General features: G+C 67.8%; 38 protein-coding genes and 1 rRNA gene (1 of these 39 running past the window's edge). 16 read left to right on the top strand and 23 right to left on the bottom strand.

What is annotated here, in order from left to right; translation table 11 throughout:
* From BW991_RS18385 to BW991_RS18350, 8 genes are all read right to left on the bottom strand, one after another.
* Positions 1-68: ribosomal RNA gene (locus tag BW991_RS18385) — 16S ribosomal RNA — on the bottom strand; the annotation flags it as partial.
* 341 nt (positions 69-409) lie between these two features.
* A complete protein-coding gene (gene dnaB, locus BW991_RS18380; RefSeq protein ID WP_076603573.1) occupies positions 410-1,819 on the bottom strand; it encodes a replicative DNA helicase in 1,410 nt (469 codons plus the stop codon).
* 133 nt (positions 1,820-1,952) lie between these two features.
* Complete coding sequence (gene rplI / locus BW991_RS18375) at positions 1,953-2,402, bottom strand: 50S ribosomal protein L9 (RefSeq protein ID WP_076603572.1); 450 nt, start codon at positions 2,400-2,402, stop codon at positions 1,953-1,955.
* A gap of 16 nt (positions 2,403-2,418) precedes the next feature.
* Entirely contained in the window at positions 2,419-2,691 is a 273-nt protein-coding gene (rpsR, locus tag BW991_RS18370) for a 30S ribosomal protein S18 (protein ID WP_018991787.1), read from the bottom strand.
* A complete protein-coding gene (priB, locus tag BW991_RS18365) occupies positions 2,654-3,007 on the bottom strand; it encodes a primosomal replication protein N (RefSeq protein WP_076603571.1) in 354 nt (117 codons plus the stop codon). Before priB ends, rpsR begins: the two co-directional genes overlap by 38 nt.
* Position 3,008: 1 nt before the next feature.
* Positions 3,009-3,392 carry a 30S ribosomal protein S6 gene (gene rpsF / locus BW991_RS18360; RefSeq protein ID WP_076603570.1) on the bottom strand — a complete coding sequence of 128 codons (384 nt, stop codon included), beginning with the start codon at positions 3,390-3,392 and terminating at the stop codon, positions 3,009-3,011.
* Positions 3,393-3,495: 103 nt separating this feature from the next.
* Positions 3,496-7,584 (bottom strand): ATP-dependent RNA helicase HrpA, encoded by a 4,089-nt coding sequence (gene hrpA / locus BW991_RS18355; protein WP_076603582.1) that lies wholly within the window; start codon positions 7,582-7,584, stop codon positions 3,496-3,498.
* 172 nt (positions 7,585-7,756) lie between these two features.
* On the bottom strand, positions 7,757-8,353 hold the full coding sequence (locus BW991_RS18350) for a Yip1 family protein (protein WP_076603569.1): 597 nt from the start codon (positions 8,351-8,353) through the stop codon (positions 7,757-7,759).
* A gap of 143 nt (positions 8,354-8,496) precedes the next feature.
* Here BW991_RS18350 and BW991_RS18345 point away from each other — a divergent pair, with 143 nt between their 5' ends.
* Both BW991_RS18345 and BW991_RS18340 read left to right on the top strand, forming a co-directional pair.
* On the top strand, positions 8,497-8,991 hold the full coding sequence (locus tag BW991_RS18345) for a DNA-deoxyinosine glycosylase (protein WP_076603568.1): 495 nt from the start codon (positions 8,497-8,499) through the stop codon (positions 8,989-8,991).
* A complete protein-coding gene (locus BW991_RS18340) occupies positions 8,988-10,271 on the top strand; it encodes a TIGR03862 family flavoprotein (RefSeq protein WP_076603567.1) in 1,284 nt (427 codons plus the stop codon). The genes BW991_RS18345 and BW991_RS18340 overlap by 4 nt, the downstream gene beginning before the upstream one ends.
* Positions 10,272-10,287: 16 nt before the next feature.
* On the opposite strand, the gene crcB is transcribed toward BW991_RS18340, so the two are convergent.
* Positions 10,288-10,686: a fluoride efflux transporter CrcB gene (gene crcB / locus BW991_RS18335; RefSeq protein WP_076603566.1), complete on the bottom strand. Its 399-nt coding sequence runs from the start codon at positions 10,684-10,686 to the stop codon at positions 10,288-10,290.
* A 229-nt stretch (positions 10,687-10,915) separates the two neighbouring features.
* On the opposite strand from crcB, the gene BW991_RS18330 reads away from it, so the two are divergent.
* The 6 genes from BW991_RS18330 (at position 10,916) to BW991_RS18305 (ending at position 17,449) form a co-directional block, all read left to right on the top strand.
* Positions 10,916-12,649, top strand: a complete 1,734-nt coding sequence (locus BW991_RS18330; RefSeq protein ID WP_076603565.1) for a glutamine--tRNA ligase/YqeY domain fusion protein — start codon at positions 10,916-10,918, stop codon at positions 12,647-12,649.
* A 90-nt stretch (positions 12,650-12,739) separates the two neighbouring features.
* A complete protein-coding gene (locus BW991_RS18325) occupies positions 12,740-13,903 on the top strand; it encodes an efflux RND transporter periplasmic adaptor subunit (protein WP_076603564.1) in 1,164 nt (387 codons plus the stop codon).
* Positions 13,904-13,911: 8 nt separating this feature from the next.
* Positions 13,912-14,604: an ABC transporter ATP-binding protein gene (locus BW991_RS18320; RefSeq protein WP_076603563.1), complete on the top strand. Its 693-nt coding sequence runs from the start codon at positions 13,912-13,914 to the stop codon at positions 14,602-14,604.
* 1 nt (position 14,605) lies between these two features.
* Positions 14,606-15,814, top strand: coding sequence for an ABC transporter permease (locus BW991_RS18315; protein WP_076603562.1), 1,209 nt, complete (start codon positions 14,606-14,608; stop codon positions 15,812-15,814).
* Positions 15,811-17,010 carry an ABC transporter permease gene (locus BW991_RS18310; protein ID WP_076603561.1) on the top strand — a complete coding sequence of 400 codons (1,200 nt, stop codon included), beginning with the start codon at positions 15,811-15,813 and terminating at the stop codon, positions 17,008-17,010. The genes BW991_RS18315 and BW991_RS18310 overlap by 4 nt, the downstream gene beginning before the upstream one ends.
* Before the next feature lie 133 nt (positions 17,011-17,143).
* A complete protein-coding gene (locus BW991_RS18305; protein ID WP_076603560.1) occupies positions 17,144-17,449 on the top strand; it encodes a hypothetical protein in 306 nt (101 codons plus the stop codon).
* On the opposite strand, the gene BW991_RS18300 is transcribed toward BW991_RS18305, so the two are convergent.
* A complete protein-coding gene (locus tag BW991_RS18300) occupies positions 17,393-18,829 on the bottom strand; it encodes a pseudouridine synthase (RefSeq protein ID WP_244551755.1) in 1,437 nt (478 codons plus the stop codon). The genes BW991_RS18305 and BW991_RS18300 overlap by 57 nt on opposite strands.
* Positions 18,830-19,107: 278 nt before the next feature.
* On the opposite strand from BW991_RS18300, the gene BW991_RS18295 reads away from it, so the two are divergent.
* On the top strand, positions 19,108-19,839 hold the full coding sequence (locus BW991_RS18295) for an IclR family transcriptional regulator (RefSeq protein WP_224793076.1): 732 nt from the start codon (positions 19,108-19,110) through the stop codon (positions 19,837-19,839).
* 42 nt (positions 19,840-19,881) lie between these two features.
* Here the strand turns inward: BW991_RS18295 and BW991_RS18290 are convergent, their stop codons facing one another.
* The 3 genes from BW991_RS18290 to BW991_RS18280 form a co-directional block, all read right to left on the bottom strand.
* Positions 19,882-20,964: a serine hydrolase gene (locus tag BW991_RS18290; protein WP_076603558.1), complete on the bottom strand. Its 1,083-nt coding sequence runs from the start codon at positions 20,962-20,964 to the stop codon at positions 19,882-19,884.
* Between the two features lie 178 nt (positions 20,965-21,142).
* The gene (locus BW991_RS18285; RefSeq protein WP_076603557.1) at positions 21,143-22,273 is read right to left on the bottom strand and encodes a patatin-like phospholipase family protein; all 1,131 of its coding nucleotides are present in this window, start codon (positions 22,271-22,273) and stop codon (positions 21,143-21,145) included.
* Positions 22,274-22,369: 96 nt separating this feature from the next.
* Positions 22,370-24,646, bottom strand: coding sequence for an NADP-dependent malic enzyme (locus BW991_RS18280; protein ID WP_076603556.1), 2,277 nt, complete (start codon positions 24,644-24,646; stop codon positions 22,370-22,372).
* A gap of 333 nt (positions 24,647-24,979) precedes the next feature.
* Between BW991_RS18280 and BW991_RS18275 the strand changes: the two genes are divergently transcribed.
* Together BW991_RS18275 and BW991_RS18270 are read left to right on the top strand one after the other, a co-directional pair.
* A complete protein-coding gene (locus BW991_RS18275; protein ID WP_076603555.1) occupies positions 24,980-26,827 on the top strand; it encodes a phosphoenolpyruvate carboxykinase (GTP) in 1,848 nt (615 codons plus the stop codon).
* A 107-nt stretch (positions 26,828-26,934) separates the two neighbouring features.
* The gene (locus BW991_RS18270; RefSeq protein ID WP_076603554.1) at positions 26,935-28,095 is read left to right on the top strand and encodes a pyridoxal phosphate-dependent aminotransferase; all 1,161 of its coding nucleotides are present in this window, start codon (positions 26,935-26,937) and stop codon (positions 28,093-28,095) included.
* A 49-nt stretch (positions 28,096-28,144) separates the two neighbouring features.
* Here the strand turns inward: BW991_RS18270 and BW991_RS18265 are convergent, their stop codons facing one another.
* From BW991_RS18265 to gcvA, 4 genes are all read right to left on the bottom strand, one after another.
* Complete coding sequence (locus tag BW991_RS18265; RefSeq protein WP_076603553.1) at positions 28,145-28,873, bottom strand: transglycosylase SLT domain-containing protein; 729 nt, start codon at positions 28,871-28,873, stop codon at positions 28,145-28,147.
* Between the two features lie 418 nt (positions 28,874-29,291).
* Complete coding sequence (ampD, locus tag BW991_RS18260) at positions 29,292-29,915, bottom strand: 1,6-anhydro-N-acetylmuramyl-L-alanine amidase AmpD (RefSeq protein WP_084205146.1); 624 nt, start codon at positions 29,913-29,915, stop codon at positions 29,292-29,294.
* Positions 29,908-32,085: a YgiQ family radical SAM protein gene (locus BW991_RS18255; protein ID WP_212566922.1), complete on the bottom strand. Its 2,178-nt coding sequence runs from the start codon at positions 32,083-32,085 to the stop codon at positions 29,908-29,910. Before BW991_RS18255 ends, ampD begins: the two co-directional genes overlap by 8 nt.
* Positions 32,086-32,200: 115 nt before the next feature.
* Complete coding sequence (gene gcvA, locus BW991_RS18250) at positions 32,201-33,184, bottom strand: transcriptional regulator GcvA (RefSeq protein WP_076603551.1); 984 nt, start codon at positions 33,182-33,184, stop codon at positions 32,201-32,203.
* A gap of 116 nt (positions 33,185-33,300) precedes the next feature.
* On the opposite strand from gcvA, the gene BW991_RS23925 reads away from it, so the two are divergent.
* Complete coding sequence (locus BW991_RS23925; protein WP_170879134.1) at positions 33,301-33,477, top strand: hypothetical protein; 177 nt, start codon at positions 33,301-33,303, stop codon at positions 33,475-33,477.
* A gap of 26 nt (positions 33,478-33,503) precedes the next feature.
* Here the strand turns inward: BW991_RS23925 and BW991_RS18245 are convergent, their stop codons facing one another.
* Together BW991_RS18245 and BW991_RS18240 are read right to left on the bottom strand one after the other, a co-directional pair.
* Positions 33,504-33,881 carry a DUF2784 domain-containing protein gene (locus tag BW991_RS18245; RefSeq protein WP_212566919.1) on the bottom strand — a complete coding sequence of 126 codons (378 nt, stop codon included), beginning with the start codon at positions 33,879-33,881 and terminating at the stop codon, positions 33,504-33,506.
* Between the two features lie 10 nt (positions 33,882-33,891).
* Positions 33,892-34,881, bottom strand: coding sequence for a DMT family transporter (locus BW991_RS18240; protein WP_076603549.1), 990 nt, complete (start codon positions 34,879-34,881; stop codon positions 33,892-33,894).
* Between the two features lie 231 nt (positions 34,882-35,112).
* Here BW991_RS18240 and BW991_RS18235 point away from each other — a divergent pair, with 231 nt between their 5' ends.
* The 4 genes from BW991_RS18235 to BW991_RS18220 all read left to right on the top strand — a co-directional run bounded on the left by BW991_RS18235 (position 35,113) and on the right by BW991_RS18220 (position 38,469).
* Positions 35,113-35,898, top strand: a complete 786-nt coding sequence (locus BW991_RS18235; protein ID WP_076603548.1) for a (Fe-S)-binding protein — start codon at positions 35,113-35,115, stop codon at positions 35,896-35,898.
* Entirely contained in the window at positions 35,898-37,304 is a 1,407-nt protein-coding gene (locus tag BW991_RS18230; RefSeq protein WP_076603547.1) for a LutB/LldF family L-lactate oxidation iron-sulfur protein, read from the top strand. The genes BW991_RS18235 and BW991_RS18230 overlap by 1 nt, the downstream gene beginning before the upstream one ends.
* Positions 37,301-37,942 carry a LutC/YkgG family protein gene (locus BW991_RS18225; RefSeq protein WP_076603546.1) on the top strand — a complete coding sequence of 214 codons (642 nt, stop codon included), beginning with the start codon at positions 37,301-37,303 and terminating at the stop codon, positions 37,940-37,942. The genes BW991_RS18230 and BW991_RS18225 overlap by 4 nt, the downstream gene beginning before the upstream one ends.
* Before the next feature lie 167 nt (positions 37,943-38,109).
* Positions 38,110-38,469: a hypothetical protein gene (locus tag BW991_RS18220; protein ID WP_076603545.1), complete on the top strand. Its 360-nt coding sequence runs from the start codon at positions 38,110-38,112 to the stop codon at positions 38,467-38,469.
* A gap of 104 nt (positions 38,470-38,573) precedes the next feature.
* Here BW991_RS18220 and BW991_RS18215 read toward each other — a convergent pair whose 3' ends face one another.
* The 4 genes from BW991_RS18215 to BW991_RS18200 all read right to left on the bottom strand — a co-directional run.
* On the bottom strand, positions 38,574-39,170 hold the full coding sequence (locus BW991_RS18215) for an acyl carrier protein phosphodiesterase (RefSeq protein WP_076603544.1): 597 nt from the start codon (positions 39,168-39,170) through the stop codon (positions 38,574-38,576).
* A gap of 11 nt (positions 39,171-39,181) precedes the next feature.
* Complete coding sequence (locus BW991_RS18210) at positions 39,182-40,060, bottom strand: LysR substrate-binding domain-containing protein (RefSeq protein WP_076603543.1); 879 nt, start codon at positions 40,058-40,060, stop codon at positions 39,182-39,184.
* Complete coding sequence (locus tag BW991_RS18205) at positions 40,057-40,647, bottom strand: DNA-3-methyladenine glycosylase I (protein WP_076603542.1); 591 nt, start codon at positions 40,645-40,647, stop codon at positions 40,057-40,059. The genes BW991_RS18210 and BW991_RS18205 overlap by 4 nt, the downstream gene beginning before the upstream one ends.
* A gap of 266 nt (positions 40,648-40,913) precedes the next feature.
* Positions 40,914-41,234: the 3' portion of a cobyrinic acid a,c-diamide synthase CobB gene (locus BW991_RS18200; protein WP_076603541.1), read on the bottom strand. It continues 969 nt past the right edge of the window; the window shows 321 of its 1,290 coding nt (coding positions 970-1,290); the start codon falls outside the window, past its right edge; the stop codon is at positions 40,914-40,916.

The raw sequence follows: 41,234 nt of genomic DNA, 5'->3' as shown, positions 1-41,234 counted from the left end.
CGTTCGACTTGCATGTGTAAAGCATGCCGCCAGCGTTCAATCTGAGCCAGGATCAAACTCTTAAGTTCAATCCAACAAAGTACTCAAAGAATCATTACTGACATCTGTGAGCACTCAATCTTTGCAACATTAAAACCGCCGAAGCAGTTCGGTCGCGCCAACCAAGCACCCACACTTATCGGTTGTCCAATTTTTTAAAGAACCGCCGCCGAAGCAGCGAGAAAGAGATTCTGACAAACTTAACTTCTTTCGTCAAGCACCGCAGCAAACTTTTTTAATTCGCCGCCGCACCGCCCTCTCTTTCCTGCCCCCACCGCCGCCGCCAAGTCCGCCGCAGCGCTGAAGAGGCGCGAATTATATAGACCTCAATTAAACCGTCAAGCGTTTCGACAAAGAAAAATTAAAATACTTATTCGCTCTGATAAAAACCGGCGCCGCCGGCGTAATTCTCGAATCGCGTGCATTCACCGATAAAGGTCATTCGCACGGTGCCGGTCGGGCCATTACGGTGCTTGCCGATAATCAGCTCGGCCGTCCCCTTATCCGGCGAGTCGGGGTTATAGACCTCGTCACGGTAAATGAACATGATGATGTCCGCGTCCTGCTCGATGGCGCCGGATTCGCGCAGATCGGACATCACGGGGCGTTTGTTCGGGCGCTGCTCGAGGCTTCGGTTGAGCTGGGACAGGGCAACGATCGGCACATGCAGCTCTTTCGCGAGCGACTTGATCGAGCGCGAGATCTCTGACAGCTCGGCGGCACGGTTGTCGCTTTCCTTGGTGCCGACCATGAGCTGCAAATAGTCGATGACGATGAGGCCGAGCTTCCCGCACTGACGCGAAAGGCGGCGTGCGCGGGCGCGCAGATCGATCGGATTGAGCCCGGGCGTCTCGTCGATGAAGAGGGGCGCGTCGTAGAGCTTGCCCATCGCCATCGTGAGGCGCTGCCAATCCTCGTCGCCGAGACGGCCCGTACGGATCTTGCCTTGGTCGATGCGGCCGACGGAGGAGATGAAACGGGTGGCGAGCTGGGTACCCGGCATTTCCATCGAGAAGATCGCCACGGGCAGCTTGCAGTCGATCGCGACGTGCTCGGCAATATTGAGCGCGAAGGTGGTCTTGCCCATCGCGGGACGACCCGCAACGATGATCATGTCGGAGGGCTGGAGACCCGAAGTCTTGTCGTCGAGGTCGGCGAGGCCGGTCGGAACGCCGGTCACTTCGGTCGGACTGTCGCGATCGTAGAGCTCCTGAACGCGGTCGACGACCTGCTTGAGGATAGGCTGGATCGACACGAAACCGGTGGTCGTACGTGCGGACGATTCGGCGATCTCGAAGACCTTGGCTTCGGCTTCGTCCAACAGGGTCTTGGCGTCACGACCGGTCGCGCTCAGCGCGGAGGCGGCGATCTCGTCGCCGACGGTGACGAGCTTGCGCAGGATCGCACGCTCGCGGACGATTTCGGCGTAACGGCGGATATTGGCCGCCGACGGCGTGCTGTTGGCGATTTCCGCGAGATAGGCGAGTCCGCCCGCCTGCTCGGATTCGCCGCTCTTCTCGAGCGACTCGAATACCGTGACGACGTCGGCCGGCTTGCCCAGATCGAGCAGCTTGCTGATGTGGCGGAAGATGCGCCGGTGGTCGTCGCGATAGAAGTCGGCTTCGCTGGCAAGGTCGGCAACGCGCTCCCAGGCCTGATTGTCGAGCAGGATGCCGCCGATCAGGGATTGCTCGGCTTCAAGCGAGTGCGGCGGGAGCTTGATTGCCGAGATCGCGGGATCGCCTGAGTTCGCGGAGAAGCGGCGCTTTTGTGTGGCCATCGGAGACGGTCTTCCTGGGGAGCAAGTGCGGAATTCTACCGAAGCGGCGGCAGTTGCCGAAAAAGGGCAGCTACCGAAAAAGTAAAGGGGCTGCCGCGGCAGCCCCTTTTGCAATCACGTCAGCGCGGGCGGATTACTGTTCGCCGAGCACGGAAACGGTGACCGGAACAACGACGTCGTGGTGCAGGGCGATGTCGATCTGCACGTCGCCGATGGCCTTGATCGGGCCTTCCGGCATGCGGATCGCACTGCGCTCCACCTTGAAGCCCTGGGCGTCCAGCGCCTCGGCGATGTCGATGTTGGTGACGGAGCCGAACAGGCGGCCGTCCATGCCGGCCTTGCGGGCGATCTGCACCATCAGGCCTTCGAGCTTGGTGGCGACAGCCTGGGCTTCGGCGAGCTTCTCGGACTGGGCCTTCTCGAGTTCGGCGCGCTTGGCTTCGAACTCGGCCATGTTGGACTGGGTCGCGCGCTTGGCCTTGCCTTGCGGGATCAGGTAGTTGCGGGCGTAGCCGTCCTTGACCTTGACGACGTCGCCGAGGGTGCCGAGGTTGGCAACTTTTTCGAGCAGAATGATTTGCATGTCCGATCTCTCCTGATTACTTGTGCAGATCGGTGTAAGGCAGCAGGGCGAGGAAGCGCGCGCGCTTGATCGCCGTCGACAGCTGACGCTGGTAGTGAGCCTTGGTACCGGTGATGCGGGCCGGCATGATCTTGCTGTTTTCGGTGACGAAGTCCTTCAGGATGTCGACATCCTTGTAGTCGACTTCCTCGATCTTCTCCGCAGTGAAGCGGCAGAACTTGCGCCGCTTGAACAGGCCGCGGTTGCCGCGGTCATCCTTTTTCTTTGCAAACTTCTTGTTGAACGCCATTTTCGTTTCCTTCCAGAAATTCGATCTTGCTCAGGTGCAGTACCGGGCTCCGGCTGCGAAGACTCTTCGCGGCGAGAAATCCGGCGACCCTTATCCTCATGCCGGGGGATGCGCTGGCCAGTACGCCGGCCAGATCACCAACCGCAACCGCCTGCAGTTCCACCGAAACGTCGCGGACCAGGCCCGCTTCCATTTGTTTCGATTCGTGCGCGAGGCCGCAAGCGGCGATCGGCACTCCTGCCGGGGTTCGACGCAGGGGCTGGAGTTCAGCGATCCGGGCGTCGAGGTGCAGCTGGTTGATCCCCTCGTCAGTCACCTCAGACGGATTCGGCCTCGGGCTTCGCCTCTTCCGCGGCAGGCGCGGCGGTCAGCGAGCGGGACTTTTCTTCCTTCATCATCGGCGACGGGGTGACCACAGGCCCCTTCATCTTGACGACGAGGTGGCGCAGGACGGCGTCGTTGAACTTGAAGGCGTGCTCGAGCTCGCCAAGAGCTTCGCCGTCGCACTCGATGTTCATGAGGACGTAGTGAGCCTTGTGCACCTTCTGGATCGGATAGGCCATCTGGCGGCGGCCCCAGTCTTCGAGGCGGTGGATCTGGCCGTTGCGGGCGGTGACGAGCGACTTGTAGCGCTCGATCATCGCCGGGACCTGTTCCGACTGGTCCGGGTGGACGATGAATACAACTTCGTAATGTCGCATGGAAACTCCTTGCGGTTGATGACAGCTCCCCGGCATGCGAACCGGTAGAGCAAGGGAAGCCGATTAGATTAACAGGAAAATCTCACCAAATCAAAGAGCCGCGTCAGCGCGGACGGGCGTCCCAGATCTTCTGCAGGCGCTTCACCGACATCGGCATAGGGGTCTTCAATTCCTGCGCGAAGAGGCCGACGCGCAGCTCTTCGAGGAGCCAGCGGAATTCGTCGAGGCCGGGGTCGTCGACGCCCGCCTTGCGCTTGGCGAGCCGCTCGCGCTCGAAGGGCTGGGCGAGGCCGCGCCAGTCGGCGAGGAGTTGGGCGTCGCGCGCGGGATTGTTGCGCAGCTTGTCGAGGCGCACGCCGGCAGCCTTGAGGTAGCGCGTGAAGTGCGCGAGACGCTCCCACGGGAAGGCGACGAGGAAGTCCTTGGGCATCAGCTCGCGCACCTGGGCCTGGGTGTCGGCGGCGACTTCGGGGAAGCCCTTGAGGCCGGTAAGGCGTTTCTGCAGCGTGGCATGCTCGGCGATGAGGCCGACCGCGAGGCGCATGAACTCCTGCGCGATCAGGGTGATGCGCGGCTTGGCTTCGATGCAGCGCCGCTCGAAACTTGCGGCATCGGCGGGGAGAGGGTCGAGCAAGCAGGTGCGCGCGAGGGTCGCGGCGACGAGCTGCGCCTTGAGCTCGGCTTCGGTGCCGAAGGGGATGAAGGCGAGTGCGAGCTCGCGCAGGCCGGGGAGCTTTTCGATCGCGCGGACCTGATCCTTGAGCGTGAGCGCGAAGAGACGGGCGAGGCCCTTGCGATGGATCTTGGCCGCTTCCTCGGGGGTGTCGAAGGGGCGTAGCGAGACGCTGTCGCCGTCGTCGTACAGGGCGGGGAAGCCGATGACTTCGCGGCCGGCGACCTTGACTTCGAGGAGTTCGGGCAGCTCGCCGAAGGTCCAGGCGGTGATGCCGGAGAGCTGGGCGACGGACGATTCGGCGGCAGGCGTGGCCGGAGCGCCCTGCCCCACATGCCCTCTCGCCGGCGCGGTCGAAGACGCCGCCGCTTTTGGCGCCAGAACCTCCGGCATCGCGATACGGGCCCCGCGGAAACGCTCGGCCACCTGATCGCGCAGCCGCGTACGCAGTTCGGCAAGATTGCGCGACTGGCCGAGCACGCGGCCATGCTCGTCGATGACGCGGAAGTTCATGAAACAGTGCGGATTGAGGTTTTCCGCACGGAAGGATTCCATCGGCAGCTTGAGCGACACGCGCTCCTCGACGAAGCGTTGCAGGGCGCGCAGGAGCGCTTCGTCGGTGTCCCATTCGCCGGCGTCGAAGTGTTCCATGAAGGCCGCGGCGCTTTCGGAGATGGGCTGCAGGCGGTGGCGGTGCTTCTGTGGCACGGTGCGCAGCAGTGCGGCGACCTTCTCTTCCAGCAGGCCGGGCACGAGCCACTCGCAGCGGTTCGCCGGGATCTGGTTGAGCATCGCGAGCGGGACGGTGAGCGTGACGCCGTCGTCGGCTTCGCCGGGCTGGTGCAGATAGGTGAGCTTGAGCTTCTGGCCGAGGACTTCGAAGTTGGCCGGAAAACGGTCGGTGGTGATGCCTTCGGCCTCGTGGCGCATGAGCTGGTCGCGCGAGAGGTGCAGGAGCTTCGGCTCGGCCTTCTCCGCCGTCTTGCGCCAGGCCTCGAAACTCGGGAGATCGAGAATATCTTCCGGCAGCTTGGCCTCGTAGAAGGCGTGGATCAGCTCTTCGTCGACGAGGACGTCGGGGCGGCGGGACTTGTGCTCGAGGCGCTCGATCTCGGCAACGAGGCGGCGGTTGTGCTGCAGGAAGGGCATGCCGCGCGCCGCGCCTTCGGCGATCTCGCCCTGCACGAGACCTTCGCGGATGAAGAGCTCGCGGCACAGCTGCGGATCGGTGTCGCGATAACCGACGCCGCGACGGGCATAGAGGACGAGGCCGTGGAGCGTGCCGCGTTCCCAGGCGCGCACGGCGCCGGCGGCCTTGGACCAGTGCGGTTCGAAGATCTGGCGTTTGATGAGGTGGGCTCCGACTTCCTCGAGCCATTCCGGTTCGATCCTGGCGAGGCAGCGGCCGAAGAGGCGCGAGGTGTCGACAAGCTCGGCACAGACGATCCACTTGCCGGCCTTCTTCGCGAGCGCAGAGCCGGGATGGGGCCAGAACTTGATGCCGCGCGCGCCGAGATAGCTGCCCGCCTGCGGGCCGCTGGCGTCCTCGATCTTGCAGCCGACGTGGCCGAGCAGGCCCGCGAGGAGTGCCTTGTGGAGGGCTTCGTAGTGCGCGGGCTTGTCGTTTTCCTTCCAGCCGTGCTCGGTACACAGCGTATGCAGCTGCGTATGGACGTCGCGCCATTCGCGCAATCGCATATAGGACAGGTGATGCTGCTTCGCCCATGCCTTCTGCTTGCTGCCGGTCTCGTGGCGCAGCACCTCGGCCCAGGCTTTCCAGAGATTCCAGTACCAGAGGAATTCGGAGCGCTGGTCCTGTTCGCCGCCGCGGAACTTCGCGTGCGCCTGGTCGGCTGCGCCGGGGCTTTCGGGGTTGCGCTCGCGCGGGTCCTGGGTCGACAAGGCGGCGGCGATGACGAGGACTTCGGCGAGGCAGCCGCGGTCGCGCGCGGCGATGATCATGCGGCCGATCTTGGGATCGAGCGGGAGCTTGGCGAGTTCGACGCCGGCCGGCGTGAGTTCGCGCGCGTCGTCGTCCGTGACCGCACCGAGCTCGGTGAGGAGCTGGTAGCCGTCGGCGATCATGCGCGGGAGCGGCGCGTCGATGAAGGGGAAGTCCTCGACCGCACCGAGACGCAACGACTTCATGCGCAGGATCACGCCGGCGAGCGAGGAGCGCAGGATCTCGGGGTCGGTGTGCGCGGGACGCTTGCCGAGGTCGTCCTCGTCGTAGAGGCGGAAGCAGATGCCGTCCATGACGCGGCCGCAGCGCCCCGCCCGCTGCTTGGCGGCCGATTGCGCGATCTTCTCGACCTGCAGCTGCTCGACCTTGTTGCGGTGCGAGTAGCGCTTGACGCGAGCGAGGCCGGTATCGACAACGTAGCGGATGCCGGGCACGGTGAGCGAGGTCTCGGCAACGTTGGTCGCGAGCACAACGCGGCGCCCCTTGCCCGGCGCGAAGACGCGCGCCTGATCCTGCGCGGACTGGCGCGCATAAAGGGGCAGGATTTCGGTGCCGGCGGCGTGATGGGCCTTGCGCAGGGCTTCGGTCGCTTCGCGGATCTCGCGCTCGCCGGGCAGGAACACCAGGGTGTCGCCGGGACCGCTGCGGTGCGCCTCGTCGACGGCGTCGACGATCGCGTCGTAAAGGTCGCGATCCTTGCGGCGGTCGGCGCCGGGGCGGCGGGACTCCTGCGCCGGCTCGTCGTCGGATTCGACGGGACGATAGCGCAGCTCGATCGGATAGAGGCGGCCGGAGACTTCGATGACCGGCGCGGGCTTGCCGTCGGAAGCGGCGAAGTGGCGGGCGAAGCGGTCGGCGTCGAGCGTCGCGGAGGTGACGATGACTTTCAGGTCGGGGCGGCGCGGCAGCAGGGTCCTGAGGTAGCCGAGCAGGAAGTCGATGTTGAGGCTGCGCTCGTGGGCCTCGTCGATGATCAGCGTGTCGTAGGCGGCGAGCGTGGGGTCACCCTGCGTCTCCGCGAGCAGGATGCCGTCGGTCATCAGCTTGACGCAGCTCGCTTCGCTGAGGCGGTCAGTGAAGCGGATTTTGTAGCCGACGGCCTGGCCGAGTTCGCTCTTCAGTTCCTGCGCGATGCGAGTCGCGGTCGCGCGCGCGGCGAGGCGGCGCGGCTGGGTGTGGCCGATGAGGCCGGCGGCGCCGCGACCGAGCGCGAGGCAGATCTTGGGCAGCTGGGTGGTCTTGCCCGAGCCGGTTTCGCCGCAGACGATGACGACCTGGTGGGCGACGATCGCCGCGGCAATCTCGTCGCGCCTCTGCGTGACGGGGAGTTCGGCGGGGAAATCGGGTTTCGGCAGGCGGGCCTGGCGTTCGGCGAGCGTCGCGCCGGAACGGGCGCGCAGCGCGTCGAGGTCGGCCTGCAGGCGCTCGCGCTTCGCCCCCTGGTTGCGACCGATATCGCGCGCCAGGCGGCGCAGGCGCGGGCGATCGGCGGTGAGGCAGTCGGAAAAATCATCGCGCCCGCGCGCGCTGGCATGGCGGGGGTCGGTAGAGGTCAATCTCGAGTCGTCGGAAGGCGCCTGCATCCGGCGACGCGGGCGAACGGTTAACGAAGAATTCCCCGGCACCGGCGGCGCCGTGGGAAAAGTGCGGCGATTATGCCAGAACGTCGGGCACCGGCCGCAGCGCGGGCGCCCGGCGCCGGAGTCGCACCGGGCGCGGGTCAGGCGCTCAGCGCAGGCCGACGATCATGCTCATCGCGAGCGCGAGCACGACCAGCAGGGCGCCCCAGGCGATGACGCCCGCCGTGAGGACGAAGGAGCCCATCAGGCGCGACTTGCTCCGGTCGTCGAGCTTGAAGAGCGGGTAGACGCCGTGATAGATCAGCGCCGCCGAGGCGACCCACGCGAGGGCGACGACGATCCCTGCCGCCCACGCGGAAGGGATGAAGAGCGCCAGCGCGGAGAGCCACAACGGCGTCGGCGCGACCGCGGCGAGGATGAAGGACTCGGAGTACGGCGGCGTGGCATCGACGACATCGCCCATCTGCTGGATGATGGAAGCCATCAGCGCGACCATCGCCAGTTCCGCGACATAGAAGGCAACCGCGGCGCCAAGCGCCTCGCCGACGGTGATCTGCGGCACCAGTTCCGGAAATACCGCGCCCGGTGTGGCGAACATCGAGTACAGGAACATCGCCGGCGGAATCAGCGACATCGGCATCACGTACAGCGTGAATATCTTCGCGACGGTCGGATGCACCTGGATCAGGTCCTGCCAGCCCTCCGAATACGAGTACAACATCTTGGGCAAGTTGTGGGTGTTCATTGCGAACCTCCTTATCTCCTCGAATGAGACAATCATTCGACCGGCCGCATCGGCAATCTATCCATCGACATGCGCGTCTTGCGGTACCAGGCGCAGCTGGGTACCGTGCGTCCCGTTTCCCGCCGCGTACAAACCGCCATCCGATGTCCCGACTCGAAGGTTTCTCCCCGATCGCGCTTCCGCATGCTCACACCCTGATCCTGGGCAGCATGCCGGGCGCGGCCTCGCTCGCGGCGGGGCAGTACTACGCGCATCCGCGCAACGGCTTCTGGCCCATCGTGTGCGCCGTGCTGGGCCTCGACGGGGCACTGCCTTACGCGGAACGTGCGCGGCTCTTCACCGAACGCGGCTATGCGCTGTGGGACGTGCTCGGCGCATGCCGGCGCAAGGGTAGCCTGGACGCGGACATCGAACCGGAGTCGATGGAAGTGAATGATTTCGCCACCTTCTTCGCGGCACACCCGGGGATCGCACGGGTGTTCCTCAACGGCACGGCGGCGGCGACGCTGTTCCGGCGGCACGTCGTGCCGGGACTCGACGAGCGCATCGCGTGGCTGCGGCTGCCGTCGACGAGCCCGGCGAACGCGTCCTGGTCGTACGAGAAGAAGCTTGCCGCGTGGCAGGAGATCGCACGATGACAGGCGCGAACGAACGGCGGGTCGCGGTGATCGGTGCCGGACCGGCCGGGCTGATGGCGGCGGAGATGCTTGCGGAGCGCGGCTTCGCCGCAGACGTGTATGACGCGATGCCGTCGCCGGGGCGCAAGTTCCTGCTCGCGGGCATCGGCGGACTGAACCTCACCCATTCGGAGCCGCCCGAGACCTTCGTCACGCGCTACCGCGAGCGGCAGTCGGAGCTCGCGCCGCTGCTCGAGCGCTTCGGTGCGGGCGAGTTGCGCGCATGGGCGCGAAAACTCGGCATCGACACCTTCGTCGGCAGCTCGGGGCGCGTGTTCCCGACCGCGATGAAGGCGGCGCCGCTGCTGCGGGCGTGGCTGCACCGCCTGCGGCAGGCCGGGGTCCGCCTGCACGTGCGCCATCGCTGGCTGGGCTGGGAAGGCGGAACCGAGGACCCGACACGCGGCCTGCGCTTCGCGACGCCCGAAGGCGAGTGCCGCATCGCAGCCGACGCGGTGATCCTCGCGCTGGGCGGCGGCAGCTGGGCCAAGCTCGGCTCGGACGGCGCCTGGATGCCTTGGCTGGCGCAGCGCGGCGTGGAGCTCGCCCCGCTGCGCCCGGCGAACTGCGGCTTCGACGTCGGCCAGCAGGCCGGCAACGCGGCGCCCGGCTGGAGCGGGCATTTCCTCGACCGCTTCGTCGGCGCGCCGGTGAAATCGCTTGCGGCGCGCGTCACCGATGCGCGCGGGCAGACGCACGAACGTGCGGGCGAGTGCATGATCTCCGCGACCGGCATCGAGGGCGGGCTGATCTACGCGCTGTCGGCGCCGCTGCGCGACACGATCGAGGCCGCGGGTTCGGCGACGCTGTACCTCGATCTCGCGCCCGGGCGCAGTCTCGAGCGCCTTGCGGAGGAACTCGCGCGCCCGCGCGGATCGCGTTCGATGGCAAGCCACCTGCAGAGCAAGGCGGGCATCGAGGGCGTGAAGGCGGGCCTGCTGCGCGAATGCCTCGCGAAGCAAGACTTCGCGGTACCGGAACGCCTCGCCGCCGCGATCAAGGCCTTGCCGATCAGCATTGCCGCACCACGCCCGCTCGGCGAGGCGATCAGCAGCGCGGGCGGAGTGCTGTTCGAGGCGCTCGACGACAGGCTGATGCTGCCCGCGCTTCCCGGCGTGTTCTGCTGCGGCGAGATGCTCGACTGGGAGGCGCCGACAGGCGGCTACCTGCTCACGGCATGCTTCGCGACCGGCCGCGCAGCCGGGCTGGGCGCGGCCGACTGGCTGGCCGGCCGGGAATGAACACAGCGGAGCGCGATCAGCCGCGCCAGGCGTTGAACGCCGCGTAGCCCGCCCAGGCCATCAGCAGGGAACCGGCGACATGCAGCAGCGTATGCAGGGCGAGCCACGCCCATTCGCCGCGCTGCACAAGGTGCAAACCTTCCGCGGAGAAGGTCGAGAAGGTCGTGAGGCCGCCGAGAAAGCCGGTCGTCAGCAGCAGGCGCAGGGTCGGCGACATCTCCGGCACCGCATGGATCCACGCCAGCGCAGCGCCCATCAGCAGGCCGCCGAGCAGGTTCGCGGAGAGCGTGCCGAGCGGGATCACGAGGAAGAACGGATTGAGCAGCAGCCCCAATCCCCAGCGCAGCCACGCGCCGAGAGCGGCGCCGATACCGATCGCCACGAATGCGGGCAGGGTCGCCAGCGGTGCGCTCATCGCCCGCCCCCCGTGCAATCGAGGGCGCTTCCGGGCATCGGGCGCTCGCGGCGCCGGCCGATTCGGCTGAAATGCATGGGTCGTCCAGTGAATGGCAATCGGATGGAATTCTAGCCCAGCAAGGCCCGCACCCGATGCCCCAGCCGGTGCCGGAGACTCATTCCGGGCGCCGACGCGCTAAAATCGCCGACTTACGCAATTTTCGCCCTTTGAATCGAGGCTTTTCCCCGTGTCCGACACTCCGAAATCCGGTGCCGCCGCCGCGCCCGCGAGCAATTTCATCCGCAACATCATCGACGAGGACATCCGGAGCGGCAAATGGGGCGGACGGGTCGAGACCCGCTTCCCGCCCGAACCGAACGGCTACCTGCACTATGGTCACGCCAAGTCGATCTGCCTGAACTTCGGCCTGGCGCAGAGCTACGCCGGGGTGTGCCACCTGCGCTTCGACGACACGAACCCGGAGAAGGAGGAGCAGGAATACGTCGACTCGATCGTCGAGGCGGTGAGCTGGCTTGGTTTCGACTGGGGCAAGCACCTGTACTTCGCGTCCGACTACTTCGACAGGATGTACGCGTGCGCCGAGTACCTGATCGTCGCGGGCAAGGCCTACGTGGAGTCGCTGTCCGCCGAGGAGATGCGCGCCTACCGCGGCACCCTGACCGAAGCCGGGCGCGAGAGCCCGTACCGCAGCCGCAGCGTCGAGGAAAACCTCGAACTCTTCCGCCGCATGCGCGCCGGTGAATTCGCCGACGGCGAGCACGTGCTGCGCGCGAAGATCGACATGGCTTCGCCCAACATCAACCTGCGCGACCCGGCGATCTACCGCATCCGCAAGGCGCACCACCACCGCGCGGGCGACAACTGGTGCATCTACCCGATGTACACCTTCGCGCATCCGATCGAGGACGCCATCGAGGGCATCACGCATTCGATCTGCACGCTGGAATTCGAGGACCAGCGGCCCTTCTACGACTGGCTGCTGGATGCGCTCGCAACGGGCGGCTTCTTCCCGCGCCCGCTGCCGCAACAGATCGAGTTCGCGCGCCTCAACCTAACGTACGTGGTGCTATCGAAGCGCAAGCTGATCCAGCTCGTCGAAGAAGATCATGTGTCGGGCTGGGACGATCCGCGCCTGCCGACCCTGGTGGGCGCGCGCCGCCGCGGCTTCACCGCGGGGGGCTTCCGCCTCTTCGCCGAACGCATCGGCGTCACCAAGTCGGACACCTGGATCGACTTCAGCGTGCTCGAGGAATGCATGCGCGAGGACCTCAACGAGGCCGCCGAACGCCGCGTCGCGGTGCTCGACCCGCTGAAACTCGTGATCACGAACTACCCGCAAGATCAGAGCGAGCTGTGCGAGGCGCCGAACCATCCGCTCAAGCCCGAACTGGGCAAGCGCGAGATGCCGTTCGCGCAGGAACTGTGGATCGAGCGCGAGGACTTCATGGAAACCCCGGTGAAGGGCTTCCACCGCCTCTATCCGGGCAACATGGCGCGCCTGCGCTATGGCTACGTCGTGAAATGCACGGGTTGCGAGAAGGACGCCGACGGCAAGGTCACCGCGGTGCTGTGCGAGTACCTGCCGGACACCAAGTCGGGCACACCCGGCGCCGACAGCGTCAAGGTGAAGGGCAACCTGCACTGGGTGTCGGTCGCACATGGTTACGAGGCCGAAGTGCGCCTCTACGACCGCCTTTTCGCCCATCCCTACCCCGGCAACCGCCGCGAGGGCGACCCCGAGGATTTCGAACGCAGCTTCCTCGACGACCTCAACTACGACTCCAAGCGCACCCTTCGCGCGGTGCTGGAACCGGCCCTGCGCAACGCGGCGCCCGAGGAGCGCTTCCAGTTCGAACGCCACGGCTACTTCGTCGCCGACCGCGTCGATTCGCAAGCCGGCGCGCCGGTATTCAACCGCACCGTGACGCTGAAGGACTCGTGGGCCAAGGCCAAGGGCTGAGTAACCGAGGCTCCTCGCGCGGTTGCGCGCACCGGACGAAGGGCGGATCATCGGTCCCGACATGCCGTTTGGAAACCGCGCAGGAGCCTCATGAAACCCTTCGTCCGACGCAGCCTGATCGCCTTCGTCGTCCTCGCCCTGATTGCCGCAGGGATCTGGTGGTTCACCCGCCCGAAGCCCATCCCGGTGCGCCTCGTCGAGGTCGCACGCGGCACGGTCGAGGCGACGCTGTCGAACACGCGTGCAGGGGAGATCGAGGCCTGCCAGCGCACGAAGCTGTCGACGATCATCGGCGGGCGCATCGACTACCTCGGCGTCAAGGAAGGCGACCACGTGCAGGCGGGCCAGGTGCTGTTGCGGCTGTGGAGCGAGGATCAGGAAGCGCGCCTGACGGTGAATCGCGCGCAGCTCGAGACGGCGCGCAAGCGCGTGCAGGAAGCCTGTGCGCAGGCCGACAACGCCGAGCGGGAGGCGGCTCGCCAGGACGAGCTGTTCCAGCGCAAGTTCGTCTCCGCCTCGCGCGTCGAGCAGGCACGCACCGAGGCGCGCGCAAGGCGCGCCGCGTGTGACACCACGCGCGCCGACACGCGCACGGCCGAGGCGCAGATCACCGCGACCTCGACCGACCGCCAGCGCACGGTGCTGATCGCGCCCTTCGCCGGCACCGTCGCGAAGATCACCGGCGAACTCGGCGAATACTCCACGCCGTCGCCGCCGGGCGTGCCGACACCGCCCGCGATCGACCTCATCGACGATAGCTGTCTGTACGTGAAGGCGCCGATGGACGAGATCGACGCCCCCAAGATCCATCCCGACCAGCGGACGCGCGTGACGCTCGACGCCCTGCCCGGCAAGGTCTTCGAGGCACGCGTGAAGCGCATCGCGCCTTACATCACGGCAGTCGAGAAGCAGGCGCGCACGGTCGAGGTCGATATCGACTTCGTCAATCCCGAGGAAGCCAAGGGCCTGCTCGTCGGCTACAGCGCCGACGCCGAGATCGTGCTGGCGGTGCGCGAGAACACGCTGCGCGTGCCGACTTCGACTTTGCGCGAAGGCAATCGCGTGCTGCTCTACCGCGCCGATGACGGCAGGCTGGAGGAGCGCGTGATCAAGGCCGGCGTCGCGAACTGGGAATTCACCGAGGTGCTCGAAGGCCTCGCCGAAGGCGACCGCATCGCCGCCTCGCTCGAACGCGAAGGGGTGAAGGCCGGCGCCCGCGTGCGGCCGGAAGACGGAACCGGGGCCTCGCGCTGAGGGCGGCGATGGCGCAGATCGAACTCTCGGGCATCGAGCGCATCTTCAAGCTCGGCGACAGCGAGGTCCATGCGCTGCACGAACTGAGCGTGTCGATCGAGTGCGGCGAGTACGTCGCCGTGATGGGCCCGTCGGGCTCGGGCAAGTCGACCCTGCTGAACCTGCTGGGTCTGCTCGACCGCCCCAACGCCGGCACCTACCGTCTCGAGGGGCGCGACGTCACGACGCTCTCGCCGGACGAACAGGCCGAGGTGCGCCGTACCCGCATCGGCTTCGTGTTCCAGAGCTTCCATCTGGTGCCGCGCCTGACGGCCGCCGAGAACATCGCGCTGCCGCTGATGCTCGCCGGCATCCCGCCGGCCGAACGCCATACGCGGGTGGCGCAGGCGCTAAAGGACTTCGGCCTGGAGCCGCGCGCAAGCCACCGCCCGGAGGAACTGTCGGGCGGCCAGCGCCAGCGCGTCGCGATCGCGCGAGCGACGATCATGCGCCCGGCGGTGATCCTCGCCGACGAACCGACCGGCAACCTCGACCGCACGACCGGACAGGACGTCACGCACCTGCTCGAAGAGCTCAACGCTTCGGGCGTCACGCTGATCGTCGTCACCCACGACCCGGTCATGGGCGGACGCGCCCGCCGGCGGCTGATGATGGAAGACGGCCGCCTGCTGCAGGACGTCCGCGAGCCCGCACCGGCATGACATGACGCCCGCCGACACGCTCCGCTTCGCGACCCGCGCCGCCACCGGTTACCCGCTGCGCACCGCGCTGATGGTGCTGGCGATGTCGATCGGTGTGGCTGCGGTGGTTATCCTGACCGCGCTCGGCGACGGCGCGCGGCGCTACGTCGTGAATGAATTCTCCGCCCTCGGCAGCAATCTCGTGATCGTGCTCCCCGGACGCACCGCCACGGGCGGCTTCGGGCTCGGCAACCTCATCACCAGCACGCCGCGCGATCTCACCGTGCGCGACGCCGAAGCGCTGCTGCGCGCCCCTCTGGTCACCCGCATGGCGCCGCTGTCGGTCGGCAATTCCGAGATCGCCTACGGCGGACGGCTGCGCGAGGCGATGGTCGTGGGCACCAACGGCGACTACGTCGACATCCGCGCCTTCCGCATGGCCGAAGGCAGCTTCCTGCCCCGCGAGGACCTCGGCCGCGCCTCGGCGGTCGCGGTGCTCGGCACGAAGCTGCGCGAAGAGCTCTTCGGCAGCGAACCGGCCGTCGGTCGCATGGTTCGCGTCGGCGACCGGCGCCTGCGCGTGATCGGCGTGCTCGGCAAGACCGGCCAGGGGCTGGGCATGAACACCGACGAGCTGGTGTTCATGCCGGTCGCCACCGCGCAGGCGATGTTCAACACCAACAACCTCTTCCGCATCATCGTCGAGGCGCGCAGCCGCGAAGCGATCGGCCCGGCGAAGCAGCAACTCGAGGACATCATGCGCCTGCGCCGCGAAGGCGAGCTCGACGTCACGCTGATCACGCAGGACGCGGTGCTCGGCACCTTCGACCGCATCCTCGGCGCACTGACGATGGCCGTCGCGGGGATCGCCGCGATCAGCCTCGCCGTCGCCGGCATCCTGGTGATGAACGTGATGCTCGTCGCGGTCACGCAGCGCACCGCCGAGATCGGACTGCTCAAGGCGCTCGGGGCCACCGGCCGCAACATCCGCCTCGCCTTCCTCACCGAGGCCGCTCTGCTGTCGCTCGCCGGCGCGATCACCGGCTACGCGCTCGGCCACCTCGGCGCATGGGGCCTGCGCCTCGCCTTCCCGGTGCTGCCCGCCTGGCCGCCCGACTGGGCCGTGTTCGCCGGCATCGGCACGGCGCTCACCACCGGCATCCTGTTCGGCGTGATGCCCGCCCGGCGCGCCGCCCGCCTCGACCCCGTGCAGGCCTTGTCCCGGCGATGAACCTGCGCGACTTCATCCAGCTCGCGCTGCGCTCGCTGCTCGCCCACCGCCTGCGCAGCTTCCTTACGTTGCTGGGCATTGGCGTCGGCATTGCCGCGGTGATCCTGCTGACGTCCATTGGCGAGGGCCTGCACCGCTTCGTGCTCAACGAGTTCACGCAGTTCGGCACCAACATCATCGAGATCACGCCGGGCCGCCAAGGCACGCGCGGCGGCCCGCCGGGGCTTCCGAGCACCGCGCGCCAGCTCACCCTCGACGACGCGCTGGCGCTCGAACGCCTGCCCCACATCACCGGCGTAACGCCCATCGTGTGGGGCAACTCCGACGTCGAGGGCGGCGGCCGTGTGCGCCGTACCAGCGTGTATGGCGTCGGCCCCGAGATGCAGCGCATCTTCGCGATGCAGGTGCGCATCGGCCGCTTCCTGCCGCCCGACGATCCGACCGGCGCACGCGCCTTCGTCGTGCTCGGCGCCAAGCTCAAGAACGAACTCTTCGGCAGCGCCAACGCGCTGGGCGAACGCCTGCGCATCGGCGGCGAACGCTACCGCGTGATCGGCGTGATGGAGGAAAAGGGCCAGTTCCTCGGCGTCGACCTCGACGACACCGCCTACATCCCGACCTCGCGCGCGCTGTCGCTCTACAACCGCGAAGGCCTGATGGAGATCAACGTCACCTACGAGGAAGCGGTGCCGGCGTCGCTGGTCGCGGCGGACATCCGCAAGGTGCTCGTCGCCCGCCACGGCCAGGACGACGTCACGCTGACGACGCAGGAAGACATGCTCGCGCGCCTGTCGAACATCCTCGACATCCTCACCGCCGCGGTCGGCGCGCTCGGCGGCATCTCGCTGCTGGTCGGCGCCGTCGGCATCGTCACGATCATGACGATCGCGGTCACCGAGCGCACCAACGAGATCGGGCTGCTCGTCGCCATCGGCGCACGGCGGGCCACGATCCTGCGTCTCTTCCTCGCCGAGGCCGTCACCCTCGCCGCCATCGGCGGCGTGCTCGGACTGGTCGTCGGCGCGGGCGCAGCCCAACTCGTCGGCCTGCTCGTGCCGGCCCTGCCGGTCCATACGCCATGGCATTTCGTCGTTATCGCGGAAGCGCTCGCAGTGACGATCGGACTTGTCGCCGGCGTGCTTCCCGCGATCCGCGCGGCGCGCCTCGATGCGGTCGAAGCGCTACGCGCGGAATAACCATTTGTGCAACGCGGGATTTCTTGAGCCAGATCAATTCCGCGCAATTCGGGCCGGCACCCCTAACCAATGCTGGCTAGATTGAAAGTACAAGAATCCCCTCTTTCCGCATAACCGCTTCAAGGAGTTCGTCATGACATTCCTCGACTCTCCCATCGGCCGCTGCGAGGCGGTCCGGGAAATGGTGCTGCTGGATGAAACGCAGAAGGAGTGCGCCCGCGAGCACGGCTGTCCTGAGGGGCGCGACTGCCCGCTGAAAGGCTGGTTTACCGAACAGTCCGGAGTCAGCGATCCGGCCAGTCTGCCGGTCAGACGCGCTGCCAAACGCCGCCGCAGCCCCGCGACGGTGAAAGCCGCCCCCGTGAAGATGCGGGCGAAGGAGTCAAAACCCCTCGTCTTCGCGCAGAAAGCGCCATTGCCCGAGCGGAAGGTCGCCTAGCCGGATCCGCCCGATCCGGATGCGCTTGAGGCCGACCACCTTCAGGCCGACCAGCTCGCACATGCGCCGGATCTGACGCTTGCGGCCTTCGCGCAGCACGAAGCGCAGCTGATCCTCGTTGATCCACTCGACCTTGGCGCGCCGCAGCTTGCGGCCGTCGAGCTCGAGGCCGTGGTTCAGCAGCGCGAGTCCGTGCTCGTCGAGCGAACCCTCGACGCGCACGAGGTATTCCTTGTCCACCTCCGAGTCGTCGCCGATCAGCTGGCGCGCGATGCGGCCGTCCTGCGTCAGCACGAGCAGGCCGGTCGAGTCGATATCGAGGCGTCCGGCCGGCGCGAGGCCCTTGAGGTGCGAAAAGTCGAAGGTCTGGGCGGTGTCGCGGTCGAACTGGTTGCCGGCACCGATCAGCGACACGGCCGGCTCGTAGCCGGGCTCGGGTTGCCCCGACACGTAGCCGACCGGCTTGTGCAACAGGATCGTCACGCGCTCCGACTGGCGCCGGCGCGCCTGCGGCGCGAGCGTGATCTCCGCGTTCGGGTCGATGCGCGTGCCGAGCTCCGACACCCGCTGGCCATCCACGAGCACCCAGCCACGCTCGATGAAGCCGTCGGCCTCGCGGCGCGAGCACAGGCCGCGCTCGGACATCACCTTCGACAGGCGCACGCCTTCGGCCGCGGCCGTCGGCGCCGCCTCGGCACGGGCTGCCGGTCGTGCGGCGACGGGGCGATCGTCGCGGCGAGCGACGGGAGCACGAGGGGCCGGAGCAGCCGGCTTAGCTGCCGGCTTGCGCACCGGGCGCTCTCCTCCCGGCGTCGTGCGCGGCTGATCGCCATCCTTGCGCGGACGGCGTTCGGCGCCCGCCACACCGGCCGCGTTCGGACGCTCCGGTTTGCGCACCGGGCGCTCTCCTCCGGGCGTCGTGCGCGGCTGATCGCCATCCTTGCGCGGACGGCGTTCGGCGCCCGCCACACCGGCCGCGTTCGGACGCTCCGGTTTGCGCACCGGGCGCTCTCCTCCGGGCGTCGTGCGCGGCTGATCGCCATCCTTGCGCGGACGGCGTTCGGCACCCGCCACACCGGCCGCCTTCGGACGCTCCGGCCTGCGCCCGCGCCCGGTCTCTTCCGCGCGCGCCGCTTCCGGTGGCCGGCCGGCCTTGCCGCCGCGCGCCTTTCCCTGCGCCTCGCCCTCAAGCGCCCGCGTCGCCGCGACCGTCTTCGCATAACCGGGCTGGAAGCGCGCACGCACGCCGGCCCGACGCGCCCCCTCGACGACGGGTGCCTCGCCCTGGCGTTTCACGCCCAGCGTGCGGCGCGGCGCGTCGGCAGCATCTTCCTGTGCGGGGACATCGCCGGGCGTGCCGGCTTCCTTCGAGCGCTTCATGGTGGCAATCCGGTTCGCAGGCGCGCCCGCGCGCAGCGCGGACGAACCGTTCAAAAAACAATGCCCGGCATCGCCGGGCGCAACGCGTTCCAGTATATCGGCTGCCCGCCGCAGCTTCCAGCGACGCGACGGCTGGCATTGCGGCACACGCCGCGGCATTTCACTAGGCGAAATCACCCCGCGCCGGCTAGAATGCGCGCAACTGCAAATCCCTGACCGACCGCGTGAGCACCAACACCCCCACCGAAACCAAGAATCCGATCCAGGTCGTCGAGCGCATGATGAAGTTGCTCGACGTGCTGGCGCGCCACCCGGACCCGGCTGCGCTCAAGCAGATCGCCCAGGAAACGGGACTGCACCCGTCGACGGCGCACCGCATCCTGAGCGCGATGGCACAGAGCGGTTTCGTCGAACGCGGAGAGGGGGGCACCTATCGCCTGGGGATCCGGCTCCTGGAACTCGGCAGCCTGGTCAAGTCGCGCATCTCGCTGCGCGAAACCGCGATGCCGGCGATGCTCAAGCTGCATGCGGCCACCGGGGAGAGCGTGAACCTCGGCATCCGCGACGGCGACGAGATCGTCTATGTCGAGCGGACCTCCAGCGGCCGCTCCGCGGTGCGCGTCGTGCACATCGTCGGCGCGCGCGCCCCGCTCCACACGACCGCGACCGGCAAGCTCTTCCTCGTCGAGGACGGCATGGACCGCGTGCGCGAGTACGGCCGGCGCACCGGCCTGCCCGGATCGACGCCGGCCTCGATCACCGAGATCGGCGCCCTCGAGAAGGAGCTCGACAAAGTCCGCCGCCACGGCGTGGCTTTCGACCTGGAAGAGGTGGAGATCGGCGTGCGCTGCATCGCCGCTGGGGTGCGCGACGACAGCGGCGAACTGATCGCCGGCCTGTCGGTGTCCACCCCGTCGGAGCGCTTCAACCCCGACCGCGCGCCCCTCGTGCGCGAGGCGGCGGACGAGATTTCACGCGCGCTGGGCTACGTCAGGCGCACCGCACGCTGAATACCGCCCCGGCGCTGCCGGGGCGCGCACGTTCACGATCCCTCAGATGTTTTCCTTCCCGGCAGCCGTCGCCACACGCTGCGGGCCGGCGGCTTCGAGCCATTTCTTGATGCGCACGGCGTCCGCGGTGCGCGAGTAGCGCCCGTCCGAATCCATCAGCACGATGATCACCGGCTGCTTCAACAGCCACGCCTGCATCACGAGGCAGCGGCCCGCCTCACGGATGTAGCCGGTCTTCGATACGCCGATCTCCCAGTCCGGGCTGCGCACCAGCGAGTTGGTGTTGCCGAAGCGGTGCATGCGCGAGCCGATCTGCACGTAACGCTCGGAGGTCGTCGTGAACTCGCGGATCAGCGGGTAGGTTGCCGCCGCGGAGACCATGCGCGCGAGATCGTGTGGACTCGACACGTTTTCCGGCGTCAGCCCGGTCGGATCGCTGAAATGGGTTTCCGTCAGGCCGATCATGCGCGCCTTGACGTTCATCGCCGCGACGAAAGCGGCCTCGCCGCCCGGATAGTGACGCGCGAGCGCGGAGGCGGCACGGTTTTCCGACGACATCAGCGCGAGATGCAGCATCTCCTCGCGCGTCAGGCGCGTACCCAGCGACAGGCGCGAACCGGTGCCCTTGAGCATGTCGATGTCGCCTTCGGAGATCGCGATTTCCTCGGCGAGGCTCTGACCGGCATCGAGCACGACCATCGCCGTCATCAGCTTGGTGATCGAGGCAATGGGCAACACGGAGTCACTCTTCCTCTCGAGGATCACGTGACCGGTGTTCTGGTTCATGACGAGGAAGGCCGACGAGCGCAGGTGCGGCAGACCCGCGGCGTCGAGCTGCAGCGGCGTGTTGTCGATCGATGCTTCGGGGATCACGGGCTCGCGGCGCAGCGAAACCTTGATGCGGCGCGCTTCCTGTCGCGCAACCGCCTTGCGGGTGACGCGCTTTGTCACCGTTTTTTTCGCGGGAACACTGACGGAGCGTCTGGTGGACTTCTTGACGGTCTTCGTCGCGGTTCCTTCGGAACCAGACGCGGCCGCCCTCGTGGCGGCCGAAGCGGGGAGACTCCAGCCCGCCTGCATCATCGCGAGACTGATCATCGCGATCGCCAGATTACGGAATTTCATCTTGTGGCCTGAAACAAAAGAAACAATAAGGGGGAAAACGCTGGACCCATTACTATTCTTATACAGATTAAGCAGATATCAAGTCTTTTTGAAGTATTCCACGAAAAATTTCTTACATCGCGTCACACGTTCATCCAAGTCAATAGTTTAGATGACCCTGCGTCAGGGATGGAGACCGTTACACACGGAGAAATGCCTCGACTTCGCTGCGCCGGTCCATCGTGTCCTTGTAACCGAGCTCCAGCAGCGCCTGCGTGAACGGCGGCTCGAACAGCAGGTAGGACAGCAGCGTCGAACCGTCGCGCCGCATCGCGCCGACGCCGCGCAACACGGTACGCAGCGCGAGCGGAAGGCTGTCGCGATTCCGTCCTGCGATCGCGTCGAGACGCTGCGACGGCGAGATCACCAGCGTTTCGATGGGCCGCAGGTAGATGCCCGCCGCCGCGCGCTGCTCGGGACTCATCGCGCCCGCCGTGATGTTGATGCGCTGGAGCCGCTCGAGGTCCACCGACAGGCCGTCGAGGAAGATGCTCGACAAGGCGTGGCCGGCGATCTGCGCGAGAGAGGGGTAGCCTTCCGTGCGCTGACGCCCCTCTTCGACCAGACGCCCCGAACCGATCACGAGGATGCGGTCCGCGCCAAGGTGGATTGCGGGACTGATCGGGGCGAGCTGGCGCATGGAGCCGTCACCGAACCATTCGCGGTTGATGCGCACCGGGGGAAACACGAAGGGAATCGCGCTCGTCGCCAGCAGATGATCGACGCCGATCGAAGTGCGCACGCCCAGCCGCTGCATGCGCCGCCAGGCCTGCACTTCCGGCACGGCCTCGAAGAAGGCCAGGCTCTCGCCGGACGAATAGCCCGACGCCGCCACGCTCACCGCGTGCAGGTGTCCCTGCTCGATGCTGCGGCCGATGGCGGAAAAATCCAGCACTTCGGTGAGCAGGCGGCGCAGTGGAGAATTGTCGAGCAGCGAGCCCGGCGTCTGGCGCACCGCCCAGCCCAGCGTCAGCGCGGAAGCCCAGCGCAAGCCGGTCGCGAGCAGCGCCGCGGCGTCGGCGCGGTACACCTGGTCGACGTGGAACTGCCGCCAGATGCGCGCGAGCATGCGCACGCCACGGTTGAAGTCGCCGGCAAACACCGCCAGCGCGACCGCATTGATGCCGCCCGCCGAGGTGCCGCACAGGATGGGAAACGGATTGCCCGCGCGGCGTCCGCGGATCTCGCGGATCGCCGACAGCACACCGACCTGGTAGGCGGCGCGTGCGCCGCCTCCCGTCAGTACCAGCGCAGCCTTGCCTTCAGCCATGCAGCCTCCGGTCGCTTGCGGACACTTCCGGGAAATCATGCCACGCGGGCACCCGGCCGGGGAAGACCGGCGCCCGCGTTTTCACTGCAAGCCGCGTCAGAACTTGCGCTGCGCCGCTTCAACCGCCGTGAGGGCGGTCATGTTGACGATGCGGCGCACCGTCGCCGAGGGCGTCAGGATATGCACCGGACGCGCCGCGCCGAGCAGGATCGGACCGACCGTCATTCCTTCGCCCGCTGCGGTCTTGAGCAGATTGAAGGCAATGTTGGCGGCATCCAGCGTCGGGAAGATCAACAGGTTGGCGGCATCGCGCATGCGCGCGTTGGGGAAGATGCGCAGGCGCAGCTCGGCGTCGAGCGCTGCATCGCCGTGCATCTCGCCCTCGACCTCGAGCCCCGGATGACGTTCGTGCAGCAGGCGCAATGCGGCGCGCATCTTCTCGGCGGTCGGCGAATCGGCACTGCCGAAGGACGAATGCGACAGCAGCGCAACCTTCGGCGTCATGCCGAAGCGCGACATCTCCTCGGCCGCCAGCAGCGTCATCTCGACGAGCTGTTCCGGCGACGGGTCATAGTTGATGTAGGTGTCGGCGAGGAACAGCGTGCGTTCGGGCAGGTTCACGACGTTGAGCGCGTAGCAGTGCTTCACGCCCTCGCGCCGGCCGATGACCTTCTCGATGAAGTCGAGGTGCAGCCGGTGCATGCCGTAGGTGCCGCAGATCAGGCCGTCGCCATAGCCCTGCTTGAGCAGCAGCGCGCCGATGAGCGTCGTGCGGCGGCGCACTTCCTTCTTCGCGTACTCGACCGACACGCCCTGGCGCTCCATCAGGCCGTGGTAGTAGGTCCACAGCTCCTTGAAGCGCGGATCCGAGTCCTGGTTCACGAGCTCGAAATCCTGCTCCGGGCGGATGCGCAGGCCGAAGCGCTCGATATTGGCGGTGACGACCTCGGGCCGGCCGATCAGGATCGGGCGCGCCAGGCCTTCGTCGACCACCGTCTGCACCGCGCGCAGCACGCGCTCCGACTCGCCCTCGGCGAAGATGATGCGCTGGCCCGTGCCACGCGCTGCCGCGAACACCGGCTTCATGATGAGGCCCGAATGCCACACGAAGTTGTTGAGCTGGGTGCGGTAGGCGTCCCAGTCGGTGATCGGACGCGTCGCGACGCCGGAGGCCATGCCGGCCGCCGCGACCGCCGGGGCGATCTTGACGATCAGGCGCGGGTCGAAGGGGCGCGGAATGATGTACTCGGGACCGAAGCCCGACACCTTCTCGCCGTAGGCGGCGGCAACGATGTCGCTCTGCTCGGCGCGCGCGAGTTCGGCGATCGCCTTGACGGCGGCGAGCTGCATCTCGTCGGTGATCGTGGTCGCGCCGACGTCGAGCGCGCCGCGGAAGATGAAGGGGAAGCACAGCACGTTGTTGACCTGGTTCGGATAGTCCGAACGGCCCGTCGCGATGATCGCGTCGTCGCGCACCGACTTCACCAGCTCGGGCAGGATCTCCGGCATCGGGTTCGCGAGCGCAAGGATCATCGGCTTCGCCGCCATCTTCGCGACCATCTCGGGCTTGAGCACGCCGCCCGCCGACAACCCGAGGAACACGTCCGCCCCCTCGATGACCTCGGCGAGCTTGCGTGCGCTGGTGGCCTTGGCGTAACGCGCCTTGATCGGGTCCATCAGCACCGTACGGCCTTCATACACGACGCCTTCGAGGTCGGTGACCCAGATGTTCTCGACCGGAATGCCGAGCTTCTCGAGCAGGCCGAGGCAGGCAAGCGCCGCCGCGCCTGCGCCGGAGGTCACGAGCTTGACCTTCTTCAGGTCCTTGCCGAGCAGATGCAGGCCGTTGAGGACCGCTGCGCCGACGACGATCGCGGTGCCGTGCTGGTCGTCATGGAAGACCGGGATCTTCATCCGTTCGCGCAGGCGAGCCTCGATGTAGAAGCATTCCGGCGCCTTGATGTCCTCGAGGTTGATGCCGCCGAAAGTGGGCTCCAGCGCCGCGATCATGTCGATCAGCTTGTCCGGGTCGTTTTCGGCGATCTCGAGGTCGAACACGTCGATGCCGGCGAACTTCTTGAACAGCACGCCCTTGCCTTCCATGACCGGCTTGGCGGCGAGCGGGCCGATGTTGCCCAGGCCCAGCACCGCGGTGCCGTTGGTGACGACACCGATCAGGTTGCTGCGCGCGGTCAGGTTCGCCGCCTCGCCAGGCTCCTCGACGATCGCGTCGCACGCGGCGGCGACGCCCGGCGAATAGGCCAGCGACAGGTCGCGCTGGTTGGAAAGCACTTTGGTGGGGGTGACCGAGATCTTGCCCGGCCGCGGATAGCGGTGATAGTCGAGCGCCGCAGCGCGGATCAATTCGTCCATGTGATGTCCCGTAATTGTTGTAGTCAATCTCTCGCGGCCGTCGCCGACCGTCTCCCGAGGCTGCAATGATGCCGCGGATTGCCGCGGGGAGACAGTCCCGCCGGGGTATGGCGGTACGACCGGGCGCCAGGGGACGAAGAAGCTGTTTTCCGTCGAGCCCGCTGCCGTGGCATAATATTAGGCTCTCGCCGACTGCGGTTTACCCTAGTAGTTTCCGCAACCCCGGCACAACAAGAAGGTCCAAAGGCCCGTTCAAGACCCCGCCAGGACGTGTGGCAGCGAGCTCCAGGTGGGTTACCGCTTTTGCTTCTGCAATCTGGAGAGCTTTTCACCATGACTCAACGCTTGTCCGCCGAGGCCATCCTGGCCGGCGCGCCCGCTTACATCCGCCACGCCGGCCTGAAGAAGTGGGTCGCGGAAATCGCCGCACTGACCGAACCCGACCGGGTTTACTGGTGCGACGGATCGGCCGAGGAATACGACCGCCTGTGCGCCGAAATGGTCGAGGCGGGCATGCTGATCAAGCTCAATCCGGAAAAGCGCAAGAACTCGTACCTCGCGTGGTCCGACCCCTCGGACGTCGCACGCGTCGAAGACCGCACCTACATCTGCTCCAAGAACAAGGACGACGCCGGCCCCACGAACAACTGGGAAGACCCGGCCACGATGCGCGAGACCCTCAACGGCCTGTTCAAGGGCTGCATGCGGGGCCGCACGCTGTACGTGGTGCCGTTCTCGATGGGCCCGCTCGGCTCGCCGATCGCCCACATCGGCGTCGAGATCTCCGACAGCCCCTATGTGGTCACCAACATGCGCACGATGACGCGCATGGGCCGCGCCGTGTATGACGTGCTCGGCACCGACGGCGAATTCGTGCCCTGCGTGCACTCCGTCGGCGCCCCGCTCGGGCCGGGCGAGAAGGATTCGCGCTGGCCGTGCAACCCGGACACCAAGTACATCGTCCACTACCCCGAGACGCGCGAGATCTGGTCCTACGGCTCGGGCTACGGCGGCAACGCGCTGCTGGGCAAGAAGTGCTTCGCGCTGCGCATCGCCTCGACGATGGCGCGCGACGAAGGCTGGCTCGCCGAGCACATGCTGATCCTCGGCGTCGAGTCGCCCGAAGGCGAGAAGACCTACGTCGCGGCGGCCTTCCCGTCGGCCTGCGGCAAGACCAACTTCGCCATGCTGATCCCGCCGAAGTCCTTCAACGGCTGGAAGATCTACACCGTCGGTGACGACATCGCGTGGATCAAGCCGGGCAAGGACGGCAAGTTCTACGCCATCAACCCCGAAGCGGGCTTCTTCGGCGTCGCCCCGGGCACGTCGGAAAAGACCAACTACAACGCGATGGCGACGCTGAAGGAAAACATCATCTTCACCAACGTCGCGCTGACCGACGACGGCGACGTGTGGTGGGAAGGCATGAGCAAGGAAGCTCCCGCGCACCTGATCGACTGGCAGGGCAAGGACTGGACGCCCGAACTGGCCAAGGAAACGGGCCGCAAGGCGGCACACCCGAACTCGCGCTTCACCGCGCCGGCCGAGCAGTGTCCGTCGATCGACCCGAACTGGCAGGATCCGGCCGGCGTGCCGATCTCGGCCTTCATCTTCGGCGGCCGCCGCGCGACCACCGTGCCGCTGGCCTACCAGGCCTTCAACTGGAACTTCGGCGTCTACATGGCGGCGACCCTCGGCTCGGAAACCACCGCCGCCGCCTTCGGCGCGCAGGGCGTGGTGCGTCGCGACCCGTTCGCGATGCTGCCCTTCTGCGGCTACCACATGGGCGACTACTTCAACCACTGGTTGAAGATGGGCCACGTGGTCGAACAGACGCCGAAGATCTTCTGCGTGAACTGGTTCCGCATGAACGAGAAGGGCGAGTTCATGTGGCCGGGCTTCGGCGAGAACATGCGCGTGCTGAAGTGGATCGTCGACCGCGTGCGCGGCCGCATCGGCGCGCAGGAAACCTCGCTCGGCTGGATGCCCAAATTCGAGGACATCGACTGGACCGGTTCCGACGTGACCAAGGAAGAGTTCGAGGCGCTGACCAAGGTCGACGCCGACGCATGGAAGAAGGAACTCGAACTGCACAAGGAATGGTTCGACAAGCTGCAGGATCGCCTGCCGCGCGCGCTGACGCTCAAGCGCGAGATGTTCGAACTGACCCTGTCGGTCTGACCTTCCCGGCCGGCCATGGCCGGCTGAGCCCGCAAAAGCGCCGCGCGTCGGCGCTTTTGTTTTTTCGGTCGCCTACAATTCCACATCGATCGCCCCAAGGACCACGCATGACCCCGCATCTCGCCCGCCGCACCGCCGACATCCAGCCCTTCCACGTGATGGAGCTGCTGCGACGCGCGCGCGAACTCGAGGCGCAGGGGCGTGACATCATCCACATGGAAGTCGGCGAGCCGGACTTCGCGACGCCGCAGCCGATGATCGACGCGGCGACGCGCTTCCTCGCCGGCGGCGACGTGCATTACACCGCAGCCCTCGGTCTGCCGCAGCTGCGCGAGGCCATCGCGCGCTTCTACCACGAGCGTTTCGGTGCGGACGTCGCCCCCGAGCGCATCATCGTCACGCCGGGCGCCTCGGGCGCGCTGATGCTGGCGCTTGCCGCGACGACCGACCCGGGCGACGAGTGGCTCCTGCCCGACCCCGGCTATCCGTCAAACCGCCACCTCGTGCGCAGCTTCGAGGGCGTGCCGCGGGCACTGCCGGTGGGCGCCGCGACGCGCTACCAGCCGACGCCCGATCAGGTCGCGGACGCGTGGACGGCGCGCACGCGCGGCCTGATCGTCGCGAGCCCGTCGAACCCCACCGGCACCCTGCTCGATCAGGCGGAGCTCGCGGCGCTGCGCGCGACGGTGATCGCACGCCAGGGCACGCTGATCGTCGACGAGATCTACCAGGGCCTGACCTACGGCGTCGAAGCGAGCACGGTGCTGAAGTCGATGGACGACGTGTTCGTCGTGAACAGTTTTTCCAAATATTTCGGCATGACCGGCTGGCGCCTCGGCTGGCTGGTCGCGCCGCAGGCCTACGTGCGCGAGATCGAGAAGCTCGCGCAGCATTTCTTCATCTCGCCGTCGACACCGGCGCAGCACGCCGCGCTGGCCGCCTTCGCGCCTGCGACGATCGAGATCCTGGAGGCGCGCCGCAACGAGTTCGCGCTGCGTCGCGACACCCTGCTGCCGGCACTGCGCGAACTCGGCTTCGTCGTCGCAGCGGAGCCGCAGGGGGCGTTCTACATCTACGCCGACATCGCGCGCCTCGCCGACGACAGCGAAGCGCTCGCGCACCGGCTGATCGAGGAAGCCGGCGTGGCGGCGACGCCGGGGCTGGACTTCGGCGACAACCAGCCCCGCCGTCATCTGCGCATCGCCTACACGAACCGTTGCGAACGCCTGCTGGAAGCGGCGGAGCGCATCGCGCGCATGCGCGGCTGAGGAACCGCACGACGCGGCGGGGAGTTCGCCCCGCCGTGGGCGATCAGGATCAGACGCCGGTTTCGGTCTTGGCGCGGGTGGCTGCCGCGAGGAGGCGCTTCTTCATCGCAAGCACCTTGTTCGCGTAGCTCGCGTTCGGATCGCTGAGCGCGCCGCCGTAGTATTGCAGCGCGCTTTGCAGGGTACCGAAGCGCTGCATGCCCTCGACCAGCACCATCGTGCCGACGCGGATGTTGAGCGTGGGATCGAACAGGGCATCCTCGCCGGCGTTGCGGCCGATCTTGTCGAGATGGAAGCGCGGAATCACCTGCATCAATCCCTGCGCGCCCATGTTGCTCTCGGCGAAGGGGTTGAAGCTCGACTCGATCGCCATCACCGCAACGATCAGCAGCGGGTCGATGCCGAGCTTGCGGCCGCTGAGTTCGGCGGCCGTAAGCAGCGGTTCGAGCGTGCGCGTGGAAATCTTGTAGCGCTGCGCGACGAAGTCGCGCACGCCGCGCATCTCGGTCGACAGCCCCGCCGCGGATGCGACGGCCTTTGGACGCGGCGTTGCGACGGGCGCTTGCGCGGCCGGGGCCTGCGCCGTGTCGCTGACTGCAACGGCCGCCGGGGCCCCGACGCCGAGGTCGGCATAGCTGACGGGGTCCTTCAGAAGATAGCCCGCTCCGACGAACGCGACGAGCGCGAAGGCGGTGAGCATCAGACTGCCATGAACGAAATGCACGAAGAACGCGGCCGCGTCGTGAGGCGTGCGGCCAGGACGAGTTGCGTGAGTCATCGGTACCTCCCTGCTGTGACCATGCTCCCCCGACCGAGGCGCCTGCAGCACGCCCAGGCAAACTTCGCCTGTCGGTCGGAAGATCACGTCTTCAGTGGTTGTTCGAGCGTGCGGTCGCAACCAGACCTCACGCCCGGCGGGGACGGGATGCGCTCTGCGGCGCTGCCCCGAGGCGCCCGAATCCGCTGGGAATCGCGCGCTGCCCCACTGCCAACTAATGAAAACTACGATTGAAAACTACATTGCTGCACTGCAGCAACAACCCTACTTTATTGATTTGATTGGGCTTGGTCAACCAGGCACGCGGCCTGAGAAGGTCCCTCCGCCCTCCTCCCGGACGCGAAGTCTTGCACAGCCGGGCCTTCGCGCGGTGCGAAAAAATTGTCACAAAAGATGTAACAGTCGCTTCCCGGAGTGCTCAGACCGGCTCGGACAGCGGTCCGCAGGCGAGTTCCGGCCGGCCTAGCGCCAACCGCAGACGCATCCAGTCGAAGCACGGACCGGGGTCGGTCTTGCGCCCGGGCGCGATGTCCGAGTGGCCCGCAATCGCCTCGATCGGGTAATTCGCACACAGCACGCGCAGCAGCGCGGCGAGGCGCGAGTACTGCGCCGGCTCGAAGGGCTGCGTGTCGCACCCTTCCAGCTCGATGCCGATCGAGAAGTCGTTGCAGCGCTCGCGTCCGCGCCAGCACGAGATGCCGGCGTGCCACGCGCGCGCGTCCGTGGGCACGAACTGCATCAGGCTGCCGTCGCGACGGATGAAGAAATGCGCGGACACGCGCAGGTGGGCGATCGCCGCGTAGGACGGGTGCGCGGCAGGGTCGAGGGCGTTCGTGAACAGTTGCGCGACGCCCGGACCGCCGAACTCGTCGGGGGGCAGGCTGATCGCGTGCACGACGATCAGCTTCACCTCGGTGTCCGCGGGACGCGCGTCGAAGTTCGGCGAGGGACAGCGCTGTGCGCCCTCCAGCCAGCCGGCACCAAGGCGCCCAAGGGCGTCGGCGGGCTCGCGGCGCGCAAGCTCCGTCGTCGGCTTACGCATGGCGCTTGCCCGTGCGGGCGGGCTTGGCGGTCGATGCCGGACCGGAACGCACCGGCGCTCGCCCTGCCTGCGGGCTGCGGCTGCCCGCCGGCGCCGGCCTGCCGCCGGGCTGGCGGGCGCCTGCAGCGCCCTTGGCCGCTCCGCGCGCGGGGGATGTCGCCGTGTGCCCGGTCGCGGGCAACGGCACGCCCGGCTGGTGACGCGGCACGAGACAGTTCGGTCCATTGCCGATGAGGTCCGCGCGCCCCATCTGCTGCAGCGCCTCGCGGATCAGCGGCCAGTTCTCCGGGTCGTGCCAGCGCAGCAGCGCCTTGTGCAGCTTGCGGACCTTGCCCGCGCGGGCGGTCTCGACGATCTCGGAATCCGCCGACACCTTGCGCAGCGGGTTGCGGCGGCTGTGGTACATCGTCGTCGCCATCGCCATCGGCGTGGGCAGGAAAGTCTGCACCTGGTCGGGCCTGAAACCCTGCTTCTTCAGCCACAGCGCGAGGTTCACCATGTCCTCGTCTGTCGTCCCGGGGTGCGCGGCGATGAAGTAGGGGACGAGGTGCTGCTTCTTGCCCGCCTCCTGCGAGTACTTCTCGAACATCGCGGCGAACTTCTCGTAGGTGCCGATGCCGGGCTTCATCATCTTGGACAGCGGCCCTTCCTCGGTATGCTCGGGGGCGATCTTGAGGAGCCCGCTGACGTGATGCGTGACGAGCTCCTTGACGTACTCGGGCGAGCGCACCGCGAGGTCGTAGCGCAGGCCGGAGCCGATCGTCACGCGCTTGACGCCCGGAATCGCGCGCGCCTTGCGGTACAGCGACACGAGCGGCGCGTGGTCGGTGTTGAGGTTCTCGCAGATGCCGGGATAGACGCACGACAGGCGCCGGCACGAGGTCTCGATCTTCTTGTCCTTGCACGCGAGCCGGTACATGTTCGCGGTGGGGCCGCCGAGGTCGGTGATGTGGCCCTTGAAGTCCGGCGTCCTGTCGCGGATCTCCTCGATCTCGTGCAGGATCGATGCTTCCGAACGGCTCTGGATGATGCGCCCCTCGTGCTCGGTGATCGAGCAGAAGGTGCAGCCGCCGAAACAGCCGCGCATGATGTTGATCGAGAACTTGATCATGTCCCAGGCCGGGATGCGCGCGTCGCCGTAGGCGGGATGCGGCCGGCGGGCGTAGGGCAGGCCAAAGACGAAGTCCATCTCGGGCGTCGTCAGCGGGATCGGCGGCGGGTTGAGCCACACGTCGCGCCGGCCGGGCCCTTCGCCATGCGCCTGCACCAGCGCGCGGGCGTTGCCGGGATTCGATTCGAGATGGAAGATGCGCGAGGCGTGGGCGTACATCACCGGGTCGGCGCTGACGGTCTCGTAGGCCGGCAGGCGGACCACCATCTTGCCGCGGGCGGCGCGGCGCGCGGCGACGCGTTCCGCAGCCGGGACGATACGCACCGCCTGGGCGCCGTCCGCGGTGGCCGGCATGGATGCCTGCTGCGGCTCCATCGCATACGGGTCGGGATGGGGCTCGACGCGGCCAGGACGGTCGAGGGTCAGCGAGTCGATCTCGCCCCACTCCTCGCCCGGCAGCCAGCCCGGCTTGACCATGAAGGCGGTGCCGCGCAGGTCGCGGATCGCTTCGATCGGCTCGCCGGCATCGAGACGGCGCGCCAGCGCGACGAGCGCGCGCTCGGCATTGCCGAAGATCAGGAGGTCTGCCTTGGAGTCGGGCAGCACCGAACGGCGCACCTTGTCGGACCAGTAGTCGTAATGCGCGATGCGGCGCAGCGAGGCCTCGATGCTGCCGATGACGACGTTGGCGTCGGGAAAGGCCTCGCGCGCGCGCTGCGCGTAGACCGTCACCGCACGATCGGGCCGCCTGCCGGCTTCGGCGCCGGGCGTGTAGGCGTCGTCGGAGCGGATCTTGCGGTCCGAGGTGTAGCGGTTGACCATCGAGTCCATGTTCCCCGCGGTGATGCCGAAGAACAGGCGCGGCCGGCCGAGCGCGCGGAAGGGTTCCGCGCTCTTCCAGTCCGGCTGGCTGATGATGCCGACGCGAAAGCCCTGCGCCTCGAGCATCCGCCCGATCAGGGCCATGCCGAAGCTGGGGTGGTCGATATAGGCATCCCCGGTGACGAGGATCACGTCGCACGCGTCCCAGCCGAGTGCTTTCATCTCGGTGCGGGACATCGGCAGGAAGGGCGCGGGGCGGGCCGGCGGGCGGGCGCCCGCGGCGATGCTGGGGGGAGAATCCGGATTCATTGTCGCGTGCATTGTACTCGGACGCCCGGGCGTCCCGTTCGGTTCAATCGGCGAGCGCGGGCTGCGCGTCCGCCAGGCGGATCGCGTCGCGGCGCGCCTCGTCCAGCAGCCATTCGCGGAAGGCAGTGACCGTGACCCGCGGGACGAGCGCCTGCGGCGTCACGATGTAGTAGGCGAAGCGGCGCCGCAGGCTAATGCCGAAGGGCATGACGAGGCGGCCGGCGGCGACCTCCGCGGCGACCAGCGGCTTGGACACCAGCGCGACGCCCAGCCCGTCGAGCGCGGCGGCGATCGCAAGGCCCGAGTCGCTGAAGTGCAGGCCGGCGTCCGCGCGCACCGAGGTGACGCCCGCGGCCTGCAGCCATTCAGCCCAGGTCGGCCGCTCGCGCGTGTCGGGCACCGTGTCGTCGTGGATCAGGTTGTGGCGGCGCAGGTCTGCCGGCTGGCGCAGCGGGATCTTCGCGCGCAGCAGCGCCGGGCTGCACACCGCGGTGTATTCGGGTTCGAGCAGCATTTCGCTGCGATACCCCGGATAGGCGCCCGTGCCGAAGCGGATCCACAGCTGGCCGCCCTCGGCGCGCTGGGTGAGCGGCTCGATGCCCAGCCCCGCGGCGTCGCGGCCGTCGATCGCCTTGGTGGCGCTCGCCAGATGCAGCTCGATCTGCGGATGCAGTTCGGCGAAGCGCTGCAGGCGGGGGACGAGCCAGCGCGACGCGAACGACGGCGGCGCGACGACCGACAGGCGGCTCAGCGGCCGCATCGCGCGGACCGCCTCGACCGACTCGGCGATCGCGCTCATCGCTTCGCGCAGCTTGGGCAGCATCGCCTCGCCTTCCGGCGTGAGTTCGAGCGCACGCGTCAGGCGCCGGAACAGGGGCACACCGAGGTCCTGCTCGAGGCCGCGGATCTGGTGGCTGATCGCGGTCGGCGTGACCGAGAGTTCCTCGGCGGCAAGCTTGAAGCTCAGGTGACGCGCGGCGACCTCGAAGGCACGCAGCGCGTTGAGCGGCGGAAGACGGACGGGCATACGGATGAGATTTTCTAAGTCATCGCATGATGAACGATCGTTTGTTGCAATGCAACAACCCCCGTACAGTCGCGGCCATGCCCTCACGACGGGCTGCACTGTCAAGGAGCCGCACAATGGACAACGACTATCTCTTCTATCAAGGCCGAATCCGCGAAGCGCAGCGTCTGCGCAACGAAGCCCTGGGCCAGATCCTGGCCGACGGCTGGCACGGCGCAAAACGCCTCGTTGCCCGTATCGCACGCGCCGTGGTCGACCATCTGCTCGGCCCAAGCTACTCCCAACCCCGCTGAGCCAACGCGCCCCATGAGGGCGCCGGTCAATCGCCCGCCCTGCGCCGTCGCCGACGCAGGGCGACGATGCCGTACACGAGCACGTTGATCGCCAGCACCAGCAGTCCGAGCACGAGCTGGACTTGCGGCGTGAGCCCCGCCGGGTAGATCAGCGGGATCAGGTAGTGTTCGACGAACCCCCCGCGGTAGTCCACGCCCCCCGCCGCCCGCCGCAGCGCGTTCTCGAGCGGGGTCAGCGGACAGGTCCAGCCGATCAGTTCGATACCCGCCCCGTACGCCGCGACCGGCAGGTGCACCCACTTTGCGCGCGACCAACGCAGTGTCAACAGCCCGCCGAGCACGACGAAGGCGATGAAGAGGGCGTGCACCAGCACGACGAGATCGGCCGCCATCAACGCAAACACTGTTTTCTCCTCAAGATCCGCTTGCGGCGGGCCGGAACACGCGCACGCCCAGCAGCACGCCTGCGACCAGCAGCACGATGCCTGCCGCCTCGCCGAGGCCCGGCCAGCGCCCGTACCACAGGAAAGCATAGAGCAGCGCCGCCAGGGTTTCGAACACGATGAGCTGGCCCGCAAGCGCAGGGGGTAGCAGGTGGCTCGCGCGGTTCCACAACAGCGTGCCCAGCCACGATGCGGCCAGGCCCACGAGCAGCATCAGGCCGACGAAGGCCAGCGGCCGCGGCCCGAAGGGCCAGTCGAACGCCTCCGCCGGCGCGGCGATGCCCTGCCACAAGGCGAAGCCGACCGCCGCGGCAAGCGCGAGCGGCAGCGTCACGAGCCCCTGCGCAGTCGCCCAGGGCCGCGCCAGCCCCGGCCCGCGTGCGCGCAGCCAGCGCCCGTTGCGGATCGGATACCAGGTCCACGACGCGACCGCGACGGCGGCCAGCAACAGGCCCAGCGCGTAGCGCAGTCCGCCGTGGGCGCTCTCGCCTCCCTGCCCGGCCGCGTCTGCGGCATGCGCGGAGGGATCGAGCTGCACGACCGCGAGGCCTGCAAGGATGACCACGAGCGGTAGTGCGAGGCGCCGCCACGCGACGACATCGGCGGCATTGCCGGCACGGCGCTCGGCAATGTTCGCGCAGATCGCGATGACGACCGGCAGTGTGCCGATCATCAGCGTCGGCACCGGCGCGCCGGCGAGCTGGATCGCGCTCGCGAGCGTCGTGTAATAGACGAGGTTGCCGACCAGCGCGAGCTTGCCGGCCTCGACCCAGTCGGCTCGCGTGAGCCTTGCCAGTGCCGCGCGGTCCATCCAGACAAGGCCGAGGGCGAGGACGCCGAAGGCGATGTAGCGCCCGAACGCGAGCACGATGCCAGGGTAGTCCCCGAGCATCAGAGGCACGACGAACACGAGCCCCCACAACAGCCCCGCGCCGAGCGCTGCGAGCAAACCAGCCAGCATGGATTCCTTCCCCGGATCGAAGGCGCGCAGTGTGCCATGCAACGCCCTGACGGGGGTGCGGGGAAACCCTGAGCGCGCGCGAATCGGCGTTGGCAGCTGCTATGCTGCCCAAGACATGAAGCAGGCTCATCGCCGGGCTGAAAATCCCTCGCCGCGGGCCGCCGCGGAGCTTGTTAACATCGCTCCACCTCGTTTCACCACCATTCCGAACAAGAACCGGAGACCTCCCTCATGACCGAATCGCCCACCCGCGGGCCGCGCGTCGGACTGTTCGCCACCTGTCTGATGAACGTGTTCCGTCCGAACGTCGGCTTCTCGGCGGTGAAGCTCCTCGAAGACGCCGGCTGTACCGTCGAGGTGCCCGCGAACCAGACCTGCTGCGGCCAGCCCGGCTACAACAGCGGCGACTACGACGCCGCGCGCGCACTCGCCCGCCAGGTGATCGAAACCTTCGAGCACTACGACTACATCGTCGGGCCGTCCGGCTCGTGCATGGCGACGATCCGCCACGACTATCCGGTGCTGTTCCAGGACGACCCGGTGTGGCTGCCGCGCGCACAGGCGCTATCGGAGAAGGCTTGGGAGCTGCTGTCCTTCCTCACCGACGTGCTCGGGGCCACCGCATCCGATTCGCACTACGACGGCACCGTGACCTACCACGACTCCTGTTCCGGCCTGCGCGGCCTGGGCATCAAGGGCCAGCCGCGCACGCTGCTGGGCGAGGTCGACGGCCTCAGGCTCAAGGAGATGGAAGACAGCGAGGTGTGCTGCGGCTTCGGCGGCACCTTCTGCGTGAAGTACCCGGAGATCTCCGAGAAGATGGTCGAGGACAAGGTGAAGAACATCCTCGCGACCGGCGCCGACACCGTGGTCGGCGGCGACCTCGGCTGCCTGATGAACATCGCCGGGCGGCTGAAGCGCATCAACGCGCCGGTGAAGGTCTTCCACACCGCCGAAGTCCTGGCCGGCCTCGCCGACGGACCGGGCCTCGCCGGCGCCGCGAAGGAGTCCGACTGATGGAAATCCGTTCTAACGAATTCAAGCAGCGCGCGGTCTTCGCGATCCACGACGCGAGCCTGCAGCAGGCGCTGGGCAAGGCGCGCGGCGGCTTCGTAGGCAAGCGCGCGCAGCAGGCGGCGGAGTTGCCGGAATTCGAGCAGCTGCGCGAGGAAGCGAAGAACACCAAGAATCACATCCTCGACAACCTCGATCACTACCTCGAACGCTACGAGGCGGCGGTGACGGCCGCCGGCGGCCACGTGCATTGGGCGCGTGACGCGGAGGAAGCGCGCAAGATCATCCTCGACATCTGCAAGCGCGTCGACGCCAAGACCGTCACCAAGGGCAAGTCGATGGTGTCGGAGGAGATCGGCCTCAACGAGGCACTGATCGAGCATGGCATGGAGGTCGTCGAGACCGATCTCGGCGAATACATCATCCAGCTCGCGCACGAGCCGCCCTCGCACATCATCGCGCCCGCCGTGCACAAGACCAAGGACCAGGTTTCGGACCTTTTCGAGGCCGCGCATGGCGGACCGAGAAAAACGGAAGTGCCCGACCTCGTCAACGAGGCGCGCATGGTGTTGCGCGACAAGTATTTCCGCGCCGACGTCGGCATCACCGGCGGCAACTTCCTCGTCGCCGAAACCGGCTCGTCGATCATCGTCACGAACGAAGGCAATGGCGACCTGACGCAGACGCTGGCGAAGGTGCATATCGTCACCTCCGGCATCGAGCGCGTCGTGCCGACGCTCGACGACGCGACGCTGTTCCTGCGCCTCTTGGCGCGCAGCGCCACCGGCCAGGAGACCGAGACCTACACGACGATCTCGACCGGCCCGCGCCGCGCCGACGACCTCGACGGCCCCGAGGAGTACCACGTCGTGCTGGTCGACAACGGCCGCTCGAAGATGCTCGGCGGGCGCTTCAAGGACATGCTGCGCTGCATCCGCTGCGGCGCGTGCATGAACCACTGCCCGGTGTATGGCGCGGTCGGCGGCCACGCCTACGGCTGGGTGTATCCCGGGCCGATGGGCTCGGTGCTGACGCCGCTGATCAAGGGGCTGGACAACGCCTACGACCTACCCAACGCGTGCACGCTCAACGGCCGCTGCGCCTCCGTGTGCCCGGTGAAGATCCCGCTGCCGGACCTGCTGCGCGAGCTGCGCCACATGCAGCACCAGCAGGACATCACGCCGGTGATGCAGCGGCGCGCGCTGAAGGTGTGGCGCTACGTCGCGACGCGGCCGAAGCTGTATCACGCGCTCGAACAGGTCGGTGCGCGCTTCCTGTCGGCGATCGCCAGGAACGGCAGCATCCGCCGCCTGCCGCTCGCGAGCGGCTGGACCGACGTGCGCGACCTGCCGGCCCCGGCGGGACGCACCTTCCTTGAATTGTGGCAAGGCAAGCGAGGCCAGAAATGACTGCAGCAGCGAACGCCCGCGAGGCGATCCTCAACTCCGTCCGCTCCGCGCTGCGGCGCGGACCGCTCGACGACACGCGGCGCGCCGAACTCGACGCGCGCCGCCCGCGCCACACCCGCCCCGCGCAGGACGAGGAACTCGTCGCGCGCTTCATCCGCAAGTTCGAGAGCCGCGCCGGCACGACCGCGCGCGTCGCGAGCCGCGCCGACGTGCCCGCCGCGGTCGAGGCCTATCGCGTCGAGAAGGGCTTGCCCGCGCGCGCCGCAGTCGGCGCCGCACTGAAGGATCTCGCGTTTCCGGGCCTCGAGATCCATCACGAGCCGGCCGGCATCAGCGAGACGATGGCAGTGTCGCAGGCGCTCGCCGGCATCGCCGAGCCGGGCAGCCTGATGATGGCCTCCGGCCCGGCGAGCCCGATCACGCACAACTTCGTGCCCGACGACCACGTCGTCGTGCTCGACGCGGGCGCAATCGTCGGCCACTTCGAGGAGGCGTGGGAAGTCCTGCGCGCCCGCCCCGAAGGCATGCCGCGTGCGACCAACATCATCTCCGGCCCGTCGCGCACCGCCGACGTCGAACAGACCATCCAGCTCGGCGCGCACGGCCCGCGCCGCGTGCATGTGATCATCGTCGGCTGAGGCCGGCGGCTTGGTCCTGGGGGCGGCCGCATGCCCCCGGACCAAGCCGCAAGATGCATATTCGCTTACAACTCGGCGACAACTTCTCCGGTCGATCTCGCGTTTAATGCGCATGGGGACAACGGTACGCGCTGCGTGACGATGTCCGGTCAGTCAGGAGAAGAACCATGAAATCGAAAGCCCTCAAACTGCTTGCCGCGATGATCGCCGGGGGTACCCTGATCGCTGCCACGCCCGCCCATGCCGACCGCGACCACTGGCGCGACGACGGCTATCGCGAGTGGCGCGGCGATGATCACCGCCACGGCCACTACAAGAAATACCGCGACCGCGAGCGCATCGTGATCCGCGAACGGATCGTCGAGCGCCGGCCGGTGGTGCGCGAATACCGCTACTACGAGCGCCCGATCGGCTATTACGCGCCGGCGCCGGTCTATGCTCCGGTGTACGCGCCGCGCTACTATCCGCGCGATCCCGCGATCACGATCGGCGTCGATATCCCGCCGCTGGTCATTCCGTTGCGTTGACGCAACACACTTTCTGACCAGCAGCGAAAAACCGTTCGCCTGAGCCTGTCGAAGCCCAAGCCCTTCGACAGGCTCAGGGCGAACGGACGAATCTGATTGCCGCCTCAATAGCGGGGTCCGCGCAGGGCCCGGCAGTTCGCCGCGAACGCCTCGGCGGCCGCGATGAACTCGAAGAAATCCGCCTCGAAACCTGCGTAGTCGGCGAGCAGCTCGGCGCCGCTGCCGGTCAGCGGATTGGCACGGCGCAAGCGCAGTGCCATGCGGTCCAGCGCCATCGCGATGACGTCCGCCGAGCGGTAACTCCCCAGCCAGTCCGATTCGCGCATGCGCGGCAGGATTGCCGCCAGGCGCGGCGGCAGCAGCGTGCCGTTCGCATCCATCAGCGCGTACATCGTCGTGCTGAAGCGCCCGAGCGGCTCGTCGTCGAAACGGTCCCAGTGCAGCGCGAGGAAATGGTCGTAGAACATATCGACCATCACCCCGGCGACGCGCCGTCGCTCGGGCGACACCCGCGCGCGGCTGCGCCGGAAAGCAGGGTGGGTTTCGGCAAAGACGTCGATCTGGCGGTGCAGGCGTACGCCCTCGGCAATATCCGGCGGCAAGCCGGCGGGCAGCGCCCCTTTCACGAAGTCGCCCATCAGGCCGCCAAGACGGTCCGCAGGGGAATCGCCGGCGAGCCAGGCGTGCGCGAGGAAGTTCATGTCCGGCCTGCCTAGGGGAACGCGGCCGCGAGCCAGTCGATGAATTCCTGCACCACGGCGCGCTTGCTCTGCGCCGGCGTCGTCACCGCGTAGTACGTGAAGGGCGCGGGCGCGGACACGCCGAAGAGCGGCACCAGCCGCCCCGTCTCGACCCACGCCGCGGACAGGCGCCGCGTGCCCACCGCCGCGCCCAGGCCGGCCGCGGCGATCTCCATCAGCATGCCCAGGTCGTTGAACACCGCGCCGCGCTCGGGCTCGCCCCAGTCGAGGCCGGCCGCGAGGAAACACGGACGCCACGGCAGCAGCGGCGAGCGCAGCAATTCCAGTCCGGCGAGCTCCGCCATGCCGGCCGGCGCATGCGCGGCGACCCACGACGGCGCGGCGAGCGGCACCATCGTGTCGTCGAAGAGCTTGCGCACGACGCGCTCCGGGTAATCGCCACGCCCCCAGCGCACCTCGACGTCCGCGGCCTCGGCGGTGACATCCTGCAGCGGGATCGACAGGTGCGCTTCCAGTTCAACCTCCGGATGCGCGCGCAGGTATTCGGGCAGGCGCGCCATCAACAACTGGCGCGCAAAGGTCGGCGGCAGCGATACGCGCAGGCGCTCGCGTTCGGGCCGCAGCACCGCGCCGGCCTGCGCGAGCTTGTCGAAAGCCTCGCGCACGCTGTCGAGATACAGCCGCCCGGCAGTCGTCGGCCGCACCCCGCCCGACGCACGCTCGAACAAGACCGTACCGAGCTGGGTTTCGAGCTGGCGGATGCGATGGCTCACCGCGCTCGGCGTCACGCATAGCTCTTCGGCCGCCTGCGCGAAGCCGCCCAGGCGCGCGGCCGCCTCGAAGGCCGCCAGTGCGTGCATCGGCGGCACGTGGCGCAGCGGCGCGCTCACGCCCGGCTCCGCAAGCGGGCGATCTCCCTGACTTCGCGGTGGCGCGGGCAGGCGACGACATGGTCGTTGGTCATGCCCGCCGCCTGCATCAGCGCGTAGCAGATCGTGCTGCCGACGAACTTGAAGCCGCGCGCCTTCAGCGCCTTGCTCATCGCGTCGGACTGCGGCGTGGTCGCGGGGATCTCGCCGAGCGCGGAGAAGGCGTTCTGCACCGGCTCGCCGTCGACGAAGCTCCACAGCCAGGCGACGGGATCGGTCCCCGCATCGCGCAGGTCGAGCCAGGCACGCGCGTTGAGGATCGCCGCATCGATCTTCGCGCGGTTGCGGATGATGCCGGCGTCGGCGAGCAGCTCCGCCTTCTTGGCGTCGTCGTAGCGCACGATGCGCTCGGGGTCGAAGCCGTCGAACACCGCACGGTAACGCTCGCGCTTCCTCAGCACGGTGATCCACGACAGCCCCGCCTGCGCGCCTTCGAGGACGAGGAATTCGAACAGCGTGCGCGCGTCGTCGGTCGGCACGCCCCATTCGGTGTCGTGGTAATGGACGTACAGCGGATCATTGCCCGCCCAGGCGCAGCGCTCGGTCATGCGGCTCCTCCGGTGGGCGCGCTTCGCGCGCCCCGATGATCGGCAAAGTTTAACCCGTTCGCTCCTCTCGCCACGAACGCCGGGAATTCCGCACCCTGCCCCCTGACGCCGACGGTTTTCCCCTCAGGTCCCCTCCGGACCCGTAGTGCGGGAGCCGCCGATGGCGTATCCCGCCGGCCCAGGCTCGGTGCTGGCGGGATACGCCGCGTGGCGGGATGCGCTGCGCTCCTCCCGCCCTACGGGAGCGCGGGCGCTGCCGCCCGTGGTCAGACGAAGAGACCCGCCACGGCTGCCGGGTTCGACGGAAAGTAGAAATGCACGTAAGACGCGGTGAGCCGCCCCTGGCGGTAGATCGCCTCGCCCTCGCGCCCGTCCGGCGTCTGCGCGCGCACGAGGGGCGCGAGCGGGGTGTCGCTCTTCGAATAATGGAAGGTGTGGCCGGTGAGTTGCCCTTCCGGAAGTTCGGCCAGCTGCATCCCGAGCGCCGCGAGCCGCTGCTGCATCACCGCCCGCCCCGGCAGCAGGCCGGCAAAGGCATGCGCCTGGCCGGCCTTGTCGACGACCGTCTCGAAGAGGCTCATCATCCC

Source organism: Aromatoleum tolulyticum (genome assembly GCF_900156155.1).
GTDB lineage: Bacteria > Pseudomonadota > Gammaproteobacteria > Burkholderiales > Rhodocyclaceae > Aromatoleum > Aromatoleum tolulyticum.
Note: the sequence above shows the minus strand (reverse complement) of the source record. Positions and strands in the feature narration are given on the sequence as shown.

What these genes read in the sequence shown, in the direction of transcription:
- BW991_RS18320 (WP_076603563.1), top strand. Translation starts at nt 13,912, where the DNA reads ATGGCGCAGATCGAACTCTCGGGCATCGAGCGCATCTTCAAGCTCGGC.
- BW991_RS18220 (WP_076603545.1), top strand. Translation starts at nt 38,110, where the DNA reads ATGAAATCGAAAGCCCTCAAACTGCTTGCCGCGATGATCGCCGGGGGT.
- rplI (WP_076603572.1), bottom strand. Translation starts at nt 2,402, where the DNA reads ATGCAAATCATTCTGCTCGAAAAAGTTGCCAACCTCGGCACCCTCGGC.
- BW991_RS18270 (WP_076603554.1), top strand. Translation starts at nt 26,935, where the DNA reads ATGACCCCGCATCTCGCCCGCCGCACCGCCGACATCCAGCCCTTCCAC.
- BW991_RS18345 (WP_076603568.1), top strand. Translation starts at nt 8,497, where the DNA reads ATGTCCCGACTCGAAGGTTTCTCCCCGATCGCGCTTCCGCATGCTCAC.
- ampD (WP_084205146.1), bottom strand. Translation starts at nt 29,915, where the DNA reads ATGCGTAAGCCGACGACGGAGCTTGCGCGCCGCGAGCCCGCCGACGCC.
- BW991_RS18350 (WP_076603569.1), bottom strand. Translation starts at nt 8,353, where the DNA reads ATGAACACCCACAACTTGCCCAAGATGTTGTACTCGTATTCGGAGGGC.
- BW991_RS18325 (WP_076603564.1), top strand. Translation starts at nt 12,740, where the DNA reads ATGAAACCCTTCGTCCGACGCAGCCTGATCGCCTTCGTCGTCCTCGCC.
- BW991_RS18340 (WP_076603567.1), top strand. Translation starts at nt 8,988, where the DNA reads ATGACAGGCGCGAACGAACGGCGGGTCGCGGTGATCGGTGCCGGACCG.
- BW991_RS18300 (WP_244551755.1), bottom strand. Translation starts at nt 18,829, where the DNA reads ATGAAGCGCTCGAAGGAAGCCGGCACGCCCGGCGATGTCCCCGCACAG.
- BW991_RS18295 (WP_224793076.1), top strand. Translation starts at nt 19,108, where the DNA reads ATGATGAAGTTGCTCGACGTGCTGGCGCGCCACCCGGACCCGGCTGCG.
- BW991_RS18290 (WP_076603558.1), bottom strand. Translation starts at nt 20,964, where the DNA reads ATGAAATTCCGTAATCTGGCGATCGCGATGATCAGTCTCGCGATGATG.
- BW991_RS18265 (WP_076603553.1), bottom strand. Translation starts at nt 28,873, where the DNA reads ATGACTCACGCAACTCGTCCTGGCCGCACGCCTCACGACGCGGCCGCG.
- BW991_RS18280 (WP_076603556.1), bottom strand. Translation starts at nt 24,646, where the DNA reads ATGGACGAATTGATCCGCGCTGCGGCGCTCGACTATCACCGCTATCCG.
- crcB (WP_076603566.1), bottom strand. Translation starts at nt 10,686, where the DNA reads ATGAGCGCACCGCTGGCGACCCTGCCCGCATTCGTGGCGATCGGTATC.
- BW991_RS18240 (WP_076603549.1), bottom strand. Translation starts at nt 34,881, where the DNA reads ATGCTGGCTGGTTTGCTCGCAGCGCTCGGCGCGGGGCTGTTGTGGGGG.
- BW991_RS18315 (WP_076603562.1), top strand. Translation starts at nt 14,606, where the DNA reads ATGACGCCCGCCGACACGCTCCGCTTCGCGACCCGCGCCGCCACCGGT.
- BW991_RS18275 (WP_076603555.1), top strand. Translation starts at nt 24,980, where the DNA reads ATGACTCAACGCTTGTCCGCCGAGGCCATCCTGGCCGGCGCGCCCGCT.
- dnaB (WP_076603573.1), bottom strand. Translation starts at nt 1,819, where the DNA reads ATGGCCACACAAAAGCGCCGCTTCTCCGCGAACTCAGGCGATCCCGCG.
- BW991_RS18230 (WP_076603547.1), top strand. Translation starts at nt 35,898, where the DNA reads ATGGAAATCCGTTCTAACGAATTCAAGCAGCGCGCGGTCTTCGCGATC.
- rpsF (WP_076603570.1), bottom strand. Translation starts at nt 3,392, where the DNA reads ATGCGACATTACGAAGTTGTATTCATCGTCCACCCGGACCAGTCGGAA.
- BW991_RS18285 (WP_076603557.1), bottom strand. Translation starts at nt 22,273, where the DNA reads ATGGCTGAAGGCAAGGCTGCGCTGGTACTGACGGGAGGCGGCGCACGC.
- BW991_RS23925 (WP_170879134.1), top strand. Translation starts at nt 33,301, where the DNA reads ATGGACAACGACTATCTCTTCTATCAAGGCCGAATCCGCGAAGCGCAG.
- gcvA (WP_076603551.1), bottom strand. Translation starts at nt 33,184, where the DNA reads ATGCCCGTCCGTCTTCCGCCGCTCAACGCGCTGCGTGCCTTCGAGGTC.
- BW991_RS18310 (WP_076603561.1), top strand. Translation starts at nt 15,811, where the DNA reads ATGAACCTGCGCGACTTCATCCAGCTCGCGCTGCGCTCGCTGCTCGCC.
- BW991_RS18305 (WP_076603560.1), top strand. Translation starts at nt 17,144, where the DNA reads ATGACATTCCTCGACTCTCCCATCGGCCGCTGCGAGGCGGTCCGGGAA.
- BW991_RS18255 (WP_212566922.1), bottom strand. Translation starts at nt 32,085, where the DNA reads ATGTCCCGCACCGAGATGAAAGCACTCGGCTGGGACGCGTGCGACGTG.
- BW991_RS18205 (WP_076603542.1), bottom strand. Translation starts at nt 40,647, where the DNA reads ATGACCGAGCGCTGCGCCTGGGCGGGCAATGATCCGCTGTACGTCCAT.
- rpsR (WP_018991787.1), bottom strand. Translation starts at nt 2,691, where the DNA reads ATGGCGTTCAACAAGAAGTTTGCAAAGAAAAAGGATGACCGCGGCAAC.
- BW991_RS18225 (WP_076603546.1), top strand. Translation starts at nt 37,301, where the DNA reads ATGACTGCAGCAGCGAACGCCCGCGAGGCGATCCTCAACTCCGTCCGC.
- BW991_RS18235 (WP_076603548.1), top strand. Translation starts at nt 35,113, where the DNA reads ATGACCGAATCGCCCACCCGCGGGCCGCGCGTCGGACTGTTCGCCACC.
- BW991_RS18215 (WP_076603544.1), bottom strand. Translation starts at nt 39,170, where the DNA reads ATGAACTTCCTCGCGCACGCCTGGCTCGCCGGCGATTCCCCTGCGGAC.